This is a genomic window from Pseudovibrio sp. Ad13 (assembly GCF_001623225.1).
Classification (GTDB): Bacteria; Pseudomonadota; Alphaproteobacteria; order Rhizobiales; family Stappiaceae; genus Pseudovibrio.
This window is the reverse complement of the sequence record NZ_LMCC01000010.1, coordinates 57,672-106,322: the sequence shown is the minus strand read 5'-3', so window position 1 is coordinate 106,322 and position 48,651 is coordinate 57,672. Positions and strand designations below refer to the sequence as shown.

Below are 48,651 nucleotides of genomic sequence, written 5' to 3'. Positions count from 1 at the left end.
AGACAAACCTGAGATCTTCAACGTATGTTTCGCCGCAAACACAGTCGCAAAAATCGACTTAACATAATAACATAACCGTCACCCATGTCCCCGAACAAACGTCAACCATCTCTCCAGGACAAACATCTCGTCCGGGATCCATATCCGCTTGCCTTGCTTTCTCATGAAGACCTTCAACCCACCTCTCATACTGGGAGTATGGGTCCCGGGTCTACGCTGCGCTTCGCCCGGGATGACACCGAGGGGGCGAGCAAACCTTATCCCACACTGTCTTCCCGGACGGATGCGTATAAACAGAAGTTCAAAAATATTAGTTATCAAGCTGTGCTGCTACACAACGAAAAACGCACAAGAAAATTCATTTCAGCAGCCTGTTACATTCGACAGCTTAATGTCCCCAATGGTATTATTTTTGAGCTTCTACTTTGAGGGCTAATCAGCTTTGATCGAGTTCCGAAAGAAAGCTTCTACGGCACGATGAGTATCAGGAAAGTGACGAGGCTTCTCTACTGTTTGAGCCCATTCAAACGTATCTGCAATCAATGCGGACAGAGTTTCCAGTTCAGGTATCTCCGTTGCAGCCACTTTTTCTTTTAAGTCACTCTTTGCTACGATCAGTTCCTCTATCTCTTTTATCGCAGCATCAGGAAGAGAAAGGCCATTTACGAGCTGTTGAAGGTTCATAGGAGGGACGACTCCCGGCACCTGCTTCATCCATTGCAAAGCAAGCGCTGGCCTTAACGTGTAAAAGAATTTTTTCAGATTAAGGCGGCTCTGGCTTGCCTGAATGACTGCTAAATCACGCATTCCCATATTTAAATAATGATGCATTGCAGGTGTGGTATTTGACGCCTCAGCTGCGAGTGTCATCAGCTTCTGGCAGATGTCATCACGCCAAATGTACCTTATAGGGCTGTGAAGCCATTCGAGCAGCACCGGATTGGATTTAAGCATCAAGTTCAAGGCTTTACGAATTTCCCAACCGCTGATGTCCAATTCATCGTCGATCGGCAACTCAATTACGTCTCTGCCAGCTTCTAAAGAAAGATACCAATCCAGTTTGTGCGTATAGACGAACCGCACATCATAGTCGCTATCCGGCGAAGGAAAGCCCCAGGCACGGCTACCGCTTTCAATAGCAAAGAGGATCGTTACATCGTTGTCGGCCTCAATCTTATACAGTTGCTCCAAAATTCTGGTGCGCATGCTCTCTGAAATACTTGGTTTGAATGGTGTTAAAACTGTCATCTGAAAATTCCTTGCAATGGCAGAGGCATATCACGTTTTCAGGGAAACAGAAGCCCCACTCATAGATCGTGTGCCAACACTTTTTCCATTAGATAAAATCCAGGGGCCACATTGGTCGTGACATCCACCAGGCATCCCTCCCCGTACGCCGTGCATGGCTATTATGCGTTGGGGGGATGGTGTTTTTGACGATATTCCCGTATAAGCGCGTCAAAAGGGAGACAAAAACCGCTCAAATTTTAGCGGTGTCCTGGCTGAATAGCTCTTGTCCTTGAGCAGGAAACCTCTTGGTTTCACACGGACTTCACAGTGCGTGCCTAGGATTTGCCCACTACTTTAAAACAGTACCAAGAATCCCATTGGAGGTGCTACTTGCATTCGTCCTCGAAGGCGCACGCGCCCGAAAAGACTGGCTTTACAGCCAATACTATTAAGGTTGAGCTCCTCTCCGGGCTAACCGTTGCTCTTGCTCTGGTTCCAGAAGCTGTTGCATTCGCATTTGTTGCTCAGGTTGAACCACTTGTTGGTTTGTACGCGGCCTTCATCGTCGGCATTATTACTGCTGTTTTCGGTGGTCGTCCGGGCATGATCTCTGGTGCAACCGGCGCGCTTGCCGTTGTTATGGTCTCACTCGTGGTGACCTACGGCGTGGAATACCTGTTTGCGACCGTTGTGCTGATGGGCATCCTTCAGCTGATCTTCGGCGTTATGCGCTGGGGTAAGTTCATCCGCATGGTGCCGCACCCGGTTATGCTTGGATTTGTGAACGGCCTTGCGATCGTGATCTTTCTTGCGCAAATGGGCCAGTTCCAGACCGTTGATGAAGTGACTGGCACAGCAAGCTGGCTTGCAGGTATGGACCTGACGTTGATGCTTGGTCTTGTTGCAGTGACCATGGCTGTGATCTGGTATCTGCCAAAGCTGACCAACGCTATTCCTGCTCCGCTTGCAGCTATTGTTGTTGTTTCTGTGATCGTGATTGGTCTTGGGCTTAACGTTCAGACCGTTGGTGATCTGGCTCCGATTTCTGGTGGCCTGCCTGAATTCCACATCCCTATGGTTCCACTGAACCTTGAGACGCTGCAGATCATCCTGCCATACTCCATCATTCTTGCTGCGATCGGCCTGATTGAAAGCCTTTTGACGCTGAACCTTGTTTCTGAAATGACAGATACACGCGGTGGCGCTTCCAAAGAGTGTCTTGCTCAGGGTGCTGCAAACGTTGTGACTGGCTTCTTCGGCGGCATGGGTGGTTGTGCGATGATTGGTCAGTCCATGATCAACGTGAAATCCGGTGGCCGGACACGCCTTGCAGGTATTGCTGCAGCGCTGTTTTTGCTGAGCTTCATTCTGTTTGCGTCTTCACTGATTGAGCAGATCCCGCTGGCAGCTTTGGTTGGTGTGATGTTCATGGTGGTGATTGGTACCTTTGCGTGGAACACCTTCAAGATCCTGCACAAGATTCCACGGACTGATGCGATTGTTATTGCGCTGGTGACTGGTGTGACTGTGTATTCTGACCTTGCTGTTGCTGTTGTGGTTGGCGTGATTGTTTCTGCGCTTGCTTATGCATGGAACGCATCCAAACGTATTGATGCACACACAACAACCAACTCTGAAGGCCAGAAAATCTACAAGCTTGAAGGCCCGCTGTTCTTTGGCTCTGCTGCTGGTTTCCAAGAGATCTTTGATCCTCAGTCTGACCCGGATGATGTGATTGTTGACTTCATCAATTCCCGCGTGGTGGACCATTCCGGTTTGCAGGCAATTGATGCACTGGCAACGCGCTATGAGCAGGTTGGCAAGACCTTGCATCTGCGTCACTTATCTCCGGATTGTAAAGACCTGCTGCACAAAGCTGGCAGCATGGTTGAGGTCGCTGTTCTGGAAGATCCGCATTACGGCATTGCAGTTGATTATGATGCAGAGATGCAAGAGACCAAGCCAGCCACAAGCTGATGCAGGTTTCCTAAGCTGATACAGAAAAGGCGGAGCACGATGGCTCCGCCTTTTTTATTCGCTCAAGCGGTTTGGCTTATCCGCGCTGGCCTTGTCCCTTGCTGTAACCATGACCGTGGCCACCTTTGCGGTCCTTCTGGCCTTTGCGCCAGTCTTTCTTCATCTTCGTGAAGTCTGCGGAGGTGATGACGCCGTCATTGTTCCGGTCCATGCGTTTCATCATCTGAGCAGTTGGTGCAAAGAACTCTTCCTGTGTGACTTTCAGGTCGCCGTTAGCATCCAGACGCTGGAAGGAACGAACGTACATTGGCTCTTTGAATTCAGCTGCGATGGTTCTGAAACCAGCCAGATCAACCGGGCCATTTGCGAAGAGCTGGTCAGCGAGTTTGCTCAGTTCATCCTTGGAGATCTGGCCGTTCTTGTCCAGATCAACCTTGGCGAACATTGCGCCCATCATTTCGCCGCGCATGCCTTTGCCGCCATGCTTGCCAAAGCTCATCATGCCCTGATCGCGAGGGCCATCACCCCAGCCACCTTTGCCTTGTTTGCCGTCGGCTTGCTTACCGTCGCGAGGGCCTTTCTGCCAGCCGTCCTTGCCTTGTTTGCCATCACGTGGGCCGTCGCCCCAGCTGCCTTTGCCGCCCTTGCCGTCCTGCATCTTGGCCATACGGTCGCCCATGCGCTTTTTCATCTTGTCCATGCGCGCTGTCATGCGTTCTGCCTGATCAAGGAACTCTTCGCGGGTCACCTGACCATCACCGTTGCTGTCAAAGCGCTGGAAGATGCGGACTGAACGGTCCTTGCTGCGCTCGGATGAACGATCTGCTGCAAAGACTTTCCATTCTTCCAGAGTGATTGCGCCGTCACCAGCTGTGTCTGCTTTTGCAAAGTCTGCTTTGCGTTTTGCTTCAATCTCAGCAGTGGTGACTGAGCCGTCCTTGTTTGCGTCAAAATTTGTAAAAAACTGGGAAGACATCTTCTTACCAAAGCTTCCGCCAAAACCTGGAGCAGCCATGGCAGGAGACAGAGCGGTACCAGCAATCAATGCAGCTACAGAGCCAGCCATAATCGTTTTGAAATTCATCATGTCGTGTTCTCCTAAAAATCAAAGCCTAAAACGAGGGGAAGGTTTGTGTGAGTGTGCTTCGATAAACAGAAGGTAGGCGCGAACTGTCGCAAAACTACACCAGAAAACACGCTGTTTTGTCACAGTATTTGCCAGAATATCGGGTTGGGACAGTTTGATACATTTTTGGGTCCTGAGAACCTTTCGCAGGCCCCGGGAATACGGCATAAGTTAGGCATCGAATACTATATGGTCTTTCACAGGTAATGGGAGACGAGACTCACAGCGAGGATGCATGTCTCAGAGTACAGCACATATTCTTATCGTCGATGATCATCGGGATATCCGGGAAAGCCTTGCCCGGTATCTGACGAAGAATAATATGCGTACGACCGTGGCAGAAAGTGCAGCTGCTGCACGTAAGACTCTGAGAAACTCCTCCATTGATCTTGTTGTGCTGGACATCATGATGCCGGGTGAAGACGGTTTGTCACTCTGCCGGCATCTGGTGGAGACCAATCAGGCCCCTGTGATCCTGCTGACAGCGATGGCTGAAGATACAGACCGCGTTGTGGGCCTAGAGATTGGTGCAGATGATTATGTGACCAAGCCCTTCAATCCGCGTGAGCTGCTGGCTCGCATCCGCGCTGTGCTGCGCCGTGCCACCAGTGTTCCGCGGGAACGTGACCCCATCGATACAGAAAAACTGGCGTTTAACGGCTGGGTTCTGGATACTGCACGGCGAGAACTGATTGATCCGGAAGATGTGAGCGTGCCTCTGTCCTCCGGTGAGTTTCAGTTGCTGCTGGCGTTTTTGAAGCGGCCCCGTGTGGTGCTGTCACGCGAGCAACTGCTAGATCTGACCTCTGGTCGGTCACTGGGAGTGTTTGACCGGTCTATCGACAATCAGGTTTCCCGCTTGCGCCGGAAAATCGAGATTGATCCCAAAAATCCGGAGTTGATCAAAACTGTCTGGGGGGGCGGTTACACCTTTACCGGTGAAGTCAAAGAAGTCACCCAATGAAGTTTCTCAGATACCTGATCCCCCGCCGTCTTGCCCCCCAGCTCATCTTGCTGCTGCTGGCTGCGCTTATCTTTTCGCAGGTCGTCAGCTTTGTTCTGCTTGGGCGAGAGCGTCAGGTTGCGCTTGCCAATCTTGCCCGCGACAATGCCTTGTGGCGCACTGCCAATGTGGTGAAGCTGCTGGAAGCCACGCCGCCGCGCTTGCAGAAGCAGGTTTTGCGTACGGTCTCTAACACACGCACGCGCTTTTCGATTGGAGACACTCCGGTCGTCGCCGAAACCGGTGGTGATGAAAGCATGGAGGCTCGGCTTGCTGACTACCTGAAGCGCAAGCTGGATCATGACCGACAAGCCCGTGTTGCCGTTATCTACAATGAGCGTTTTCAAGAAGAGAAGTGGCGTGAGCGATCCTCTCCGCCTCCAGAAGGACGTGAGCGATCTTCTCATGGTTCCATGCAGGCGATGCATGACCGCCGCGATGATTATTTCAAAAAATACCGCTGGTTTTCTCTCAAGGGCGTCCAGCTCTTTGCTGCCATTGAGCTGAAGAACGGCCAGTGGTTGAACATCGAGAGCAACTTCCGGCTTCCGAAGCCCTCGTTTGTACCGATATTGCTGCCGATCGTCATTATGGCCTTGCTGACCATTTTGATCATCTGGGTCTCTGTGTACCGCCTGACAAAGCCACTTCGAACGCTGGAAGCGGCTGCCAATGATCTTGGCCGTGGTGCCGATGTGAAGCCGCTGAAAGAAGCTGGACCTGCCGAAGTGCAGGCTGTGACGCGCTCGTTCAACCAGATGCAGGAGCGATTGACTCGGTTTATTTCTGACCGTACCCGTATGCTGGCGGCGATCAGCCATGATTTGCGTACCCCGATCACCTCGCTACGTATTCGTGCCGAGTTTATTGATGATGATGAAGACCGGGAGCGCATGATCGCCACGCTGGATGAAATGCAGGCCATGGTGGAGGAAACGCTTGCCTTTACCCGTGAAGATTCAAAGCAGGAAGAGTTGCGTTCTGTCGACCTTGGCGGTTTGCTGGAGAGCATCGCCAATGATCAGGAGGACATGGGCAATCATGTGAGCGTTGAGGCACACAACCGTGTTGTGCTGAAGTGTCGTCCGATGTCTCTTAAACGTGCTTTCCAGAACCTGATTGGCAATGCGATCCGTTATGGCGAGCAGGCTGAGGTTTCGTTCCGAGTTGACGAGGCTCATGCAGAAGTTCGTATTGCAGACAAAGGTCCGGGCATCCCGCAGAACCGCCTTGAAGATGTGTTTGAGCCGTTTGTTCGCCTGGAAGAATCCAGAAATGAAGAAACAGGTGGCATCGGTTTGGGCCTTGCGATCACACGCAGCATCATTCATGCGCAAGGCGGTACAATCCGCCTTGAGAATGGCGAGGAAAACGGCCTTGTCGCAATTGTGAGACTGCCGCTTTAACATCCAACAGGCGCGAGAGATTAAGGCTTCTGTTACCCTAGCAGAACGCCTTCACTCACGTCGTTGCTCTCCGCTTCGTCACTGCTCTGCATAACAACAAAAAGCAGAGCAAATGACAGACCCAACCTCCCCTAAACTCTTGCTGCCAGCACTTGATACAGCATCAAATGCCGGTAACTCCGCCGAAACACTTACCCAAGATGGCTACAAAGCCGTGGGACGTTATTACTCCCAGTACAGCTGGAAACAGTTGACCAAAGCAGAAGCTTCAGAGCTCTTCGCAGCAGACCTGAACATCTTTGTGGTTTATGAAGACAGCAATAATGCTCCGTCCTTTTTCTCACCCGAAATTGGAATTCAACAGGCGTTACGAGCACTTTATCAAGCAGATGCCGTCATCCATCAGCCAAGGCAAACCGGCATCTATTTTGCTGTCGATTATGATGCATCAAGCTATGACTACACCCATTACATCAGGCCTTATCTGAGAGCGATCAACGATGTTTTTGCTTCCTTTGGCTATCCCTACCATGTGGGCATTTATGGCAATGGTCTCGTCTGTTCCTGTGCCAAAGGTGATGGTCTTGCCAACCTGACATGGCTTTCTCAGTCAACCGGTTACTATGACTATCAGGAATATAAACAATCTGGTGACTGGAACATTCTTCAGGGTCCTTACGTGACAATTGCCGGCACTCAGTACGATCAGGACACACTCAATCTGAACCGAGGCTCTTATGGTGGCTTTGGAAGCTTTGCACCTCCCTCCTGCTCCAAATGAGGGATAAACCTTCCATTGGTTCATCCTTCCAAACCCAGCGTATAACTTCGCTAACCATTGGAACTGGTAGGCTCTCACGGCTTTTCTCTCATGTTCGTCATCACTCTGCATAACAATAAGAAGCAGAGAAGCAATGACTGACGATAAAGGCATCAAGACCGAACCTGCCGTTGATACAGCTGAAGGTGTGGAAGTGCTGGCGAGTGCGATCGCCAAAAAAGGGTATAAGGCCGTTGGGCGTTACTACTCTTTTTCCAAGTGGAAGCAATTGCAGCCGACTGAGGCCCAGCAGCTAATTGCTGCGGGCCTTTCCATCATCACTGTTTATGAGGACAGCAATGACAAGCCATCCTCCTTTACGAGTGCTGCAGGAACACAGCAGGCTCAACAGGCGCTGCATCTGGCACAGGATGTAATCAGGCAGCCCAAAGGCTCTGGCATCTACTTTGCCGTTGACTATGACGCGTCCTATTACGACTACGTGCACTACATCACGCCCTACTTCAAGGAAATCCAGTCAGTCTTTGAAAAGGCTGGAAACCCTTACAAGATTGGCGTCTATGGAAATGGATTGGTTGCTGCCAATGCCTTGCAAGACGGGCTAGTTGACCTGACTTGGCTGAGCCAGTCACAAGGTTTCCGCGACTACAAAAAGTTCCGTGATTCCAGAAAATGGAACATCCTGCAAGGACCGGCTGTGAAAATTTCAGGAACTGAGTTTGATAGTGATACGCTCAATCTGACAAACGGCGATTTTGGCGGATTTACGCATCTTACACCGAAGGATGTCAGCTGAATTCTGGCTCATGAAGTGCCAATCAAGCAAACCCTGCGCAATCGTTTGGGACTGCGCAGGGTTTTATTTTTTTAAGCAGAAACGCCGAATTTGGCTTTTGCTTCCAAACGGCGTTTGTGCAGCACTGGTTCGGTGTAACCGCTCGGCTGGACGCGGCCCTTGAACACCAGATCGCAAGCGGCTTGAAAGGCGACGGAGTTGTCGAAGTCTGGTGCCATGTTGTGGTAGGCCGGATCGCCTGCGTTCTGTTCATCCACCACAGCGGCCATACGCTTCATGATCTCCATCACCTGTTCTTTTGAGCAGACACTGTGATGCAGCCAGTTGGCGATGTGCTGAGAAGAGATGCGGCAGGTGGCGCGGTCTTCCATCAATGCCACATTATGAATGTCCAGCACCTTGGAACAACCTGTGCCATGTTCTACCCAGCGGACAACGTAACCAAGGATGCCTTGTGCGTTGTTTTCAACTTCTGACCTGATGTCTTCCGGTGTCCAGTTTGGATTGGTCGCAACCGGAATGGACAGGATGTCATCCAGCTTGGCTGGCTCGCGGCTTGCCAGTTCTTCCTGAACGGCTGGCACACAGACCTGATGGTAATGCATGGCATGCAAAGTTGCTGCGGTTGGAGATGGAACCCAAGCGGTGTTGGCACCCGCTTTTGGATGCCCAATCTTCTGCTCCAGCATAGCGTGCATAAGATCCGGCATGGCCCACATGCCTTTACCGATTTGTGCATGCTCTCTCAGACCGCAGGCAAGTCCGGTATCCACGTTGTGGTTCTCATAAGCGTTGATCCATGCTGCTTGCTTCATGTCCGCCTTGCGGATCATCGGGCCAGCTTCCATGGAGGTATGGATTTCATCACCAGTGCGATCAAGGAAGCCGGTGTTGATGAAGCAGACACGGGCTTTGGCTGCACGAATGCACTCTTTGAGGTTGACCGTGGTGCGGCGTTCCTCATCCATGATGCCCATTTTCAAGGTGTTGCGCGGCAATTCCAGAACATCTTCAACACGGCCAAACAGCTCGTTTGCGAAGGTGACTTCTTCCGGGCCATGCATCTTTGGCTTCACGATATAAACCGAACCAGACACAGAGTTCATGTTGCGGGCTGTTGCACCTTTGCGCAGGCCAATGTCATGCACTGCACAAAGGGCTGTCACCATGGCATCCATGATGCCTTCGAAGACTTCATTGCCATCCTGATCAAGGATTGCCGGATTGGTCATCAGGTGTCCGACGTTGCGCACCAGCATCAGGGAGCGCCCTTTCAGAGCCAGTGCATCGCCCTGTGCATCCGTATAGTGGCGGTCTGCATTCAAAGTACGGGTGAAGGTTTTGCCACCCTTGGCGACTTCTTCCTTCAGATCACCATTCATCAGGCCCAGCCAGTTGCGGTAGGCCAGTGCTTTGTCTTCCCCATCCACGGCAGCAACAGAGTCTTCGCAGTCCATGATGGTGGAGATGGCAGATTCCAAAATGATGTCGCTGATGTCAGCTTTGTCCGCAGCGCCAATCGGGCTGGTGCTGTCAAACAGAACATCAAAGTGCAGGCCGTTTTTCTGCAGCAGGATAGAGGTTGGCGCGTCCTTTTCGCCCGCATAGCCAACAAATCCGAGAGGGTCCTGAAGGCCAGCCATCTCTTCGTTTTCAAGGGTCAGCGCTAGAGAGCCGCCCATAATGGCAAATTCTTTGACATCAGCCCAACTGCCTTCATCCAGAGGCAGAGCTTCATCCAGTTTTTTGCGTGCGTAGGCGATCACTTCTGCGCCGCGCTTCTCATCGTATCCGCCTGCTTGTGGGGTGGTCCCCATAGCATCGGTTCCGTAGAGCGCATCATACAGGGAGCCCCAGCGCGCATTGGCAGCATTTAGGGCGTAGCGCGCATTCATGACTGGTACGACGAGCTGAGGGCCAGCGATCTCTGCGATTTCTGGATCTACGTTGTCCGTCTCAACTTCAAAGCTGTCCCCTTCTGGCAGGAGGTAGCCAAGCTCTTTGAGGAATGCCTTGTAGCTCTCAAGATCAATGGTGCCGGGATTGGCTTTGTGCCAGTCGTCGATCTTGGTCTGGATGTCTTCACGGATTTGAAGCAGCTCGCGGTTCTTCGGTGTCAGATCCTTGATGATCTGCGAAAAGCCCTCCCAGAACTGTTCGGATGACACTCCGGTTCCCGGAAGCGCTTCGTTTTCGATGAAGTTATGGAGCTCCGGTGAAACCTGTAGTGATGCAACACTTACTCTTTGCGACATGGGTCCCCCTCGTATTGTCATTTTTTAGCAGGATATGCCGTCACTTCCTGCCGCTGAGTTTTTCAAACCAAACCCTTGCAAATTCAATCTCAAGTTTCAATGCATCAATTCGTTTCCGGCTCTTTCAAAACACAGGTGATTGAATGGCAAGCTTTGGTCACGCGGTCTAATGCTTTGATTTTGGGTGGATTTGCGTGCATTTCAAGACGGCATGCCAAGCAAAACGGCATACTTGATGAAACCTCTACAGCCCTTGCGGAAATTCACCTTGCATTTGATTGGGGGACGGTGAAGGGTGACAGCTCTTTTTCAGCGGTGCCTCCTGCCCGCTCACCGACGGACTTTTTACATGCCTTTTCTCGCCCCGCTGTACAGCAGGCCTATGCTGCTTTTGGTGTTAACCACACTCATGTGGAGCGGCAACGCCGTGGCGAGCCAGCTGGCTGTGGGGCATGTTTCGCCTATGGTGATCGTGTTCTTGCGGTGGGGGATTGTGGCTGCGCTCATGAGCCTGATTGCCTGGCGGGATCTTGTCGCCTCCTGGGAGGACATCCGCCCTCACCTGATCAGCATCGCTTTGATGGCCGCGTTCGGATTCTCCGGCTTCAATGGCCTGTTTTATCTGGCAGCTCACAACACCACGGCGGTGAACATGGGCATCTTGCAGGGCTCCATTCCGATGATCGTCGTGATTGGGGCTTACTTTCTGTTTGGCGCAAGGGTGACGCTTATCCAGTTCATCGGCATTTTGCTGACGTTGCTTGGGGTTTTTGTTGTGGCCAGTCAGGGCAGCCTTCAGGTTCTGCTCAACTTGCACATCAACCCGGGTGATGCGCTGATGCTTGTTGCAGCAGTGTTTTATGCTGGATACACGCTGGCTTTGAGAAACCGCCCCAAGGTCCCTGCACTCGCCTTTTTTGCGGTGATGGCCTTTGTGGCGTCGCTTGTGTCACTACCGATGCTGGCGGTTGAGTACAGTCAGGAGACGTTGGTCTGGCCTTCTCTGCAAGGCTGGTTGGTTATTTTATACATCTCTCTTTGCCCATCGTTCCTTGCCCAAATTTTTTATATGCGCGGGGTGGAACTGATTGGTCCTAACCGGGCTGGTGTTTTTGTCAATCTGGTTCCGGTGTTTGCATCGGTGATGGCAATTGTGCTGCTTGGGGAACTGTTTGCGTTTTATCACGGCGCTGCTCTGGCGCTGGTGCTGGGTGGCATCTGGATTGCAGAAAAATTTGCCTGGGAGAAGCGGGCCAACAAGGCGAAAGCCTGATCCTTTTGCAACAGACAGGTGCATTACTCACAGACTTCAAAGTCTACCATTTCAGTAGACTTTGTTTTTGTGCTAAGTAACGCGAAAGTGTTGTTGTGTCGTGTTCAGCCAACTGTCAGCCAAACATGCGCGCCTCGTAACTATAAGTTTCAGCGTATCCATTTCGGAAATCCAATTCCACTTTCCGGATATGCGCAGTCGTAGATCCAGAGGTTTTGCAGGCAGTGTCCACCGGTCTATCGCCCTCAGATATTCCCACTTTCGAAACAGCGGGCATTCCCGCACGTTTTGCAGGCCTCATTAAGGCTGCTCTACCTGAAGGTGGTGAGCTGGTTGCTGCGCGGGCAATCACCGCGCCCGCACCGCACGTGGTGGCTGCAGAGCTGCGGGAATTTTCCGGTTTTGACAGCAACTTCGGTCTGGTTGCAAAGCGCATGATCGACTACATCAAGGAAGATCGCGGCGCACCGACGACAAAGATTGCAGCAAGTCTTGCCCTGAAGACAATTTGCCAGATCCTGCTCAACCGGATTTCGGTCAGTTACCTGCTGAGTGGCCGTGCACCCCGCATTGATGAACTGCGGTTTGTCCTGCATGGCAAGGCCCCCTGGGTGGAGATATTCTTTGACCCTCGCCTTTCGGAAGAGGATTTCGAGCTTAATCCGGATCAGGGTCCTGCGGAGCTGTTCGCGCTTTCCATTTGCTTTGAGGAAATCATTCAGGTCTTCCACCGGGAGCTTGGGCGGCGGAAAGTGGCGCCTTCGGTGTTTTATTCCACCGTGGCTGTTTCCATCATATCGCCGTTTCTTGTCTTGCGACGTCATGGTGCAAAACCATCAGATGTGGCGAGCCTGATGCGTGCCTATCTTGCGAGCCTTGGGAAGAAGATCAATGGCGGGATTGTCTGGCGTCAGCGTCAGCAGGAGGGGTTGACGGAGTATGCCCCGCGGCGCAAAGCGTGCTGCCTGAAGTATGTTCTGCCATCCAAACCGCATTTGTGCTCCACCTGCTCGCGAAGCACCGAGACAACCTTCTTTGATGAAGTTGATGGGCCTGCTGGCGGCCATTCCTTGCCGGATGGCCGCTGACCTGTGGCTTATTTGGTTGCGGTTTGCTTGCCGATGTCCGGCAGGGTCACGATACGGTTTCCACGCAGATCACTGGCACAGATGATGAAGCCCTGCTCTTCCATATGGGTGAGCAGCCAACGGGCTCTGCCCGGTGAGCGGGTACCATACGCTTTTGCAATGTCCAGATCTGCCGGGCACGGCTCATCTGCAAAGGCAGCTTTGGCCAGCAGAAGATAGACGCCGCGCATTTCTTCTGGCAGCTGTCCGGCAATCACTTCTGCTTGCTGCCAATCGCCTTCTTCGACTTCTTTTTTATCGACACCAGCACGGGCCACAGAAAGAAACTTACGGAACTTGGCAAGATCCTGAGACTTCAACCGATCAATGCGGCAGCGGACTTGAAAATCCTGATAGAGCTGTGAGACCGGTGCGAAGGCAGCTTCAGGGTCTTCAAGGATCTTGGCGATGATCTCCTGATACTGCTGGTTCTTCTCTTCCAGATTGAAGAGGTCCTCCGGCTCGGCTTCAACAACTTCCTTATGCTGTGCCTGCATGTTGCTGGCAGCTGTTTGTGACAGCTGCAGCATAACGTCTTTTGCAGAAGGCGCCGCCACGCGGTTGTTGTGTAACACCGGATCATTGTCCGTTGCTGTGAAGATCAGTTCAGCCGCTGTTTCAACTGGCTGGTTCGGCATTGGCATCAGCTTTGGCGAGCCGCCTCGGCTGCCCGTGACAACCTCGCCAATGACCACCTTTTGGGGTCGGCGGGTCATTGCCGGGCCGAGGGAGATGAACTGTCCGCGTTCAAGGTTACGGAACTGTTCTGCCTGACGCCGGTCCATGCCGAGCAAGTCGGAGGCGCGGGCCATGTCAATATCGAGGAAGGTACGGCCCATCAGGAAGTTGGAGGCTTCCGCAGCCACGTTCTTGGCAAGCTTTGCCAGACGCTGGGTTGCGATGATGCCTGCCAGACCACGCTTACGACCACGACACATGAGGTTGGTCATGGCCATCAGGGAAAGACGGCGAGCTTCTTCGCCGTAATCACCAGATGCGGAAGGGGCAAACAGCTGAGCTTCATCCACGACAACCAAAACCGGATACCAGTACTGGCGGTCAGAATCGAACAGGCCGTTCAGGAAGGCGGCAGCGGCTTTGAGCTGCTTGTCCGGTTCCAGATGTTCTAGGTTAAGAATGACGGAAATGCGGTGCTGGCGCACGCGGGCGGCGATCATGGTGAGTTCGCGATCATTCATGGTCGCCTCAATCACCACATGCCCAAACTCATCTGCCAGCGAGACAAAGTCGCCTTCCGGGTCAATCACCACCTGTTGCACCCATGGTGCGCTTTGCTCCATCAGGCGGCGTAGCAGGTGCGATTTGCCCGAGCCGGAGTTTCCCTGCACGAGTAGTCGCGTTGCAAGCAATTCTTCAAGATCGACAACAGAGGAGGTGCCATTAGGTTTGACACCCATTTCGATGCTGACCGTCATTCAAAATCTCTTGTTGCGCCTCGCAAGAGGCAGGTGATTGACCGGGTATCGGCAATAAACGTTTTTTAAAGTGCGCTGCGGTTCGCTTCTCAGATTTTGACGCTGGCAAGAACCAACGCCTACAAACCCGAAAATGGCATCGACTGCTGCTTGGGAAGTCAGCGCAAAAATCTCCGATTCTAGGGAAAATTGCAAAGCAGCTGTTTCGCTTTCGCGTTCTTTCCCACAGAGCCCAAAGGGTCCTTCAAATCAGAGCAGCTTCTTTTGGGAAGCCGAGAGAGGCAATGCCACATCTGGGCGAGACTGGCAATTGGATATGCCCGATTTCCAAGGGCATGACCTTCAGAATTGAGAATTGCCCAGTAAATGACCAGATTGCAACTTAGTTACAGTTGAGTTTACGAGCTTGGACCTGCATTATGGAAGAGGGTATATATTGGATTAATTGGGGGATTGTCCGCGGATGAGGGAAGAAACCTACGCAGAACGAGTGGTTGACGGCGTCATCCACGTTGTGGGCATTGCGTTTGGAGCTGCTGCGACAACAGCCTTTGTTATGGTCTTGTGGGCAGCGGATGATTACGCCCGGCAAATCAGCATCTACATATATGCGGGTACGCTGTTGGCCATGCTTGTCTGCTCTGCGACCTACAATATTTTGCAGAAAGATAACAAGATTGGCATCCTGCGCCGTCTGGACCATTCTGCAATCTATTTCCTTATTGCCGGTACCTACACTCCCCTATGCCTGATGGTTCTTGGCGGGTGGCTTGGGATTTCCATGCTCGTTGGGATCTGGATTTGTGCGGTGGCAGGTGCGGCCATCAAGATCTTGCACATTACTTCTATGGATAAGCTGGCTGTGCCTATTTATCTGGCGATGGGCTGGGTGAGTTTCTTTGCAATCGTTCCTATTTACAATGAGTTATCCCTGGCAGGCTTCACGCTGCTTGCCACCGGCGGTGGCCTCTATACGGTTGGCACCCTGTTTTACATCTGGAAGAACCTGCCATTCCAAAACGCGATCTGGCACGGTTTTGTGTTGTCAGCAGCGGTCTGTCATTTCGCGATGATCATGGTAGATGTGGCCTTGCCCGGCTTGGCCTGACCCACTCGCTCAAGACCGAGGATGGGGACAGCAGTCCCCTTCCCCAAATCGCCTGGTATCAGACACTGCCCTCAGTCTCAACGACCAGCACACGCGCCTCACCATGAGGCTGTGCAATATGTTCAGTGCCGATTGAAGCATAGAAAATATCGCCTGTGTTCAATAGAGCGATGAGTTCCTTACCGTTTTGGCGATACTTCATCTCGACGCATCCAGACAGTACGACAAACACTTCCTCCCCCTCATTCACATGCCACTTGTAGGGTTGATCCGTCCAATGCAGCCGTGTGGTAATGCCATTCATGTTGGCAATCTGCTGTGCACCCCAGGCTTTGTCTGCCGTAAAGTCAGAGCTTCTGATCACTGTCGCCATTGCGCTGTTCCCTCGTAAAACCATCCAGAAATATCGGCTGATCCTATTGATTTTAAGGGTTTAATATTTAACAGTGTAGTTTCAAATTCCGCCAATGTGACCTAGCTTTGTGCCAATGGCCGTGGGCTTTGCGTAGATCCCTTTTGCTTTTCACATTTGGTTTTTCTCATAGCATTTTTCATTTTCGGAGTTCTTCATGACAGATACTGCTTCCAACCTGGTTCCGGTTTTTGACGGCCATAACGATACGCTGCTCTCGTTGGAGCGTCGGTCGAATACTCCCAAGGAACGCAGTTTTTTTGAGGAGGCTGGTCACGATCACATCGATCTTCCACGCGCCCGCAAAGGCGGTTTTGCTGGTGGTCTGTTTGCCATGTTTACCCCTTCTGTCAGAGCAAAGCCGAAAGAAGGTAAAGAGGTTGACTTCAAAAGTCCCGAACACTTCAAAGGCGTGCCGCAACAGGAGGCGCTGGATTATACTCTGAAGCTTCTTGATATTGCAGAGGACCTTGAAGCCAAGGGGAATGGTGAGGTGAAGATCTGCCGTTCAACTGCTGCAATCAAGGAGGCAATGGCGGCTGAGCAACTGGCGATGATGCTGCATGTTGAAGGCGCCGAATGCATCGATAAGGACTTTGAAGCGCTAGAGCTGCTGTATAATCGCGGTTTGCGCTCTATCGGTCCTGTTTGGAGCCGTGAAACTATCTTCGGATATGGCGTGCCGATGGAGTTTGAGCATAGCCCAGACATTGGTCCGGGTCTTACTGATGTTGGTAAAGAGTTGGTGCGCCAGTGTAATCACCGTAAGATCCAGCTGGACGTGTCTCACTTGAATGAGAAAGGCTTTTGGGATCTGGCCAAGATCACCGACAAGCCGATCGTGGCGAGCCATTCCAACGTGTTCAAGATCTGTCCGATGAGCCGGAACCTGACAGATAAGCAACTTGATGCGATTGCTGAATCCAAAGGACTGGTGGGTATCAACTTTGCGGTCTTCTTCCTGCGTCCTGATGGTCAGCTGAACTCTGACATGCCTTTAGACGTTATCTTGCGCCATGCGGACTATCTGATCAACAAACTGGGTGAAGATGGTGTTGCGCTTGGGTCAGACTATGATGGCTGTCTGGTTGCCAACGACATCAAGGATGTGGCTGGTTTGCCAAACCTGATCGAAGCCTTCCGCAAAGCAGACTTTGGTGAGGACCTGATCGCCAAGATCGCGCATAAGAACTGGATCAGCGTTTTGGAGCGAGCGGGGATTTAATTCCCCTTCCCTTCCGCGAAGATGTGAAAAATGGGTTGGCATGTCAGTCAAACAGGCCAGCCCGTGAGCGGCTTTAGCTCCTTGAGCACAAAGTTGCTTTCCATAGCTTTAATGCCGGGAAGGCGCCGTAGGATGTTCATTGAGAATTCGGCATACGCATCAAGATCTTCGCAAACCACTTGCAGCACGAAATCAACTCCCCCTCCGACTGAGTAGCAGGCAATGACCTGCTCAAGCTTCAGCACAGCCTTTTCAAACTCCACGGCCTGTTCTGCATTGTGCGCGTCAATCTGGATCATCACGACAACGAACACACCAAGGCCCAGAGTTTTTCGATCCAGACGAGCGGCGTAATTACTGATCACCCCTTCCTGCTCTAACCGTCTGACGCGCCGCCAGCATGGCGAGGTGGACATACCCACCTTTTCGGCAAGCTCAGTATTTGAAAGGCGTCCCTCCTTCTGCAAAACCTGAAGGATTTTCCTATCTGCGGCATCCAGTTGAACAGCTTTCTTTTGTTGCCCGCTACTTTCAAGAGACATTTTGCACTCCCATTGGTAGAGCATACCTAACTTTGGCTATTTTCAGGTAGCACCTACCTATATATAGCTCATTCTAGGGTAAGATAGATCAACTTTCTCTTCTGCGTCCAGATATTGTCCCCATAAAGGAGACAAGGATGCTTACTAATCAAATCAAGAAACAACCACTTCGAGGTGAACAGGATTTGCGGCTTGCTATTGTAGCGGACCCGGATTTACCTGCGGGTCTGCTCGCAAATACGGTCGGAGCCATATCAATTGGGATTGGAACAGAAAACGCCGGGCTGGCCGGAGTAACTTTAACGGACCGTGAGGGTGTATCCTTCAAGTGCAGTGCGGATCGTCCTGTCCCTATCCTGCAGGCCAATGTCGATCAAATGCAGAACTTACTGACGAAGTCCTCCGCACACCTTGACGAAATTACTCTGGTTGTTTTTCCCGCCTTTGCCAGATCAATCCATTCTTTCGCTGAGTATGACGCGCTGGTGCCCAAGCAGGCTCTGAAAACAGAGAAGATAGAAGGGATAGGGATTTGTGGTCCAAGCAAACTGGTGCGCTCACTTGTGGGAGCGCTCAAGCTGTTAAGATAGTTTGAGTGCAAACGATGCTGTGTACTTTGACAGTGAACCTCTCACGCCTCATGCAAAAACCCCGGCGCGTTGCACCGGGGTTTTCAATTTTAAAAGCTTTGATCGCTTAGCTTCAAGCTGGCTTCAAGGCAGCAGCTTCGAGCAGTTCTTTGGTGTAGTCTTCTTTCGGGTTGGAGAAGATTTCTTCTGCCAGTCCCTTTTCAACCACTTCGCCTTTCTGCATCACCATCACAGTATCGGACATGGCGCGAACCACGGCCAGATCGTGAGAGATGAAGAGATAGGTCAGGCCATGCTCTTTTTGCAGGTTGCGTAGAAGCTCAACCACCTGCTTTTGCACGGTACGGTCCAACGCGGAGGTTGGCTCATCCAGCACAACAAGCTTTGGATTGAGGATCATGGTGCGTGCAATCGCGATACGCTGACGCTGTCCACCAGAGAACTCGTGTGGGTAGCGGTTACGCATGGCCGGGTCCATGGACACTTCTTCAAGCGCCTGGATAGCCCGCAGATCACGTTCCTTGGCTGAAAGCTGAGGCTCATGCACCAACAGACCTTCGGTGATGATCTGGCCCACGGTCATACGCGGGGACAGAGACCCGAACGGATCCTGGAAGATGAGCTGCATTTCTTTACGAAGCGGCTGCATCTTCTTTTTGGCTGCACCGGTGATGTCGTTTCCGAGGTAAACAACACGGCCACCTGCTGTTGGCAGAAGCTGAAGCACAGCACGGCCCAGAGTGGATTTACCAGAACCGGACTCGCCTACGATGCCGAGTGTCTGGCCTTCACGCACTTCCATGGAAATGTCGTTTACAGCGCGCAGTACGTGGTTTGGTTTGAGGAAACCAGTTTCGGTTTCAAACTCAACGCGCACGTCCTTTGCATCCAGAACAATCGGGTTGCTATCAGGCACAACGGCTTTAGAACCGGTTGGCTCTGCATCCAGCAGCATCTTGGTGTAGTCGTGCTGAGGATTACCAAAGATTTCTTTGGTGTTGCCCTCTTCAACAACTTCACCGGACTTCATCACATACACACGGTCGGAGATGCGCTCAACGATACCCAGATCGTGGGTGATGAACACAACGGCCATGCCGAGGCGTTTTTGAAGATCTGCCATCAGCTCAAGAATCTGAGCCTGAGTGGTCACGTCCAACGCAGTGGTTGGCTCATCCGCGATCAGGATATCCGGATCGTTTGCGAGCGCCATCGCGATCATGACACGCTGGCGCTGACCGCCAGACATCTCATAGGGGAACGCCTTCACTTTACGTGCAGGCTCAGGAATACCCACGAGTTCCAGAAGCTCTACAGCGCGCTTTTTCGCTGTTGCCCAGGTGTATTCGCCGTGCTCAACCATTGGCTCACAGAGCTGCCGCTCAATGGAGTAGAGCGGATCCAGAGAAGTCATCGGCTCCTGGAAAATCATGGTCACTTTCGCACCACGGATCTTGTTGAGCTGACGAATGGAAGACCCAAGGATGTTCGTGCCGCGGTAACGGACTTCACCATGGGTGATGCCGTTGCCTGCCAGAAGCCCCATGGCTGCCATCATGGTCTGGGATTTACCAGAGCCAGACTCGCCTACAATCGCAACAGTCTCGCCGGAGTCCACATGGATGTTCACGCCTTTTACTGCGTGAACCATGCCGGTGTTGGTTTCGAAATCAACTTTAAGAGTGTCGATCTCAAGAACAGTGTTTTCGTTAATCTTGCTCATTCTGTCCTCTTATCGATCCTTAGGGTCCAGCGCATCGCGCAGACCGTCGCCGATGAAGTTCAGCGCGAACAATGTGGAGGTGAGGAAGATTGCCGGGAACACCAGCATCCATGCTGCACCTTGCAGGTTACGCGCACCTTCGGAGATCAACACACCCCAAGAGGTCATTGGCTCCTGAACACCAAGGCCTAAGAAGGACAGGAAGCTTTCCAACAGGATCACTTTTGGTACCAGCAGGGTCATGTAGATCACAACCGGACCAAGGGTGTTTGGAATGATGTGACGCTTCAGAATACCGCCACCTTCAACACCCATAGCTTCCGCAGCCTGTACGTATTCCTGGCGTTTGATGGACAAGGTCTGACCACGCACAATACGCGCCATATCCAGCCATTCCACGGCGCCCACGGCAATAAACATCAGGACGAAGTTACGGCCAAAGAACACAACAAGCATGATCACGAAGAAGATGAATGGCAGTGAGTAGAGGATATCTACAACACGCATCATCACCAGATCGACCCTGCCACCGAAGTAACCGGAGGCAGCTCCCCAGAACACACCGATGCTGATTGCAACGAAGGTTGCCAGCAGACCGATGGTCAAGGAAACACGACCTGCAATCAGTGTACGGGTGAGCATGTCACGGCCGTTTGCATCCGTACCGAAGTAGAAGTGCATGTACTGAATGTCAGCAGTTACAGTCGCGCTCTTTTTATCTGAAGAAATGTTGCTGATTGCAGCACTCTCAAACAGATCAGAACGATCGAAGTAACGCGCATAACGCTCATCCAGTTTACGACGGGATGTTACTGTTGCAGTCACCTTGCCATCGTTCAGCTCGTAGCTGTCGACGGTCATACGAGCACGCTTTGCAATTTTTGCAAAGGCTGGCTGGATCTCATCCTGCTTCGGATAAGCTTCCAGGCTCGCAGGCTGCTTCACGTAATCGCGATAAACTTGATCGTATGGGTGCGGCGTCAGCATTGGCCCGACGACGGACAGCAGTGTGATCACTGCCAGCACGATCAGAGAGGTCACTGCTGCTTTGTTTGCGAGAAGACGATCACGGGCGTCATCCCACAGCGAGCGGCCCATTTTCGGGGCTTCTTTCAGCTGGTCGGAGGTAACACTCATAAATTCGAGTCCTCAGTCAAAACGCACACGAGGATCAAGCATTGCATAGAGCAGATCCACGATGAGGTTGAAGATAATGACGAAACAAGCGACGACTACGACAGTACCCATTACGAGTGTGTAGTCACGGTTCAGAGCGCCTTGTACGAAGTAGCGGCCAATACCCGGGATACCGAAGATGGTTTCGATAACAACGGAACCGGTCAGCAATGCAGCAGCTGCAGGGCCGAGGTAGGACACAACCGGCAGGATGGCACCACGCAGAGCGTGAATGACAACGACGGTGTATCCAGACAGGCCATAAGCGCGTGCTGTGCGGACATGGTTGGAACGCAGTGCTTCAATCATTGAACCACGGGTCAAACGGGCAACAACTGCAATCTGCGGAAGAGCCAGCGTTACGACAGGCAGAACCATGTTGACGAAGGCGCCACCGCCCCAGCCCCCGACAGGGAGCCAACCAAAATGCACACCCAGTATGAGTGTCAGAATTGGAGCCACAACAAAGTTCGGGATGGTCACCCCGAGTGTCGCAACGGCCATCACAGAGTAGTCGACGCCTTTATTCTGGCGCAGCGCTGCGATAACCCCCAAAAACCCACCAACAGCCAGGGCAAGAGCCAGTGCAGAAAGACCGAGCTGCATGGAGATTGGAAGACTTTGGGCGAAAAGTTCATTGATCGAGAAATCTCGGAAGAAGAAACTTGGACCAAAATCACCGGACAATACGCTCTTGAGATAAATGAGGTACTGCTCCCAAAGAGATTTGTCCAAATTGTAGATCTTGTTCAGATTCTCCATAACCTTTGCTTCCAATGGACGTTCCAGATCGAACGGACCACCTGGCGCTACGCGCATAAGGAAGAAGGAAATCGTAATGATCAAGAACAAGGTCGGTATCGCGCTGAGCAATCTGCTCAGGACATAGCGTAACATGGGCCTTGCTTCTCCAGTTGTTTATCGTTTTTTTTACCGATAGTTCACAAAAATGCCAGCCATGAGCTATCCTGCATGACTGGCATTTTCTGTCGCGTTAAAGATTACTTGTTAATCTTGACGAAGCGGCTTGGATGCACGTCCAACAGGTTGGTTTCGAAACCGGAAACCTTATCAGAAACGAGGTTTTTGGAGCCGTAGTACATCAAAGGCAGGAATGGCAGATCACGCATGAAGATCGTTTCTGCTTTCTTCAGGATCGCTGCACGCTTTTCTAGGTCAACAGTTACAGCTGCTTCATCCATGAGTGCATCGTACTCAGGGTTTTCATAGCGAGCGTAGTTGAAGCCTGTGTTGTCGCTTTCAGTCATGAACAGGAAGTTCTGCGGGTCGGAGTAGTCACCGATCCAGCCTGCACGAGCAACATCGAAATCACCACGGTCACGCAGGTGTGCGTAGTGGGTCTTGGTGTCAGTGTTCAACATGGACACTTCAACGCCAAGAGGCTTCCACATGTCTGCAATTGCAACAGCAGTGTTCTTGTGGTTCTCAGAGGTGTTGTAACGGATTTCAACCTTCAGAGGGTTGCTCTGGTTGTAACCTTTAGCTTCAAGAATCTTCTTAGCTTCTTCCTCACGATCGAGCAGGTCAGTTTCTGCCCAAGGAGCGTAAGCTGGTTCGCCGTAGTTGTCGATTCCAGGAGGCACGAGGGAGTATGCAGCAACCATGGTGCCGCCCCAAATGTCTTCGGCAAGGAATTCACGGTCGATCGCCATGGACAGAGCCTGACGAATATCAGGGTCTTTCATAGCTTCAGATTCATGGTTCAGCGCGTAGTAGTAGTTGCCGAGATATGGCGCGACTTTAAACTGATTGCCCAAAGTGCCACGAATGAAGTCAATCTGCTCCAATGGAGCATCATTGTTGGTGTCCAGTTCGCCAGCTTGGAAGCGGCGAAGAGCTGCACCACGGTCTTCAGTCGGGTAGAACTTAACTGAATCCAGAGCAACGTTTGCTGCGTCATGGAAGTATGGGTTCTTAACTGCGGTCACAGCATCGTTTGGTACGAAGCTGGACAGTACAAATGCGCCGTTGGTTACGATGTTAGCTGGCTTTACAAAGTCAGTACCGAACTTTTCAACGGATGCAGGGTGTACCGGAAGACCGGACTGGTGCGCAAGAAGCTGGATGAAGTAAGGAGTTGGAGCATGCAGCTTGATTTCAAGGGTCTTGTCATCAATTGCTTTAACGCCGAGCTTCTCACCTTCCATGTCGCCTTTGTTAACGGCTTCAGAATTCAGGATAGGGTAGAGAACGTTTGCGTATTTCGCACCTGTCATTGGGTTCATGATGCGGCGCAGGGAATAAACGAAGTCACCAGCCAGAACCGGATCGCCATTTGACCACTTTGCGTCGTCGCGCATCTTGAATGTGTATGTCAGACCATCGTCAGAAACAGTCCAGCTTGCGGCCGCGCCGGGGATGATTTCACCCTTCGCGTTGTAAGCAACAAGACCCTCATAAAGATCACGCAGGATGTGAGCTTCATAAGTTGTAGATGTCTTATGCTGGTCAAGTGTTTCTGGGTCAGCGGAATTACCACGGTTGTATACGGTTTCAGCCGCGGCAGATAGCGAAGTAGCAGCAATAAGGGCTGCAGCTAGCGCTGACATACGAATGGACTTGATCATGCAGATCTCCCCTCTCCTCAAGTTACATTCCGCCAGATTTGGAGACTGGCAGTTCGCAGCAACATTTCACTGTTGCGTTATTATAGCAAGTGTCGGAGGATCAAAATTTCCTCGTAATCGGAGATTATTTTAATCTCTTATTTACATTATGAACGATTACGGAAGCATTATTTCCAATATAGACTAAATTTGGAACAATTATTTCAAATTACGTCACTGAATCTTTTGCAATCGCGTCACTATGACGCCCAGCATTTGTGCTCCCCGTTTTTTCACAGGGGCGGCAAAAAACTTTAACCTTCGCTCTTTTGTGGTAGAGCACTACCAGTAAATCTACCCCTAGCGTTGAAATACGCTGTTTTGGGAATCTGGAAAGACAAGCTTAATGGCGCCACCGCTTCTTCATGTGCGAGACATACACCTTAACTTTGGAACGACCCCTCTTCTGACTGGTACAGAGCTACAAGTCGGGGAAGGCGAGCGGATCTGCTTAGTTGGTCGAAACGGGTCTGGCAAGTCGACACTGCTGAAAATCGCTGCGGGATTAACAGAGCCGGATAAGGGCGAGTATTTTTTGCAGCCGGGGCGGACGATCCGGTACTTGCCTCAGGAGCCGGATCTTTCGGGGTATGCGACAGTGCTTGCCTATGCTGAAGGTGGGCTGGCTCCTGGTGATGATCAATATCGGGCCAAATACCTATTAGAAATCCTAGGCTTAACCGGTGAGGAAGATCCGGATACGCTTTCGGGCGGGGAAGCCAAGCGCGCGGCGATTGCGCGGGCTTTGGCGCCGGAGCCGGATATTTTGTTGCTGGACGAACCGACCAACCATCTGGACCTTCCGGTGATTGAGTGGCTGGAATCTGAGCTTAAGCAGATGAAGTCTGCCATTGTTCTGATCTCGCATGACCGTCGTTTTTTAGAGAACCTGTCCCGCGTAACCTACTGGATCGACAGGGGTATTTCCCGCCGTATGGACCAGGGTTTTGCCAAGTTTGAAGAGTGGCGGGACAAGGTTTTTGAAGAGGAAGAAAAAGAGCAAGCCCGGCTGAATGAGAAGATCCGGCAGGAAGAGCATTGGATGGTTTATGGCGTGACTGCGCGTCGTAAGCGGAATATGCGGCGGGTGCGGGAGCTGGCTGACCTGCGTCAGAAGCGCAAGGAGCATAAAGGACCGCAGGGCAGCGTGAAGATGGCTGCCACTGAGGGGGATATCTCCGGCAAGCTTGTTTCTGAGGCCAAGCACATCGGCAAGACCTACGAAGAGCGCGCGATTGTCAAGGATTTCTCCACCCGCATTTTGCGTGGGGACCGGATTGGCTTTGTGGGACCGAACGGGGCTGGCAAGACCACCTTGCTGAAGATGCTCACTGGCGAGCTTGCACCGGATGCGGGCACGATCCGCCTTGGCGCCAACTTGCAGATGATCACGCTGGACCAGAAGCGCGAGAAGCTGGACCCCAATGACACGCTCGTCAATGCCATGACGGGTGGCAGTGGGGACATGGTTATTCTGGGTGACACTTCCAAGCATGTCATGAGTTATCTCAAGGACTTCCTGTTTAAGCCGGAACAAGCGCGCACCCCTGTGCGTGTGCTTTCGGGCGGGGAACGGGGACGTTTGCTGCTGGCGCGTGCGCTGGCTGCGCCTTCCAATCTGATGGTGCTTGATGAGCCGACCAACGATCTGGACCTTGAAACGCTGGACCTGCTGCAAGAGCTGATTTCTGATTATCCCGGCACCGTCCTGCTGGTGAGCCATGATCGTGACTTCCTTGACCGCATCTGCACCAGCATCATCACCATGGAAGATGAGAGCGGCAATTGGGGTGAGTATGCTGGCGGGTACACCGACATGGTGCGCCAGCGCGGTGAAGGCGTGCAGGCGCGTAAAGTTGCCAAGGCGGACAAGGCTTCCAGTGCTGCGAAGGAGGATAAGTCCTCTACTGCTGCACCGAAGAAGGAGACCAAGAAGTCCGGCCTCAACTTTACTCAGCAGCACCGCCTGAAGGACATTCCGGGGGAGATTGAAAAACTGGAAGCGAAAATCACTAAGGGCCAGAAGGAGTTAGAGGATCCGAACCTGTTCAGCTCCAATCCGGACCGTTTTCACAAAGTGATGACCGCTGTTGGGAAGCTGCACGAGGACCTTGCTGCGCTTGAAGAAGAATGGCTGGAGCTGGAGATGCTTGCTGATGAGGGCTAAGCGCCTCATATCTCTATGATTTTAAGAAAGGCTTCGGAGGTTTCCGGAGCCTTTTTTGTTTGCGTTGTTTTGTGCGTTCATTTGCGTTGTTTGGGAGAAACCAGCGTTTTTTATGAATCTGGTCGCGTGGTAGCACTGGTGCTCAGAGGCTGGCTTATCCCCCTGCCCGCAGTGTTATTCATCATGCTCTATCATGTGGGTGCCGTGGGTGATGGCGCTGCTGGCGCGGATAGCGGCGGCGATGAAGACGACTTCGGCGAGCTCTTCATCTGTTGCACCGCAGACCTTGGCGTTCTCGCGATGGATCTCGATACAGTATGGGCATTGAGTGGTGAGTGCGGCGGCCAGTGAAATGAGCTGCTTGTTCTTTTTGGAGATCACGCCGTCGGACATGGCCTCTGCATTGAAGGCGATGAACATCTTCCAGGTTTTACCGGTTGCCAAAGAACTGAACTTCTTCAGCTTGCGCATATTGTCCATGGAGAACATTGGCATGGGCGACCTTCCGGTTGGCTCAGGTTTTTCCGGGCAATTAAAACAGGCTGCGCTTAATAACCACCAATGAAACCCGTTCAGCTTTAATCAGGATCAGACGGGTCGCTTTCATTCTTTATTTTGGAAAAAAGCCGCAGGCGCTATTTTTATAAAGGGCTGCGGGCGCCATTTTAGAAAACGCCGCAGGTGCGGTTTTGCAGCTATCGCGCACGTCAGTCCTTCTTTTTCGGCTGTCTGTATTTGAGGAATTTGCCGACGATGATGGCGGTGAGCACCACCATGTAGAACTGGCCAGCCAGCCCAACAATGATTGCGGCCTTTCGGGCGATGGGTGTCAGTGGAACGATGTCGCCGTAGCCGATTGTCATCAGCGTGATGAAGGCGGCATACATGAGGGCTTCTTCCTGCGAATGAGTCTCTACATTTTCTATGGGCAGGCCTTTAAAGGAGCCCGGGTGCACGTGCTCTATAAGTATAAAGAGAAAGAACGAGACCATGCCGATTGAAATGTAGCCGCTGAGCACGCCCAGCACCACGCGGTAGTTTTCTTCAAACGTCCTGAGCATCTCATCAATCAGCACAACGGCCACCACAGCATGGAAGGCAAAGAAGATCACAATTTGCGGGACCAGCGGGTCGATTGTCGGAAAGATTGGCGTGTCAAGAAACGACAGGATCAGCGAGCAGGCAAGCAACACGGCGACCAACCTAAAAAACTGCCTCCTTTTTAACGTGATGAGCATGCCGGTTGCGATGTTGAAGCTATAAAACGCGTTGAAAACAGGCGTGTCCAGTGTTTGGCCCGGCAAGATCAAAGCGCCGAACATGAGCATCATCTGACTGAAGAGAAACACCTCAATCCGATAATCAAACAGGCTCTTTAGAGATTGCGACCGCACCGGGACCCCAGTTTTCTTTGTTATTTTGCGCTAATTTTCGCAAAAGAAGGCTAAAGAATGGGAAATCTGGCGGGTGGGTTAGCCCTTGAAATTTGGGAGTGTGCCAGCGCGTAGCAATCTTACCTCATACCTTTCTGTCTCACTCCCCGCATGCGACGTTGAGCCGAGTTATGTGTTTGGAAAAACACACGTTCTGCATGTTTACATTTAAGAGTCTCAAGTTCACTTATGTATTATTGACTCAGATCAACAATAAATTACTAGAAACACAACTTATTTCCGACAATCCTGAAGCAAGTTTAACTATAATATTCTCAAAAAAGACACATACAAAACTACATTACGTCACTTTTTCCTACAACAACTTACTAGATCGATAATATGCAGGGTAAACTTAAAAGTTTAACTTACTCATATTTTCGGGCAGTGCGAAATTACTAAATTTCGCATTTCTAATAAAGTAAAAGGAAAATTTTACATGCGGTACAACTTCAATCCTGATTACTTCAATTTCGGCGGTGCTCCTAATCCTGGCACCAACAGCATTTCATCTGGCAACAACTCGGTTGCACCAGGGAACACAGTCAACACCACTGGAAACACGATCACGACGCCGAATGGAACCATCACAGATGGCCCTGCTCCAATTTCCTATGACAATCCATATGATGATTTTGACTTCGGCAACCTTGGCGGCAACAGCATCAACACCGGCGGCAATGTTGTAACCGGATCCGGCAACTCCGTCACAACCGGTGGCCACCATGTTACTGGTTCCGGTGTTAATCTTGATACTGGAGGTCACACGGTCGTTGGCTCTGGCATTACTATAGATACCGGTGGCCATAACGTTGGCAATCCAATGGATTACGATGGCGCTGATTATGGCGGCTATGACGCGGCCCCAGATTACAGCAGCTTTGATTACGGCGACTTCTTCCTCTAAGCAGCCCCCACGCTCCAGTCTGAGCCCCTTTTCTGACTGGAGCGTACCCACTTTTGTTGCAGCTGATCAGCCGTGCGTCCGCTGCCTATTTCGAGGCTGCGATCAAGAGTTGCAAACACTCAGGAGATGACGGCACAGGTTTAAGCGCCACCACCTCACCTCTTCGCCGCCTCACCTCCCCACCGACGTCATCCCAGCCCCCGAGCCGGGACCTAGGGCGGCATGTGCTGAGGCTGGTTTCGAGACTACACAAAGTCGCTTCCAATCTGATGCGTCATTTCAAGGCGAAGATACCGAGAGGCTCTACCTCACCCCTCTGGGTCCCGCATCGCGCTGCGCTTGTGCGGGATGACGGCATGGGGGAACTGCCATTGCCCCATCACCTCGCCACCACATCATGACGTTGCCAGCTATCTCCGCAGCAACGCCACCTCCCCACCGACGTCATCCCGGCCCCCGAGCCGGGACCTAGGGCGGCATGTGGTGAGGATGGTTTGGAGACTACACAAAGTCGCTTCCAATCTGATGCGTCATTTTAAGGAGAAGGTACCGAGAGGCTTGATCTCGCCGCTCTGGGTCCCGCATCGCGCTGCGCTTGTGCGGGATGACGGCATGGGGGAACTGCCATTGCCCCATCACCTCGCCTCCCCACCGACGTCTTCCCGGCCCCCGAGCCCGGATCTAGGACGGCATATACTGAGGATGGTTTGGAGACTACACAAGGCCGCTTCCAATCTGATGCGTCATTTTAAGGAGAAGGTACCGAGAGGCTTGATCTCGCCGCTCTGGGTCCCGCATCGCGCTGCGCTTGTGCGGGATGACGGCATGAGGGAACTGCCATCGCCCCATCACCACACCTCCCCACCGACGTCTTCCCGGCCTCCGAGCCGGGATCTAGGGCGAATGCTAATGTTTTATCGTTCCGATTACTTAGTAAAGAGTATGTTGACTGCATTGCTACCTGTGATAGCAGTCTCTCTGTGTTTTAAACGAGTTGAGAGTGCAGTGGTGATTAAAGAGCGGAAGTGGTGGGTAGCCCTTTTATTGCAGTTCTATTTTGGGAGTGGCTACATCTATCTGGGTCGCCCCGTGCGACTAGCTGCTTATGTTGTTTTCCTGATCTTTTCTGCAGTTGCAGGCCTACTACCTCCTCCCGATTTCGTGGAGGCCCGCATTTATACATTCGGTATTAGTGCGGCAATGATGCTTGTTTCTGTCTTTGTGCTGGTTGATGCAATCCGCCTTGCATTCTTGCAAAAGGACTACAAGCTCAGGCCTTACAACAGATGGTGGGTCTATCTTCTCTACTGGACTGCGATGTCTGTGGCGTATGGCGCTGCGATGTTTATGGCGGCACCCAATCTCAAAATTCCTTATTACGCCGCGCCTTATACGGAGAATGCCCCAGGTCTTATTCCTGGAGATACAATCTTTGCAGAAATCTGCGATGGCCCATGTTCGGGCCTTCGCCGTGGTGACATGATTGTCTTCAACGTACCTGAACTTGGACGGCGTACCTACATTCGCCGCATTATTGGCTTGCCTGGCGATCTGATCCAGATACAGAATGGTATCGTGGTTTTAAATGGTACACCTTTGAAAACACAAAGGTTGCCTGATGACTTCAAGTTCACCGACTTCTTCAATGAACAGTTGGTTCGCTCTCAATATGAAGAGGCATTTCCAAATGGTCGAAAGCATCTGATTTTGCGTCAGAACCTAAAGGGGACAATTGTCCATACTAACCCTTATCGTGTTCCAGAGGGCCGGTATTTTGTTATGGGGGACAACCGTGACAATCTCACAGATAGAGAGCTCATCAGAAACGTTGGCTCCATCTCTGCAGAACACATTTTTGCAAAGGCCTCCTTCATCTACTGATCCGATGACCTAAGCCGAGTTGGTACGCTGATTAACCCCTAGAGCTTGCTGGCTATGGATCCCAGCTCGGGGGCCGGGAAGACACCGGTGGGGGGAGGCTTGTGCTAGTGCCTCTCTTCGCCGTCATGCCGGACGGAGCGGAGTGGAGATCCGGTATCCAGTACTGAGATGGTGAGTTGTGGTGGGGGTGACTCTGGGTGTCGCATAGAGTGTGGGATGACGGCATCATGGGGGTGATGACAGATTGGAATCTGGCTAGCCCAATCTCCCGTTGAAACGCCCTACACTTTCCACCAATCCACACCCCTTGCCTAAATTACCGATTTGACATGGGCGGTGTTTCATTCCACATTCATGTGTGAGGCTTCACAACCTCAATACAAGCGGCTACCGCTCCCGTAACTGGCGGATTTTTTGTGCCTTTTTTCTGAAGGGGCGCAAACCCTTTGCTATGAGCGGGAGGACGGTGAATACAACACTTCCTTCGGGAAGGAATAAACCTGCCTGCCTTGTATCAGGTTGTGAACCTCCCGCTCGCCAGTGGGTCATCACAAACTTGACTGCCGCGCGGTCCTTCAACTGCCAAATACAAGGGGCATTGAAATGACCAGTTCCGCATGTGCCTGTGGCACCACAAATACTTTCCAAAATGAAATAGACGAAGTGCTCGTCGCTGCATCTGATTTGCAGAACCTTGCTTATATGCAGCAGCTGTTGCTGAGCGAGAGGATGCAGGACAGCAGTGAACGGGATGCTTTGTTCACTTTGCATTATGCCTTTCGCGACCGCTTGGAAGCTCTTCAAAAAAGCTGCGGACAGATTATTGACGCGTATTCCTCTCCCATGCCCAAAAGCAGGTTTCGGGAATACGGCCTGGAGCAGGTCGACCAACCGCAGCCCATAACCAAAACAGTGCTGTTTCCAGACAAAGCCGGTTCCTGATCATCTCAGGCAATCGGCTTTTTTGATGGCCGCATGGGTGTCGTGGCGGGTGGTTTGCCACGATGTGCCTGTGCAACCTGACTGTGCTTGAGCGTTTGGCACCTTGTGTGCCAGCCGCTGTGGTGTCGGAGGCGGAACGCGTTTACACCCCGCATTGCCGCCAAGGGTGCCCTGCTGGTCGGCGGAGCTGTCATCCCTTCGCAGGCCAGCGCCTTTTCAGGCTGCGGCATGTGGGATGCAAACATAGCAAGAATTGCAAAGAATGGTGCACCATGACCGCTTAAGCTTGGGCGGTGTTTCGTTTTAACAGAGCTGTGCCCTTGATGTTTTGCCCCTTCCCCTCCCCAAATTTCGGCTCCTCTTTTGCGCAGGATGTTGTAAGCTTCTGCCAAGTACGGGAGGCTGACGATGCGGCATGAAGCTTTGCAGAAGAACATCTATACGCAGCGGATTAACCGGGCGATGGATTATATTGAGCAGAACATCTGCGAGGATCTCTCCCTTGCCCAGATTGCCGATGCGGCGTGTTTTTCTCCCTATCACTTTCACCGTATCTTCAAGGCCATGACCGGAGAAACGGTCAATCAGTTCACCAGCCGGGTGCGGGTTGAAAAGGCCGCGCGGCGGCTGAAGCAGAATGCCAGCATTTCCATTACCGATGCTGCGCTGGATATGGGCTTTGCCTCACCCTCCACCTTTGCGCGCTCGTTTCAGGCACGGTTTGGCATGTCCGCCAGCCAGTGGCGGCGGGATGCGACTGCGTCCGTTGAGGCGTTTTCTGGTGAGACCATGGTGCTGGAACGGCCTGCAAGCGGGCTGGTTGCGGACAAGGTGGAGGTGTGCAAGCTGGAGCCGCGCACGGTGGCTTATGTGCGCCGGACGGGCAACTTTCAGGAACGGCCCGAGATTTTTGGCGAGGCGTTTGGCGCGCTGATGGCGTGGGCCGGACCGCGCGGGCTGATGCATGGGGCGGAGATGATGTGCCTGTTCCACGATGATCCGCAGGTGACCGATGTGGAGCAGATGCGTTTCAGTTCCTGCCTGACGCTGCGCGGACCAGCGGATGTTGAGGGCGAAGTGGGCAAGATGGTGGTTGGCGGCGGGCGTTATGCCTGCGGACACTTTGTGATCGCCCATGATCAATCACAGGCGGCATGGGAATATATGTATGGCACGTGGTTGCCTTTGAGCGGATACGAGCCGGAGAACATCCCCTGCTTCCAGCTGTACCCTTCCATGACCGGTGAGACGGGGCCACAGCCCGCGGTGATCTGCATTCCGGTGCGGCCTCTTTCTTAAGCCCCTGTGATTGGTAAGCGGGTTGCCGTCAAACTGCGCCTGCGGTTTATCGCGGAGTTAAGAGGCGCCGCCTTAGGGTTTGGCGGTGTTGGCTGGTTCGCGAGAGGTTCATGGTCTTCGGCTGGATATTCAGGCGCTTGTTTTTCTATCACCTCCTGACCGTATTCAGGATGTGGGGCGTCTACCTGTCTTTGCTGCTGTGGGCACGCAAGGGGCTCTATTGGGGGCTGCTTGCGGGTGTTTTGATGAGCGCGTTGACGATCATCTATGCCATCGGGATTTACTGGGTAACAAACTGGGTCATTGTGCAGTCCGGCGGCTACGTGCTGGCTGAGGTGGCCTGTTGGTCGCTGTGGGTTCCGCTGGTGTGGATGGCGGCGCTGGACACCCAGCTTTACATGATCTGCCTGCGCACGCCGAACCAGAAACTGCTCGGCAACCTGCTCTCCACCTGGGCGTATGAGGAGAAGATCCGAGCTCATCTGGAGATGGTGCGGGAGAAGGCTGGGCGATGAGGCTCGGCTTTACCCAAAGATCTTGTCGATGTCGTCTTGTGCGAGCAGTTTCCAGCTTCCCTCTTCCACGCCGTCCAGGGTGAGATTGCCGAGTTGGGCGCGGTGGAGTTTGTTTACGTGGTTGCCGGTGGCGGCGAACATGCGGCGGACCTGGTGGTAGCGGCCTTCGTGGAGTGTGAGGCGGGCTGTTGTCTCGCTCAGGACTTCCAGTTCTGCTGGTTTGAGCGGCTTGGTCTCGTTCTCCAGCATCATTTCACCGGATGCAAACTGATCCGCTTCCCCGCCTGTCATCGGGCGGTCGAGTTCAACCTCATAGATCTTTGCGGCATCTGCCTTGGGTGAGATGATCTGGTGCAAGAGTTTGCCGTCATCAGTGAACAGCAACAGGCCTGTGGTGTCCTTGTCCAGTCTGCCCACAAAGGACAGAGCTGGTTTGCGGACGCGGTAGCGGTCTGGTAGCAAATCAAACACCAGACGTCCGCGATCCTTCATGGAACAGGTATAACCCAGCGGTTTGTTGAGCAGGATGACGGAGCCCTCTGGCGGGTCCAGCGGCTCGTCATCAAACAGGATATCTTCATGAGACAGCTTGCTATCGGCTTTAATTGGGTTGCCATCCTTATCAGTGACCCAACCATTGCGGATGGCGGCCTGCATCTCTTTGCGGCTGCCATATCCCAGATTTGCCAATAGCTTTACAAGTCTCATTTTTCGAACCTTCGGTTCTGTTGCCGCGTACGCTTATCCGAAAACCGGTACCCACTTTTCGGGCGTACATGTTTAACGCGTACGCTTATTCGAAAACCGGCACCCACTTTTCGGGCGTACGCGCGCTTTACTTACTTATTCGCCTTGATGGCGCGGATAACTTTGTAGCCGTTCTGGTCTGCCATGATCTCGTAGGAGGCGAACACCTTATCCAGCGTTGCTTCATATGGCAGGTGTCGGTTGGCGACCAGCCAGAGATGACCGGATGGACGCAAGCCACGGGCGGCGGACTTGATAAATTCCTGCCCGATATCCGCTCTGTCCTGCTTGCCACCTGCATGGAATGGCGGGTTGGTGAAGATGAAGTCGTAGGTGCGTGCCAGCTTTTTGGTGGCATCCTGCCAGATGAAGTCCAGCGCGACCTCTCCGGTCTTACCCTTCAGGTTCTGCTCAGCCAAGTCCAGCGCGCGCTTTTCAGCCTCATAAAGATCAATAGCTTTGACCTTTTCGCGTTTGGCAACTTCACGGGTCAGGTAGCCAAAACCACAGCCCAGATCAGCGCCGCGGCCCGCCAGTTTTTCTGGCAGTGTTGCGACAAGAAGCTGAGAGGCTTTGTCCAGATGGTCCCATGCGAACACGCCTGGACGGCTGACAAACTCGCCCTCCATGATTTCGCGCGGTGCATCCAGCTTAGACCATTCTTCCACCAGCTCGTGGTTCACGTTTTCTGGTGTAATTTCAGCCCAGAACACACGGCATTTGTTCTTGGAGACTTTGCCGGTATTGCCTGCCAGTTTGGTGAGATCGCTTTCAGCAGTCTTGGCGCCTTCTGTGTTGGAGGCGCTGACGACAACAAGGCCGCCCTCTACTGCGGACTTTACAGCCTTTGCCATGAGGGCGCGGGCTTCATCACGCTGGCGCGGTGGCAGCAGCATGACGAGCGGGTACTGGCCGTCAACTTCCGGTGCAACTGTGAAGCCAGCGCGTTCCAGATTGTCTCTGTCTGGTGCGAAGGTCTGCTGGCAGATCAGGCGGTCTTTGGCGATGCCATTCATGGCAAAGCCCATGCGGGCACGCAGGAAGAGTGCCTTTTGATCGGCGGCACCTTCTTCGAAGAAATTGAGCAGACCGTCTTCAAATGGCAGCAGCAATGTATCGAGAGCTGGATCTTTCATCTTATTCTTATCCTTGCTGCCCTGGAGCCTGTCGCGTTCACTCAAGTCACGCGCCGAGCCCAAGGCTTTGTTTCTAGGCGTATTCTAGTCCAAACCGCTTTTCGGAGATAAGCTTAAGACGTATGCACGATTTCGCGGGTTTCGCGGAAGCCGATATCAGAGTTCTTTTCACCGATATAGCTTACTTCCCAAGCGTTTTTGAAGAGGTAAACAGGCTTGTCGTCCCGGTCCAGTGCCACATGGGCGCGGTTGGTCTCAAGGAACTTATCAAGCTTGAGCTTGTCTTCACACTCGATCCAGCGCGCTGTGTTGTACATGGCGGTCTCGAAGCCGATTTCTGTCTGGTATTCCGCTTTCAGGCGATCCACCACAACGTCCAGCTGAAGCACACCCACAACACCGACAATCCAGTTGGTGCCAATGGCTGGTTTGAAGATCTGAACCAAACCTTCTTCTGCCAGATCTTCCAAGCCACGGCGCATCTGCTTAACGCGCATGGTGTCTGTCAGGCGTACACGGCGCAGAATTTCAGGCGCGAAGGCTGGCAGGCCGGTGACGTGGATTTCTTCGCCTTCTGACAGGGTATCGCCCACACGCAGCTGGCCATGGTTTGGCACGCCGATCACATCGCCCGGATAGGCTTTTTCCGCAATCTCACGTTCTTCTGCAAAGAAGAAGATTGGGGCGGACACGGTGATTGGCTTGCCAGCACGCACATGCTTGAGCTTCATGCCGCGTTTGAATGTACCGGAGCACAGGCGTACGAACGCGATGCGGTCACGGTGTTTCGGGTCCATATTGGCCTGAACCTTAAACACGAAGCCTGTTACCTTTTTCTCTTCCGGCTTGATGGTGCGGCCACCCGTTGCTGGCTGAGAATGTGGAGGTGGTGCATATGCGGCGATGAAATCGAGGATCTGGTCGATACCGTAATCGCGCAGAGCAGAACCGAAGAAGACCGGGGTCAGATGCCCTTCAAGGAAGCTTTCGTGATCGAACTCAGGGTAACCTGCGCTGCCCAGTTCCACGTTTTCTTCCAGCTCTTCGCGGATGTTGTCGAACAGTTCACCAATCAACTCAGGGTCTTCCAGACCTTTAACATCTTTGATGGTATCCAGAGCACCACCGCGGCCCTCAGTAGAGGTGAAGAAGCGGTTACCGATATGGTCGTAAACACCAAAGAAGTCGGAACCCATACCAACAGGCCAGCTCATTGGCGTCACATCAAGGGCCAGTGCCTCTTGAATCTCGTCAATGACTTCCATTGGGTGGCGACCTTCACGGTCGATTTTGTTGACGAAAGTGATGATTGGAATATCGCGCAGCCGGCAAACTTCAAACAGCTTGCGGGTCTGGGTTTCAATACCCTTTGCAGCGTCAATCACCATGATGGCTGCGTCAACAGCGGTCAGCGTACGATAGGTGTCTTCAGAAAAGTCTTCGTGGCCCGGCGTATCAAGCAGGTTGAAGAGAATGCCATCGCGCTCAAACGTCATCACGGAGGATGATACGGAGATACCGCGTTCCTGTTCAATCTTCATCCAGTCAGAGCGGGCGCGGCGGCGCTCACCACGCGCACGCACCTGTCCCGCAGCACGGATCGCACCACCACCTAAAAGCAGTTTCTCGGTGAGTGTGGTTTTACCGGCATCCGGGTGAGAGATGATCGCGAATGTGCGGCGTGCCTTATAGGCTTCCGTGCCTGCTGTGCTCATAGAGCCTCCTTTTGCAGGCAAACTCCTGCGTATTCTAATAGTGCAGATTTGAGGGTATCCATCTGGCGCAAAGTTCTAAAGTGTTCTTTCCGGCTTATGGCCGTCCGCAGCAAGGAACACCTGACACGCGCAAAATCTGCTGAAACTTTTTGTCGGATTGGGTCTTACAGAATGTAATGAAGCAATGCCAGCCCTTCGCTGAACTTTTTCCGCAGGGCATGACAGCCCTGACAGCACAACTTAGTTCGATCGGCATGGAAGCATCCTTCCAATATTTCAGGTTATTCATCGTCACAGTTCGGTTTTTATTGCTGCGAGGTATGATTATGCTGCTCAACTATCTTTATTCGGAGTTTTATGAGGAACAGGTGTTTCTGGGTCTGCTTGGCCTTTCATCCGCAGACTGGCAGAGCCTGCTGGAGCGGCGGGTGATGCCAGCGGCCTCCTACCTGTTCACCAACAGCTCGCTGTGTGTCTCGTTCCTTGGTCAGCATCAGGAACGGGAGCTTTATCGTTTCCACCTGAAGAGCCATCGGCGCTGGTTTGAGGATTTACAGTGTTTTGGCCTGACACAGGAACAGGCCGCCAAGGCGTTCTTCCTCTCCCGTTTTCGTAATGCCAAGGAGACTTTTCTTTCCGGAGAGCTGGGAACTCGCTTGCATGCGTCCCACCCTGAGGTGCTGAGTGCGTTTGACGGGGATCTGGAGGAGCGCACATGGGGGCACTTTCTCAACGGCACCTATGGCATCTGCACCCGTGACGGCCAGCCGGATACAATCTTCCAGAAACAGGTTGGTGTGCGGTACGTTGAGAAGATGACAGAGACCGAGCCTCACCGGTTCTCAGGCGAGCAACTTGCACTACTGCGGCAGACTGTTGATTTTCTGGACGGTGTCGAATCCGAGTTCGCTCCACACGAGGTAAGTCAGTCGTCGAGACAGCGCTGTATCATTGATGTGCGAGAGCGGTATCTGGCGGAGCGGGTTGCTGCTTAAGGCGTCGCCATGGTGGAAGGCGCAGCGTGGTGCTGCGCCCAACTCATTTTAAGGCATCGGAAATGCGGTGCGAATAACCCAATTTCCATCCACCCATTTCATGACAAACCGGATTTGTGATGGTGTGAAAGATGTCCCTTCCTGGCCACAATACACCCGTGGACCAGCAGCAAATGGATTATTATCAGTGAGGATTGAGCCAGCTTTACAATTGTATCCAATAAATGCAGCCGGTTTAGTTGCAAAATCTGCCTGTACAAGGTCGATCTCTACATTTGCAGCAGAACCCGTTGTTTCACAATTACCAGCGCCTCTTGCAAGGAAAATGGCAGCAACGCTTTCATATTGATCTTCATCCAGGAAAAATGTGTCTGTTTGCTTTGCTTGTGCATCTGCATCACTGCTGAAAATGCCTTCGTTGATCACATGCTTTGCGATATGTCCGCCTTGGTCTCGATTTGTGTCCAGCTCAGATGAAGCAATTACGCTGTCAATGGTTCGGCATTGTTGAAGGGCAGCATTTGCCTCGACCGAAATCGATAGGAAAGCAGCAATTGCTGCAAAGATACTCAGAAATTTCATGGGTTTGTCCCTTGTTGTTTTTCGTTGGCAACAAGAGACAGGACGGGCTGGATCGGTGTGTGTGAGGCTGTGTTGGGCTTAAGGTAAAGGCAGGCTTAAGCTTATTTATCTTCGCAGGTCGTTTTGTCGAGAAGGTGGGACCAGACATTCTTCGGCACTGCGATGGAGAATTTGTTTTGGGCGGAGGCGACCATGATGGCGGTGAGTTTGAGTTTTCCGCCTTCGTCCACCATCACCGGCCCGCCGGAGCCGCCATAGTTGGTGTCGCAGCTGGTGAGCCAGAGGTTGCCGCGGTCTTTCAGCAGTTTGCAGTTTTTATCGGCGGCTAGCAAAAACGGACGATCACGAGCATATCCGGCGCTGGTGATGTCGAGGTTTTGGGTGACTTCCGGCGATTTGCTGATCACTGACATCGGTGGCACATCCAGCGGCTTTGAGAGTATGATTACGCCAACATCGGTTGCGGCATGCTTCAACGTCGGGCGGGTGGTGAAGGTATAGCCATCCAGCAAGTAGGTGCAGGCAGCTGTGGTGTGGGCGATGAACTTATCCCGACGCACCCCGGCCACAAAGTTGATTTTGGAGGGAACGTGCGCTTTGCCGGTACGGGCGTTGTATAGGCAATGAGCTGCTGTGATGACCATTCGATCCGAGATCAGCGTACCGGAGCACATGGAGCGGGAACGGAACCCGGCGACATTCACCCGGCCAATGGCGTTCCAAGGTTTGTCCCAGCTGTCGATGATTTCGCGATTGTCCTCTCCGATGATGCCGGGAAAGAACTTTTCGGACTTACTGGATTTGTCCTGAGCCTGTGCTGTGGCTGTGCCCAGCGCGATGAGGAGAGCAGCCCCTAAGGTGCATTTGGAAAGCAAGTTCAAAAGCATAAGCAGGTCCTATCACGCCAGTTACGGCAGTATCGCACCTGCTGTTATATGCGGCCTGCGGGCATTCGCCCAGACTAAAAATGCTATTGCTGGTTACTCGGCTTTTTCATCCGCACGGGCCTGCGCGATCACCGGCAGATCCATATTGCCATCCTGGAACTTGAAGTTGAACTGGATGCTGCTGATTTTCCAAGCCCCGCCCTCATGCACCAATGCGATGTGGTAGGTGCCATAGACCACCCATATGTCGCCGCCTTCTGCTCCATCAATAAAGTGGGTGGCGGTGGCGTGGACTTTGACTGTGGCTTTTTGCTCTTTGGATTCAACAAGTGCGTTGCCGATCTGATGATGGGTCTGATCAAAACCGGGCAGCAGCTCTTTCCATGCGGTTGTGATCGCTTCCGGCGTCAGATCAACGGGTTCCCCTGCCCCGAAGGAGGAATAGTCCAGATGAACAAGGCCAGTCATCGCAGCTTCGACAGACGCCCAATTTCGGTCATCGACATCAATAAAGAAACGACTTATGCGATTTTGGATTGGCCCAATAGTATCCATCTACATGCTCCCAGCTGGTCAGGGCATCCGGCAATGCTCTAACTATTTGTTTTCGCGCGTATCCATCTGTCGAAATCCGGTGTGCATTTCAGGGATAAGCCCGAGTTCGTCTCCAAAGAGTACCATAGCCGCAGACAGACTAGCGCATTTGCCTGCACTACATACCTAAGGAATATAACGGTTACGCAGCGGAATGAGCACCTTCTTCCGGTTCTATGGTTTTCAGAGGTATAATTCTCTGCCGTATTTCCGCCACAAATAGTGACGGATTACTGATCTTTGGGCCGGTGGATCAGGCGGGTCGCAATGGTTTTGCTGTGTGGCTGCTCGCTGCTCATGGTCTGGGTCATGGCCTGCAATGCGGCTTCTGCCCATTCAGGTTCCTGCTGCTTGATTGACCAGATCTCATTAGGCAGGAAGGACAGCATCTTATCGTCATCAAAGGTGGCAAGGCGTAGCTGGGCCGGGATGTGCCCGAGCCTCTCGCGCAGGACTGCCAGAGCTCCCTCCAGAACCGGCAGAGAGGATGCCATCAGGTTTTGTGGGGCAGTGCCGAGCTTGTCCCAAAGGGTCTGCATCATCTGCTCGCCATCCTGCGTGCGGTTGCGGGCCGACTGGAGTGTCCAGTCATCGCCTGCGTTTTCTGGCATAACATCCAGATATCCGCGTGCACGCTCGATGATGGTGGGTTGATTGCTGCCGCCGATCAGGAAGTAGACCGGTTCATTCCCCGCGGCCTTTGCAATGACTGCAGTCAGATCTTTTGCACCCTCGAAGTTGCTTGAGGTGATGACGGGGGCATCGGTGTTGCCGTAATCACGATCCAGAAACACCATAGGTTTGGTGATGGTGTTTCCCAGATGTTGCTGGCTGCCGGAGGTGGATGAGACCACAAACAGGCCATCCACATTGCGCTGAACAAGACCGTTTGCCAGCTCCTTCTCCGTCTCCTCATCTGAGTTGGAGCAACTGATGATGAGCTGATAGCCGGTTTCGCGGCACCGGTGTTCCAGCTCTTCAGAGAGTTTGGCGAAGAATGGATTTGCGAGGCGCGGGATGATCAGGCCAAAGGTGTTGGTGCGTTTGAGCTTGAGGCTGCGGGCGGTCAGGTCGAACTTAACGCCATGCTCTTCCACATATTCACGAATGCGGGCCTGGGTGGCTTTGCTGATGCGGTACTTTTCTGCCTTGCCGCCCAGCACCAGTCGCACTGTGGTGATGGAGACGCCGAGCGCCTTTGCAATTTCATCCGGCTTTTTGGCCATTGCGTCGTTTCTCGCCCTGATTTCTTCAGAGCCCCTCCTCGCTTGCTTGCGGTCGCAGAGTACACTCTAACCCATTGCTCCGGCGTATATCCTTTTGCGAAGTGCATTCAGCATGCCTCACAAATACGCTTGAATGTCGAGTGGTAGTCAGCCTTCCTCAAATTGCCAAGTAGAATATGGCAGGTGCGGGCTGGTGTCCGTGGATATCCCGCGGCATTTGCGTGAGTTTGAGCACCACGCAATGCTCAAACTCATTTTCAAAGCCTCAGAGCATGTCCTTCGCAGAACCTGCGATTTTGACATTAGTGCCCTGTGTGAGTGCCTGAGCCACGAATGCCTGAAGCACATCGCGCAGCTTGTCTTCCGGCACATAAGCCACCGTGATGTGGTTGGACTGGTGCCCTGCCATCAGATCGTCACGTCCAACACCATCGAGCGTGCAGTTCATCAATGGCCACTCATAGGTGGTGGCTTTGCGGCGACGCTCGAACTCGTGTTCCGGCAATTCAACCGCATGGCCTGTGCCGATGTGCATGATGACCTGTGTGCCCTCATAATGCGCCCGCGCCCAGAAGAATGCTCCCGCCTTACACTGGCCCGCAATGCTGGAACCGCCTTTGGGGAAGTACATGGCTGGCTGGCGATAGCCTGTCGCGCCTGCAACACCGCCTTTGAGATGTTCAAAGGGAACGGAGCCAGAGATTTCGAAGTCCCAATAGAAGGTGCCTTCATACTCACTGCCCCAGCGCACATCATGTAGCGTGGTTTCTGCTGGCAGGCCCATGGCATCCAGCAGGCGCCACATCATGGTTTGCGGAATAGCAGTGCCCATGTCCACTTCGTTGATGCATGGGATTGGTTTGCCTTCCCAGATGATGGAGCCGTCTTCGTCCGGGATCGGGAAGCGCACTGTTGAGCCGATTGCCCCCTCGGCGAAGTCAGAAGCCGCGCAGCTGTCTTTCAGGCCTTGCTGATACTGCACACCAACGGCAGAGAGACCGAAGCGCGTTGTGAAGCGGGCCATGGCGATCATCATGGCGCATTGTTCCAGCACCTGCTCGCGGGTCAGCTCAGTTGCATCATCGCTGCCGAACTGGAAGGTCATGCCCCGGTCCTCGTAGAACTTCAGGCATTCTTCACGCAGAGACTGAGGCACCTTCTCCATTTCCACCAGAAGCGCAGACTGAGAAAGGCTTTCCAGCGGCATGCCGATATCTGTAAGGGCTTTGACCGGGAAGTAACCGTTCATCATGCCCATGCAGAAGGTATCGAACAGACCAAGGATGGCTTTGTTCTTGAGGATGTACTCGCCTACCTGTTGCCCTGCCTGACCAGCTGGGGTTTGCAAAACCGCATGGTTTGCGGAGACATCTTGCAGATAGGAGGTGTCATGGCTGAGTTTGCCGTCCTGTAGCCATGAGGCGAGGCTTGAGTTGAAGAACTCGTCCTCAAACGACTGGGACCACAGACGGGAATAGTCTACGCCAAGGCTCGTCAAAGACCCTGCCATACAGAGCATGCCGACGAGACCGGGCCATGTGCCATCAAAGTTGGCAAGCAGCAGAATTGGTCCTTTGTGCTTTGCAAGCGATGGCGCGATGTGGTGTGAGTACTGCCATGCAGTGAGCAACACGATGAGCGGGGCTTCCGGATCAATCCGCGCAAACAGCTCCGAGCCTTCTTTTTGCGAAGAAATAAAGCCGTGACCGCGCGCTGCATCATACTCATGGGCACGCTTCATCTTGAAACCTTGTGCGGTCAGCGCAGTTTCCAATCGCTGCGCGTAATCCTCAAAGGTTGGCCAACAAGCGACATTGGCGCTTTCGCGAAGGTCGGCATTGGTGACGACAAGGATTTCCTTGTCTGCTACACAGATAGGCGCTAGGGCCTGTGGCAGGTTGAGCACGTGGTGTCCTCCTGAACTTGTTTTGATAATTAAATGGCTTTTTCCATGAGCGCCTTGTGGTGCTGATGGTTGTCGTAAAGATTGAGGTAGACCTGATATTTGGCAGTGTGGAACTCAGCGGTGCTGCGCACCGGCTTGATGAGACCACCAACACGCACCAGCTTTGCGCTGGCTGATGGAATGTCCCTGAAGTCTCCGCAAGCCACGGCACCCAGAATGGCAGCGCCCAGCGTGACGGCATTGTCTTCTTCCGCCAGCTGAATTTCACGGCCCGTGATGTTGGCATATTCTCTGAGCCAGAGCGGGTTTTTGGTGGCTCCGCCGCACATGAACAGCTTGGTGATGCTGTGTCCGGCCTTCGTCATTTCCTCGATGATATGCCGCGTGCCATAAGCGATGGATTGCAGTGTTGCCAGATAAAGGCGGGCCAGTGCATCCCGACCCGTTTCCAGCGTCAGGCCGGAGACAACGCCCTTTGCATGCGGATTGGCACGTGGCGAGCGGTTGCCGTGATGGTCAGAAAGGACATGAAGGCCGCGGGTCGGGTTCGCTTCCCGCGCCTCCAGATCCAGCACCCAGTTGTTGAGGAGTGCGATCTCGTGCATGCCCTGTTTGGCGGCTTCGGCTTTGAGCTCGTCATAGGCGTCAGATTGCCGGATGGTCCATTCCACCAGAGAGCCAGCTGCGCTCTGTCCCCGCCAAACAGGGCATGCACGAGATCGCACTCCTCAACAACTGGGGCCCCAGACGCCCGGCACCATGACTGGTTTCTCGTTGACGATCATGTGGCAGTTTGAAGTACCGCTGATGATGGCAAGACCACCGTCCGGTTCTGCCCCAATAAGCGCCAGACCACCTGCGTGCGCATCAATGATGCCAGCTGCAACCGGTGTTCCTGCATTGAGGCCGAGGTCCTTTGCAGCCTGCTCTGACAGACCGCCTGCAGCTTGCCCCAGATCCAGCACTTTTTCCGGTACTTTTTCCGGCAGATCATGCAGGCCAACGGCTTGCAGCATATCCTCCGCAAAGCGGCCTTCGTGGGCCAGATAGTTCCATTTACAGGTCAGCGTACAGGTGCTGGCGGCATCTGCTCCTGTTGCTCTCCAGACCAGATAGTCGGCCAGATCAAAGAAGCGGACTGTGTTGGTGTAACGATCTGGATAATGGGTTTTGAGCCAGAGGATTTTCGGCAGTTCCATCTCAATGGAGACTTCACCGCCCACATACTTGAGTGCCTCATCGCCCGTAGCGTTGATCAGCGCCGTTTCCTCGGCAGCCCGATGGTCCATCCACATGATGATGTCCTGATCAGTATCACCATTTTCAGCGACGGAGACAGGTTTGCCCCCCTGCGCTACGGCCACAAGCGAACAGGTGGCGTCCACGCCCAACGAGCGGATCTCGTCTGCGGACACGTTTGCCTTGGCCATCGCCTCTTTCATAGCCGCGCAAATCTGCTGCCAGATGTCTGTGGAGGACTGTTCTACGAAGTTTGTACGTCCATGGAACTGCTTGATGGGCCGGACTGCGAAGGCCAGTCGCTCTCCATTTTCATTGAACAGTCCTACACGTGCACTTGCAGAACCGACATCAATGCCAGCGTAACATGTCTGTTTCATACGCGGCCTCCCCTTTCGACTCGCGATTGTTCTTCTCTCCTGCTAACTACACCTGCTAACTCGTGTTAGCAAGTGCAAAGCAAATGGTATTTATGCAAAAATTCTCATAGTGCAGCGTCTCTTAACGTCAGGATCACCAAGCAGCTTCAGGCTTTTCCCAGGCCTGTTCGCCCTCCAACGACCGCGGGTTCTTTTTCGGGAACACGCAGTGGATGCAGACAGCAAAGCAGGCCGGAGGATGGTTCCGCCAGCCACTGATTTTCAGGATTTGTGTGGTTCAGGAGAGTTACTTCGGCTCTTTCGAGCGGTTTTGTGCATCACACAGCAGACGGGCGAAGAAACCGTAGCCGATGCCAAACGCAAGTGCGCGGACCACCAGGTCAATGATGAAGAAGAGCCCCATCTCATCTCCCGCAAAGGACAGGACCGGGCTGAGCGCACCAGCATAATCACTGCCGGACAGCAGATAGCTGCGCACCATCATGGAAATGGGGATGCTGACGGAGAGAAAGCCGACAAACAGACCCCAGTACACAGAGCCGGTTGGTGCCTTATGTTCGCGGTGCACAAAGATCAGGCTGACCAAAACCACAGGCAAACCGAGCTCAATGAACAGATTGCCCGCTTCTTTGATGCCATAGTGATAGACCAGTACAGTTACAGCCACCTGCACCATCGTATAGATCACGATGAACGAGCTGAGATAGAACCAGAGAGAGCGGCGCAGTTGTGTCATGAGAATTGCCAGTTAGGGGGTGGTTAGCATGCTCTCTTGACCATGAGCTGTGTTTGTTTGCAATGCTCTATGCATCTCATATTGCTGCAGTGTTTTTGTTGCCCCCAGTTTTGACAGGGCCTGCATGATGGTCTCATCCCCTTCATCCACATTAATGAACGTGAGCGCATCTTTGTTCACATTGTCAAACGCAGCTTTGAGCAACGCAGAGGCATGGCCCTGACGGCGATATTCCGAAGCCACAGCGATTTGCATGACTGCGCCTGTCTTGCGGGTAAACGCGATATAGGCTGCAAGCTGACCATCCTGCTCAATCTTGTAGGTTGCGACACCCTCTGCCAATGCCCGGATTGCGAACGCAGTGTTCTGCCAACTGGGAGCACATTCCCTCAGTTCAGCGGCTTTCGTTTCGATCTCAGCCCAGTCAGCAGGTACTGGTGTGCGCTCAAAGCCTCGTTCAGCAAATGCTGCTTTGTGTAGGCTGAAGCACTGGAAGTTGCGCTGCGGTTGGAAGCCGAGCTTTTCATAGGCCTTTACGGCTGCCGTGTTGCTGGTGATCACCTCCAGCTGGACGTGATGATAGCCTTGCTGAACTGCGTGTTCTTCCACTTTGGCAAAGAGCTTGCTCGCAATGCCCTTGCCTCGCGCCTGTGGCACGGTTCCGGTGGAGACTGCGTAGATGGTGCCAGGATAAGCGCCTTGCTTGCCAATGAACCAGAAGCCAACCAGCTGCTCATTGTCGGTGGCCACCCAGGACAACTCCACATCAAAGCCTCGAGCCATAATCATCCGCTCAAAATCGGCGAGCGGCATATCCATCTGGATGACATAATCAGAGAACGCCAAAACCATAACCTGATGCAGCTGGCTTAACGAAAACTCAGAAGCTCGACGAAATGAAACCACACCCAACCCTCTCACCACACTGAATCACCCAGGATGATACCCCGGTCTATGAATACCCCAAACGCGCACCATCGCTCAATGTGTTGGTAGTGGGGAGCGGAGAACGACTTCCAGCTTTCCACGACGGGTTTCCGTGATCGTTTTGATCATTTCGTGAAAAGGTGTTCTCAAGCAGGGGAGTAGGTATAAAGCTGTCGCGTTTTTGGGGGAGTTGTGCTCTTATCCTCCCTGGTGTTTTTCGGGGTAAGTATTTTCGGGGATGCTTACCCAGCTTCCGGGTCGTTGTCATGCGTCAGTTTCTGCTTCCTATCGCCTCTTTGCTTTTGGGCTCTGCCTTCCTGTTTTTTGCCGGTGGTGTTACCGGTATGCATTTGCCGCTTAGAGGTACGTTTGAGGGCTTCTCCTCTCTTTCTCTTGGTCTGTTGGGCACGGGCTGGGCGATTGGGTATGTGACTGGCTGTTTAAGCGTGCCGAAGATCGTGCAGCGGGCGGGGCATATTCGGGCCTTTGGAGTGATGGCATCTTTGGCGTGCTTGTCAGTTCTGGCCTCCTCCTTGATGGTTGATCCCATTGCATGGATTGCCTTTCGCTCCGTGGCAGGGTTTGCCTTTGCCGGGGCGGCCATGATCGTGGAAAGCTGGTTGACGGAGCGCTCTGACCCAAGCAACCGCGGGGTTGTTTTTGGCACTTACACCATGGTGAACCTTGCTGCGACCACGGGTGGGCAGGTGGTTCTTTCCATGGGCCCGATTGATGGCTTCGAGTTCTTTGTGATTGCCTCTATGTTTTATGTGGTGGCGCTTATCCCGACAGCTGTCACGCGCACCCCTGCTCCGGCTCCCCTTGCACAGGTCAAACTGGATATACGGCGGCTGTGGCGTAACTCTCCTGTTGCCGTGGTTGCTGTTGTTCTGACTGGCGTTTCCAACGGCAGTTTTGGAACGTTGGCGGCGGTGTATGGCGGGAAAGTTGGCCTGCCGATTGCCAGCATCACGTTGTTTGTGAGTTCCTCCATTCTGGCTGGCGCCTTTGCGCAGGTGCCAATCGGCATGATCTCAGACCGCACGGACCGCCGCTATGTTGTGATTGCGATTGCTTTGGTTGCCTTGGCTGCGGACTCCATCTTCCTGTTTGCAGATACCAGCAGTGCCAACATCGCCATTGCCTCTGCGGTAATTTTTGGCGCCGCGATTTACACGTTCTACCCGGTGCTGGTTGCCCACGCGAATGACCATGCGGATGCGGGGGATGCGATGCAGACCAGCGGTGGTTTGTTGCTGATGCTTGGTGTGGGGTCCATGATCGGGCCATTTCTGGGTGGCGTATTGATGAGCGTTTTCGGGTCCATAGGCCTGTTCATGTCCACGTTTGCAGCCCATGCGCTTATTCTTGCCTTTACCTTATGGCGCCTCACACAGCGTTCTGCTGTTGCAGAGAGCGAGAAGAGTGTGTTTGTGCCTTCTGCGCCAACGCGCACGGCCACACCGCAAACGATTATTCTTGCTGATGAAGAAGTTGCCAAAGAGATGGAAGTGGACGAGCTGTCAGAACAACCTTCGTCTTAAGTGGTTATGCGCAGGCATTTGCAGGATGTCTGCGTTATCGAATAAATATGAGGTAAAAACTCTTATTTAAACTTGACTATAATTATCAGGTATACAATAGCTCACCCTACAACCTTTGCTATTGCCCGTCCTTATGAGAAGTCAAGCCGATGAAAACCAATCTTTTCGCAGCCGCCTTCGCTGGTGCCCTTTCAACTCTTGTTGCCTTTGGAGCGTCCGCGCGTGATGTAAAACACGAGCTGGGAACCATCACTGTTCCAGATCATCCTCAGCGTATTGTTGTGTTGGAATATAGCTTTGTTGATGCGCTGGCTGCCGTTGGCGTTGCTCCTGTGGGTGTGGCGGATGATAAAAAGCGTGAGCGCATCATCAGCGCCTATACGGATAAGATTGGGCAGGACTGGGTTTCTGTTGGCACCCGTAAGACACCAAGCCTTGAAGTGATTGCATCCTTGGGTCCAGACCTGATCATTGCCGACAAGACCCGGCATACAGCCGCTTATGACACGCTTTCTGAAATTGCACCGACGGTTGTCTTTGACAGTCTGGGTGGTGACTACCCTTCTGCAATTGCGCAGCTGGAAGCGATTGGCGCTGCCGTTGGCAAGGCAGATGAGATGAAAGCCCGCGTTGAAGCGCATAAAGCCAAAATGGCTGAGATTGGTGCGCAGTTTGAAAAGGCTGGCGACTACAAGATCCAGTTTGGTGTGACCAACGCAAAGGGGCTTTGGTTGCATTCCCCGGTTTCCTACAATGGCTCAGTGTTGAAAGGTTTTGGTTTTGCCAGCGGCATGAAGCCAACCAAGGGTGCGGTTTATGAATCCAACTACGTGAAGACCTCTCTGGAGCAGCTTTCTGCTGTGAACCCGGACATTCTCATTTTGGGCCGCTACGCGAACCCAGCCTTTGCCGATGGCTGGAAGGGTGAAGCGCTTTACGAGAACATCAGCGCTGTGAAAAACGACCGCGTGTTTTACGTGGAAGCACATGTGTGGTCTCGTCTGCGCGGCATGGTGGCAGCAGAAATGACCGCCAATGACCTGCAAGACATTATGAAGCAAGTTCAGAACTAAGCCACGC

Annotated in this window: 43 protein-coding genes; 19 read left to right on the top strand and 24 right to left on the bottom strand. The window is 52.9% G+C overall.

Features of this window, described 5'->3' with window-relative positions; all coding sequences use genetic code 11:
* Positions 1 to 432: 432 nt before the first annotated feature.
* Positions 433 to 1,248, bottom strand: a complete 816-nt coding sequence (locus tag PsAD13_RS12170) for a nucleotidyltransferase domain-containing protein (RefSeq protein ID WP_063318334.1) — start codon at positions 1,246 to 1,248, stop codon at positions 433 to 435.
* A gap of 372 nt (positions 1,249 to 1,620) precedes the next feature.
* On the opposite strand from PsAD13_RS12170, the gene PsAD13_RS12165 reads away from it, so the two are divergent.
* Positions 1,621 to 3,207, top strand: coding sequence for a SulP family inorganic anion transporter (locus PsAD13_RS12165; RefSeq protein ID WP_063318333.1), 1,587 nt, complete (start codon positions 1,621 to 1,623; stop codon positions 3,205 to 3,207).
* A gap of 76 nt (positions 3,208 to 3,283) precedes the next feature.
* On the opposite strand, the gene PsAD13_RS12160 is transcribed toward PsAD13_RS12165, so the two are convergent.
* Positions 3,284 to 4,294, bottom strand: a complete 1,011-nt coding sequence (locus PsAD13_RS12160) for an EF-hand domain-containing protein (RefSeq protein WP_063305172.1) — start codon at positions 4,292 to 4,294, stop codon at positions 3,284 to 3,286.
* A gap of 274 nt (positions 4,295 to 4,568) precedes the next feature.
* Between PsAD13_RS12160 and PsAD13_RS12155 the strand changes: the two genes are divergently transcribed.
* The 4 genes from PsAD13_RS12155 (at position 4,569) to PsAD13_RS12140 (ending at position 8,319) form a co-directional block, all read left to right on the top strand.
* Entirely contained in the window at positions 4,569 to 5,297 is a 729-nt protein-coding gene (locus tag PsAD13_RS12155) for a response regulator (RefSeq protein WP_057462770.1), read from the top strand.
* Complete coding sequence (locus tag PsAD13_RS12150) at positions 5,294 to 6,742, top strand: ATP-binding protein (protein WP_063305173.1); 1,449 nt, start codon at positions 5,294 to 5,296, stop codon at positions 6,740 to 6,742. The genes PsAD13_RS12155 and PsAD13_RS12150 overlap by 4 nt, the downstream gene beginning before the upstream one ends.
* A 112-nt stretch (positions 6,743 to 6,854) precedes the next feature.
* Positions 6,855 to 7,523: a DUF1906 domain-containing protein gene (locus tag PsAD13_RS12145; protein ID WP_063318332.1), complete on the top strand. Its 669-nt coding sequence runs from the start codon at positions 6,855 to 6,857 to the stop codon at positions 7,521 to 7,523.
* A gap of 133 nt (positions 7,524 to 7,656) precedes the next feature.
* Positions 7,657 to 8,319 carry a DUF1906 domain-containing protein gene (locus tag PsAD13_RS12140; RefSeq protein ID WP_063318331.1) on the top strand — a complete coding sequence of 221 codons (663 nt, stop codon included), beginning with the start codon at positions 7,657 to 7,659 and terminating at the stop codon, positions 8,317 to 8,319.
* Between the two features lie 71 nt (positions 8,320 to 8,390).
* Here PsAD13_RS12140 and PsAD13_RS12135 read toward each other — a convergent pair whose 3' ends face one another.
* Positions 8,391 to 10,574: a malate synthase G gene (locus PsAD13_RS12135; RefSeq protein ID WP_063318330.1), complete on the bottom strand. Its 2,184-nt coding sequence runs from the start codon at positions 10,572 to 10,574 to the stop codon at positions 8,391 to 8,393.
* Between the two features lie 382 nt (positions 10,575 to 10,956).
* Between PsAD13_RS12135 and PsAD13_RS12130 the strand changes: the two genes are divergently transcribed.
* Both PsAD13_RS12130 and PsAD13_RS12125 read left to right on the top strand, forming a co-directional pair.
* On the top strand, positions 10,957 to 11,847 hold the full coding sequence (locus tag PsAD13_RS12130) for a DMT family transporter (protein ID WP_063318329.1): 891 nt from the start codon (positions 10,957 to 10,959) through the stop codon (positions 11,845 to 11,847).
* A gap of 224 nt (positions 11,848 to 12,071) precedes the next feature.
* Entirely contained in the window at positions 12,072 to 12,935 is an 864-nt protein-coding gene (locus PsAD13_RS12125; RefSeq protein WP_063318328.1) for a hypothetical protein, read from the top strand.
* A gap of 8 nt (positions 12,936 to 12,943) precedes the next feature.
* Here PsAD13_RS12125 and PsAD13_RS12120 read toward each other — a convergent pair whose 3' ends face one another.
* Positions 12,944 to 14,410: an ATP-binding protein gene (locus PsAD13_RS12120; protein WP_057462776.1), complete on the bottom strand. Its 1,467-nt coding sequence runs from the start codon at positions 14,408 to 14,410 to the stop codon at positions 12,944 to 12,946.
* A 463-nt stretch (positions 14,411 to 14,873) separates the two neighbouring features.
* Between PsAD13_RS12120 and PsAD13_RS12115 the strand changes: the two genes are divergently transcribed.
* Positions 14,874 to 15,518 carry a hemolysin III family protein gene (locus PsAD13_RS12115; RefSeq protein WP_063305179.1) on the top strand — a complete coding sequence of 215 codons (645 nt, stop codon included), beginning with the start codon at positions 14,874 to 14,876 and terminating at the stop codon, positions 15,516 to 15,518.
* A gap of 58 nt (positions 15,519 to 15,576) precedes the next feature.
* Here the strand turns inward: PsAD13_RS12115 and PsAD13_RS12110 are convergent, their stop codons facing one another.
* A complete protein-coding gene (locus PsAD13_RS12110; RefSeq protein WP_063318327.1) occupies positions 15,577 to 15,891 on the bottom strand; it encodes a cupin domain-containing protein in 315 nt (104 codons plus the stop codon).
* A gap of 196 nt (positions 15,892 to 16,087) precedes the next feature.
* Between PsAD13_RS12110 and PsAD13_RS12105 the strand changes: the two genes are divergently transcribed.
* Positions 16,088 to 17,155 (top strand): dipeptidase, encoded by a 1,068-nt coding sequence (locus PsAD13_RS12105; protein WP_063299187.1) that lies wholly within the window; start codon positions 16,088 to 16,090, stop codon positions 17,153 to 17,155.
* A 47-nt stretch (positions 17,156 to 17,202) separates the two neighbouring features.
* Here PsAD13_RS12105 and PsAD13_RS12100 read toward each other — a convergent pair whose 3' ends face one another.
* On the bottom strand, positions 17,203 to 17,697 hold the full coding sequence (locus PsAD13_RS12100) for an Lrp/AsnC family transcriptional regulator (protein ID WP_057462781.1): 495 nt from the start codon (positions 17,695 to 17,697) through the stop codon (positions 17,203 to 17,205).
* A gap of 137 nt (positions 17,698 to 17,834) precedes the next feature.
* Here PsAD13_RS12100 and PsAD13_RS12095 point away from each other — a divergent pair, with 137 nt between their 5' ends.
* Positions 17,835 to 18,287 carry a DUF2000 domain-containing protein gene (locus PsAD13_RS12095; protein ID WP_063305181.1) on the top strand — a complete coding sequence of 151 codons (453 nt, stop codon included), beginning with the start codon at positions 17,835 to 17,837 and terminating at the stop codon, positions 18,285 to 18,287.
* Between the two features lie 112 nt (positions 18,288 to 18,399).
* On the opposite strand, the gene PsAD13_RS12090 is transcribed toward PsAD13_RS12095, so the two are convergent.
* From PsAD13_RS12090 to PsAD13_RS12075, 4 genes are all read right to left on the bottom strand, one after another.
* Complete coding sequence (locus PsAD13_RS12090; RefSeq protein WP_057462783.1) at positions 18,400 to 20,010, bottom strand: ABC transporter ATP-binding protein; 1,611 nt, start codon at positions 20,008 to 20,010, stop codon at positions 18,400 to 18,402.
* 9 nt (positions 20,011 to 20,019) lie between these two features.
* Positions 20,020 to 21,147, bottom strand: coding sequence for an ABC transporter permease subunit (locus tag PsAD13_RS12085; RefSeq protein ID WP_057462784.1), 1,128 nt, complete (start codon positions 21,145 to 21,147; stop codon positions 20,020 to 20,022).
* Between the two features lie 12 nt (positions 21,148 to 21,159).
* Positions 21,160 to 22,083, bottom strand: a complete 924-nt coding sequence (oppB, locus tag PsAD13_RS12080; protein ID WP_057462785.1) for an oligopeptide ABC transporter permease OppB — start codon at positions 22,081 to 22,083, stop codon at positions 21,160 to 21,162.
* 104 nt (positions 22,084 to 22,187) lie between these two features.
* Positions 22,188 to 23,774: a peptide ABC transporter substrate-binding protein gene (locus tag PsAD13_RS12075; protein ID WP_063318326.1), complete on the bottom strand. Its 1,587-nt coding sequence runs from the start codon at positions 23,772 to 23,774 to the stop codon at positions 22,188 to 22,190.
* A 385-nt stretch (positions 23,775 to 24,159) separates the two neighbouring features.
* Here PsAD13_RS12075 and PsAD13_RS12070 point away from each other — a divergent pair, with 385 nt between their 5' ends.
* A complete protein-coding gene (locus PsAD13_RS12070; RefSeq protein WP_193777047.1) occupies positions 24,160 to 25,980 on the top strand; it encodes an ABC-F family ATP-binding cassette domain-containing protein in 1,821 nt (606 codons plus the stop codon).
* Positions 25,981 to 26,154: 174 nt separating this feature from the next.
* On the opposite strand, the gene PsAD13_RS12065 is transcribed toward PsAD13_RS12070, so the two are convergent.
* The gene (locus PsAD13_RS12065) at positions 26,155 to 26,475 is read right to left on the bottom strand and encodes a carboxymuconolactone decarboxylase family protein (RefSeq protein ID WP_057462788.1); all 321 of its coding nucleotides are present in this window, start codon (positions 26,473 to 26,475) and stop codon (positions 26,155 to 26,157) included.
* Between the two features lie 212 nt (positions 26,476 to 26,687).
* Positions 26,688 to 27,302: a potassium channel family protein gene (locus PsAD13_RS12060; RefSeq protein ID WP_208980986.1), complete on the bottom strand. Its 615-nt coding sequence runs from the start codon at positions 27,300 to 27,302 to the stop codon at positions 26,688 to 26,690.
* 550 nt (positions 27,303 to 27,852) lie between these two features.
* Between PsAD13_RS12060 and PsAD13_RS12055 the strand changes: the two genes are divergently transcribed.
* The 5 genes from PsAD13_RS12055 to PsAD13_RS12030 all read left to right on the top strand — a co-directional run bounded on the left by PsAD13_RS12055 (position 27,853) and on the right by PsAD13_RS12030 (position 32,957).
* A complete protein-coding gene (locus tag PsAD13_RS12055) occupies positions 27,853 to 28,320 on the top strand; it encodes a hypothetical protein (protein ID WP_063318325.1) in 468 nt (155 codons plus the stop codon).
* 1,008 nt (positions 28,321 to 29,328) lie between these two features.
* Positions 29,329 to 30,201 carry a signal peptidase I gene (gene lepB, locus PsAD13_RS27805; protein WP_193777046.1) on the top strand — a complete coding sequence of 291 codons (873 nt, stop codon included), beginning with the start codon at positions 29,329 to 29,331 and terminating at the stop codon, positions 30,199 to 30,201.
* Positions 30,202 to 30,804: 603 nt separating this feature from the next.
* The gene (locus tag PsAD13_RS12045; protein WP_063305169.1) at positions 30,805 to 31,143 is read left to right on the top strand and encodes a hypothetical protein; all 339 of its coding nucleotides are present in this window, start codon (positions 30,805 to 30,807) and stop codon (positions 31,141 to 31,143) included.
* 408 nt (positions 31,144 to 31,551) lie between these two features.
* The gene (locus PsAD13_RS12035; RefSeq protein ID WP_063318322.1) at positions 31,552 to 32,442 is read left to right on the top strand and encodes an AraC family transcriptional regulator; all 891 of its coding nucleotides are present in this window, start codon (positions 31,552 to 31,554) and stop codon (positions 32,440 to 32,442) included.
* Between the two features lie 110 nt (positions 32,443 to 32,552).
* Positions 32,553 to 32,957 (top strand): hypothetical protein, encoded by a 405-nt coding sequence (locus PsAD13_RS12030; protein ID WP_063318321.1) that lies wholly within the window; start codon positions 32,553 to 32,555, stop codon positions 32,955 to 32,957.
* Between the two features lie 9 nt (positions 32,958 to 32,966).
* On the opposite strand, the gene PsAD13_RS12025 is transcribed toward PsAD13_RS12030, so the two are convergent.
* From PsAD13_RS12025 to PsAD13_RS12015, 3 genes are all read right to left on the bottom strand, one after another.
* Complete coding sequence (locus PsAD13_RS12025) at positions 32,967 to 33,665, bottom strand: pseudouridine synthase (protein ID WP_063318320.1); 699 nt, start codon at positions 33,663 to 33,665, stop codon at positions 32,967 to 32,969.
* Between the two features lie 131 nt (positions 33,666 to 33,796).
* Complete coding sequence (locus PsAD13_RS12020; protein ID WP_063293289.1) at positions 33,797 to 34,840, bottom strand: class I SAM-dependent methyltransferase; 1,044 nt, start codon at positions 34,838 to 34,840, stop codon at positions 33,797 to 33,799.
* A 113-nt stretch (positions 34,841 to 34,953) separates the two neighbouring features.
* On the bottom strand, positions 34,954 to 36,555 hold the full coding sequence (locus tag PsAD13_RS12015; protein WP_063318319.1) for a peptide chain release factor 3: 1,602 nt from the start codon (positions 36,553 to 36,555) through the stop codon (positions 34,954 to 34,956).
* A gap of 176 nt (positions 36,556 to 36,731) precedes the next feature.
* Between PsAD13_RS12015 and PsAD13_RS12010 the strand changes: the two genes are divergently transcribed.
* Positions 36,732 to 37,550, top strand: a complete 819-nt coding sequence (locus tag PsAD13_RS12010) for a DUF6058 family natural product biosynthesis protein (RefSeq protein ID WP_063318318.1) — start codon at positions 36,732 to 36,734, stop codon at positions 37,548 to 37,550.
* 48 nt (positions 37,551 to 37,598) lie between these two features.
* Here the strand turns inward: PsAD13_RS12010 and PsAD13_RS12005 are convergent, their stop codons facing one another.
* The 9 genes from PsAD13_RS12005 to PsAD13_RS11970 form a co-directional block, all read right to left on the bottom strand.
* Positions 37,599 to 38,132, bottom strand: coding sequence for a hypothetical protein (locus PsAD13_RS12005; RefSeq protein ID WP_063293293.1), 534 nt, complete (start codon positions 38,130 to 38,132; stop codon positions 37,599 to 37,601).
* Between the two features lie 101 nt (positions 38,133 to 38,233).
* A complete protein-coding gene (locus tag PsAD13_RS12000) occupies positions 38,234 to 39,019 on the bottom strand; it encodes a trypsin-like serine protease (protein WP_063318317.1) in 786 nt (261 codons plus the stop codon).
* A 93-nt stretch (positions 39,020 to 39,112) separates the two neighbouring features.
* Positions 39,113 to 39,574: a nuclear transport factor 2 family protein gene (locus PsAD13_RS11995; protein WP_082830618.1), complete on the bottom strand. Its 462-nt coding sequence runs from the start codon at positions 39,572 to 39,574 to the stop codon at positions 39,113 to 39,115.
* Positions 39,575 to 39,843: 269 nt separating this feature from the next.
* On the bottom strand, positions 39,844 to 40,839 hold the full coding sequence (locus PsAD13_RS11990; protein WP_063318316.1) for a LacI family DNA-binding transcriptional regulator: 996 nt from the start codon (positions 40,837 to 40,839) through the stop codon (positions 39,844 to 39,846).
* Positions 40,840 to 41,104: 265 nt separating this feature from the next.
* Entirely contained in the window at positions 41,105 to 42,745 is a 1,641-nt protein-coding gene (locus PsAD13_RS11985) for a signal transduction protein (protein ID WP_063318315.1), read from the bottom strand.
* A gap of 29 nt (positions 42,746 to 42,774) precedes the next feature.
* Positions 42,775 to 43,470 (bottom strand): FGGY-family carbohydrate kinase, encoded by a 696-nt coding sequence (locus tag PsAD13_RS28090; protein ID WP_208986576.1) that lies wholly within the window; start codon positions 43,468 to 43,470, stop codon positions 42,775 to 42,777.
* A 3-nt stretch (positions 43,471 to 43,473) separates the two neighbouring features.
* Positions 43,474 to 44,364, bottom strand: coding sequence for an FGGY family carbohydrate kinase (locus PsAD13_RS28085; RefSeq protein ID WP_208986568.1), 891 nt, complete (start codon positions 44,362 to 44,364; stop codon positions 43,474 to 43,476).
* Positions 44,365 to 44,650: 286 nt separating this feature from the next.
* Positions 44,651 to 45,100, bottom strand: a complete 450-nt coding sequence (locus tag PsAD13_RS11975; protein ID WP_063318314.1) for an ABZJ_00895 family protein — start codon at positions 45,098 to 45,100, stop codon at positions 44,651 to 44,653.
* Positions 45,101 to 45,112: 12 nt separating this feature from the next.
* Positions 45,113 to 46,006, bottom strand: coding sequence for a GNAT family N-acetyltransferase (locus PsAD13_RS11970; protein ID WP_208986566.1), 894 nt, complete (start codon positions 46,004 to 46,006; stop codon positions 45,113 to 45,115).
* A gap of 287 nt (positions 46,007 to 46,293) precedes the next feature.
* Between PsAD13_RS11970 and PsAD13_RS11965 the strand changes: the two genes are divergently transcribed.
* Positions 46,294 to 47,571 carry an MFS transporter gene (locus tag PsAD13_RS11965; RefSeq protein WP_063318313.1) on the top strand — a complete coding sequence of 426 codons (1,278 nt, stop codon included), beginning with the start codon at positions 46,294 to 46,296 and terminating at the stop codon, positions 47,569 to 47,571.
* A 149-nt stretch (positions 47,572 to 47,720) separates the two neighbouring features.
* Positions 47,721 to 48,644: a Fe(3+) dicitrate ABC transporter substrate-binding protein gene (locus PsAD13_RS11960; protein WP_063318312.1), complete on the top strand. Its 924-nt coding sequence runs from the start codon at positions 47,721 to 47,723 to the stop codon at positions 48,642 to 48,644.
* Positions 48,645 to 48,651 lie beyond the last annotated feature (7 nt).

Bases quoted from the DNA above. Each gene is read 5' to 3' on its own strand.
- PsAD13_RS12170 (WP_063318334.1), bottom strand. From the start codon at position 1,248: ATGACAGTTTTAACACCATTCAAACCAAGTATTTCAGAGAGCATGCGC.
- PsAD13_RS12160 (WP_063305172.1), bottom strand. From the start codon at position 4,294: ATGATGAATTTCAAAACGATTATGGCTGGCTCTGTAGCTGCATTGATT.
- PsAD13_RS12155 (WP_057462770.1), top strand. From the start codon at position 4,569: ATGTCTCAGAGTACAGCACATATTCTTATCGTCGATGATCATCGGGAT.
- PsAD13_RS12150 (WP_063305173.1), top strand. From the start codon at position 5,294: ATGAAGTTTCTCAGATACCTGATCCCCCGCCGTCTTGCCCCCCAGCTC.
- PsAD13_RS12145 (WP_063318332.1), top strand. From the start codon at position 6,855: ATGACAGACCCAACCTCCCCTAAACTCTTGCTGCCAGCACTTGATACA.
- PsAD13_RS12140 (WP_063318331.1), top strand. From the start codon at position 7,657: ATGACTGACGATAAAGGCATCAAGACCGAACCTGCCGTTGATACAGCT.
- PsAD13_RS12135 (WP_063318330.1), bottom strand. From the start codon at position 10,574: ATGTCGCAAAGAGTAAGTGTTGCATCACTACAGGTTTCACCGGAGCTC.
- PsAD13_RS12130 (WP_063318329.1), top strand. From the start codon at position 10,957: ATGCTGCTTTTGGTGTTAACCACACTCATGTGGAGCGGCAACGCCGTG.
- PsAD13_RS12120 (WP_057462776.1), bottom strand. From the start codon at position 14,410: ATGACGGTCAGCATCGAAATGGGTGTCAAACCTAATGGCACCTCCTCT.
- PsAD13_RS12115 (WP_063305179.1), top strand. From the start codon at position 14,874: ATGAGGGAAGAAACCTACGCAGAACGAGTGGTTGACGGCGTCATCCAC.
- PsAD13_RS12110 (WP_063318327.1), bottom strand. From the start codon at position 15,891: ATGGCGACAGTGATCAGAAGCTCTGACTTTACGGCAGACAAAGCCTGG.
- PsAD13_RS12105 (WP_063299187.1), top strand. From the start codon at position 16,088: ATGACAGATACTGCTTCCAACCTGGTTCCGGTTTTTGACGGCCATAAC.
- PsAD13_RS12100 (WP_057462781.1), bottom strand. From the start codon at position 17,697: ATGTCTCTTGAAAGTAGCGGGCAACAAAAGAAAGCTGTTCAACTGGAT.
- PsAD13_RS12095 (WP_063305181.1), top strand. From the start codon at position 17,835: ATGCTTACTAATCAAATCAAGAAACAACCACTTCGAGGTGAACAGGAT.
- PsAD13_RS12090 (WP_057462783.1), bottom strand. From the start codon at position 20,010: ATGAGCAAGATTAACGAAAACACTGTTCTTGAGATCGACACTCTTAAA.
- PsAD13_RS12085 (WP_057462784.1), bottom strand. From the start codon at position 21,147: ATGAGTGTTACCTCCGACCAGCTGAAAGAAGCCCCGAAAATGGGCCGC.
- oppB (WP_057462785.1), bottom strand. From the start codon at position 22,083: ATGTTACGCTATGTCCTGAGCAGATTGCTCAGCGCGATACCGACCTTG.
- PsAD13_RS12075 (WP_063318326.1), bottom strand. From the start codon at position 23,774: ATGATCAAGTCCATTCGTATGTCAGCGCTAGCTGCAGCCCTTATTGCT.
- PsAD13_RS12070 (WP_193777047.1), top strand. From the start codon at position 24,160: ATGGCGCCACCGCTTCTTCATGTGCGAGACATACACCTTAACTTTGGA.
- PsAD13_RS12065 (WP_057462788.1), bottom strand. From the start codon at position 26,475: ATGCCAATGTTCTCCATGGACAATATGCGCAAGCTGAAGAAGTTCAGT.
- PsAD13_RS12060 (WP_208980986.1), bottom strand. From the start codon at position 27,302: ATGTTCGGCGCTTTGATCTTGCCGGGCCAAACACTGGACACGCCTGTT.
- PsAD13_RS12055 (WP_063318325.1), top strand. From the start codon at position 27,853: ATGCGGTACAACTTCAATCCTGATTACTTCAATTTCGGCGGTGCTCCT.
- PsAD13_RS12045 (WP_063305169.1), top strand. From the start codon at position 30,805: ATGACCAGTTCCGCATGTGCCTGTGGCACCACAAATACTTTCCAAAAT.
- PsAD13_RS12035 (WP_063318322.1), top strand. From the start codon at position 31,552: ATGCGGCATGAAGCTTTGCAGAAGAACATCTATACGCAGCGGATTAAC.
- PsAD13_RS12030 (WP_063318321.1), top strand. From the start codon at position 32,553: ATGGTCTTCGGCTGGATATTCAGGCGCTTGTTTTTCTATCACCTCCTG.
- PsAD13_RS12025 (WP_063318320.1), bottom strand. From the start codon at position 33,665: ATGAGACTTGTAAAGCTATTGGCAAATCTGGGATATGGCAGCCGCAAA.
- PsAD13_RS12020 (WP_063293289.1), bottom strand. From the start codon at position 34,840: ATGAAAGATCCAGCTCTCGATACATTGCTGCTGCCATTTGAAGACGGT.
- PsAD13_RS12015 (WP_063318319.1), bottom strand. From the start codon at position 36,555: ATGAGCACAGCAGGCACGGAAGCCTATAAGGCACGCCGCACATTCGCG.
- PsAD13_RS12010 (WP_063318318.1), top strand. From the start codon at position 36,732: ATGAAGCAATGCCAGCCCTTCGCTGAACTTTTTCCGCAGGGCATGACA.
- PsAD13_RS12005 (WP_063293293.1), bottom strand. From the start codon at position 38,132: ATGAAATTTCTGAGTATCTTTGCAGCAATTGCTGCTTTCCTATCGATT.
- PsAD13_RS12000 (WP_063318317.1), bottom strand. From the start codon at position 39,019: ATGCTTTTGAACTTGCTTTCCAAATGCACCTTAGGGGCTGCTCTCCTC.
- PsAD13_RS11995 (WP_082830618.1), bottom strand. From the start codon at position 39,574: ATGGATACTATTGGGCCAATCCAAAATCGCATAAGTCGTTTCTTTATT.
- PsAD13_RS11990 (WP_063318316.1), bottom strand. From the start codon at position 40,839: ATGGCCAAAAAGCCGGATGAAATTGCAAAGGCGCTCGGCGTCTCCATC.
- PsAD13_RS28085 (WP_208986568.1), bottom strand. From the start codon at position 44,364: ATGAAACAGACATGTTACGCTGGCATTGATGTCGGTTCTGCAAGTGCA.
- PsAD13_RS11975 (WP_063318314.1), bottom strand. From the start codon at position 45,100: ATGACACAACTGCGCCGCTCTCTCTGGTTCTATCTCAGCTCGTTCATC.
- PsAD13_RS11965 (WP_063318313.1), top strand. From the start codon at position 46,294: ATGCGTCAGTTTCTGCTTCCTATCGCCTCTTTGCTTTTGGGCTCTGCC.
- PsAD13_RS11960 (WP_063318312.1), top strand. From the start codon at position 47,721: ATGAAAACCAATCTTTTCGCAGCCGCCTTCGCTGGTGCCCTTTCAACT.